This is a genomic window from Pediococcus inopinatus (assembly GCF_002982135.1).
In the GTDB taxonomy this organism is placed as follows: Bacteria; Bacillota; Bacilli; order Lactobacillales; family Lactobacillaceae; genus Pediococcus; species Pediococcus inopinatus.
Map to the genome: position 1 here is coordinate 1,958,817 of NZ_CP019981.1, position 57,671 is coordinate 2,016,487.

Annotated in this window: 53 protein-coding genes, 1 tRNA gene and 6 pseudogenes (2 of these 60 cut by a window edge); 44 read left to right on the forward strand and 16 right to left on the reverse strand. The window is 38.8% G+C overall.

Translation table 11 applies throughout. From position 1 onward, the window contains the following. Window positions 1-638 (forward strand): annotated as a pseudogene (locus PI20285_RS09715) (FAD-dependent oxidoreductase) (it extends 724 nt beyond the left edge of the window). Between the two features lie 52 nt (window positions 639-690). Here the strand turns inward: PI20285_RS09715 and PI20285_RS09720 are convergent. Next, window positions 691-1,869 (reverse strand): MFS transporter, encoded by a 1,179-nt coding sequence (locus PI20285_RS09720; protein ID WP_057775233.1) that lies wholly within the window; start codon window positions 1,867-1,869, stop codon window positions 691-693. 354 nt (window positions 1,870-2,223) lie between these two features. Here PI20285_RS09720 and PI20285_RS09725 point away from each other — a divergent pair, with 354 nt between their 5' ends. The 5 genes from PI20285_RS09725 to PI20285_RS09745 all read left to right on the forward strand — a co-directional run bounded on the left by PI20285_RS09725 (window position 2,224) and on the right by PI20285_RS09745 (window position 8,341). After that, window positions 2,224-4,248, forward strand: coding sequence for a DHH family phosphoesterase (locus PI20285_RS09725; protein WP_057775231.1), 2,025 nt, complete (start codon window positions 2,224-2,226; stop codon window positions 4,246-4,248). Between the two features lie 5 nt (window positions 4,249-4,253). Further along, window positions 4,254-4,706 carry a 50S ribosomal protein L9 gene (rplI, locus tag PI20285_RS09730; protein WP_057775228.1) on the forward strand — a complete coding sequence of 151 codons (453 nt, stop codon included), beginning with the start codon at window positions 4,254-4,256 and terminating at the stop codon, window positions 4,704-4,706. 106 nt (window positions 4,707-4,812) lie between these two features. After that, on the forward strand, window positions 4,813-6,204 hold the full coding sequence (gene dnaB / locus PI20285_RS09735; RefSeq protein WP_057775227.1) for a replicative DNA helicase: 1,392 nt from the start codon (window positions 4,813-4,815) through the stop codon (window positions 6,202-6,204). 114 nt (window positions 6,205-6,318) lie between these two features. Then, window positions 6,319-7,515, forward strand: coding sequence for an MDR family MFS transporter (locus PI20285_RS09740; protein ID WP_057775224.1), 1,197 nt, complete (start codon window positions 6,319-6,321; stop codon window positions 7,513-7,515). 280 nt (window positions 7,516-7,795) lie between these two features. Next, complete coding sequence (locus PI20285_RS09745) at window positions 7,796-8,341, forward strand: C40 family peptidase (RefSeq protein WP_105782235.1); 546 nt, start codon at window positions 7,796-7,798, stop codon at window positions 8,339-8,341. 68 nt (window positions 8,342-8,409) lie between these two features. On the opposite strand, the gene PI20285_RS09750 is transcribed toward PI20285_RS09745, so the two are convergent. Further along, window positions 8,410-8,778 (reverse strand): DUF1304 family protein, encoded by a 369-nt coding sequence (locus PI20285_RS09750; RefSeq protein WP_057775221.1) that lies wholly within the window; start codon window positions 8,776-8,778, stop codon window positions 8,410-8,412. 546 nt (window positions 8,779-9,324) lie between these two features. On the opposite strand from PI20285_RS09750, the gene PI20285_RS11865 reads away from it, so the two are divergent. Both PI20285_RS11865 and PI20285_RS11870 read left to right on the forward strand, forming a co-directional pair. Continuing rightward, window positions 9,325-9,678: a M23 family metallopeptidase gene (locus PI20285_RS11865; RefSeq protein WP_236698841.1), complete on the forward strand. Its 354-nt coding sequence runs from the start codon at window positions 9,325-9,327 to the stop codon at window positions 9,676-9,678. A gap of 3 nt (window positions 9,679-9,681) precedes the next feature. Continuing rightward, window positions 9,682-9,948 (forward strand): annotated as a pseudogene (locus tag PI20285_RS11870) (transglycosylase SLT domain-containing protein); the annotation flags it as partial. Window positions 9,949-10,217: 269 nt separating this feature from the next. On the opposite strand, the gene PI20285_RS09760 reads toward PI20285_RS11870, so the two are convergent. From PI20285_RS09760 to PI20285_RS09770, 3 genes and pseudogenes are all read right to left on the reverse strand, one after another. Next, window positions 10,218-11,507 (reverse strand): ISL3 family transposase, encoded by a 1,290-nt coding sequence (locus PI20285_RS09760; protein WP_245080531.1) that lies wholly within the window; start codon window positions 11,505-11,507, stop codon window positions 10,218-10,220. 160 nt (window positions 11,508-11,667) lie between these two features. Further along, window positions 11,668-12,629, reverse strand: a pseudogene (locus PI20285_RS09765) (Gfo/Idh/MocA family protein). 21 nt (window positions 12,630-12,650) lie between these two features. Beyond that, window positions 12,651-13,666, reverse strand: a pseudogene (locus PI20285_RS09770) (Gfo/Idh/MocA family oxidoreductase). A gap of 188 nt (window positions 13,667-13,854) precedes the next feature. On the opposite strand from PI20285_RS09770, the gene PI20285_RS09775 reads away from it, so the two are divergent. Beyond that, entirely contained in the window at window positions 13,855-14,523 is a 669-nt protein-coding gene (locus PI20285_RS09775; RefSeq protein ID WP_057773350.1) for a MurR/RpiR family transcriptional regulator, read from the forward strand. Window positions 14,524-14,893: 370 nt separating this feature from the next. Here the strand turns inward: PI20285_RS09775 and PI20285_RS09780 are convergent. Continuing rightward, window positions 14,894-14,966: transfer RNA gene (locus tag PI20285_RS09780), tRNA-Lys, on the reverse strand. 382 nt (window positions 14,967-15,348) lie between these two features. Between PI20285_RS09780 and yycF the strand changes: the two genes are divergently transcribed. From yycF to rlmH, 7 genes are all read left to right on the forward strand, one after another. After that, entirely contained in the window at window positions 15,349-16,050 is a 702-nt protein-coding gene (gene yycF / locus PI20285_RS09785; protein ID WP_057773349.1) for a response regulator YycF, read from the forward strand. 18 nt (window positions 16,051-16,068) lie between these two features. Then, a complete protein-coding gene (gene walK, locus PI20285_RS09790; RefSeq protein ID WP_057773347.1) occupies window positions 16,069-17,916 on the forward strand; it encodes a cell wall metabolism sensor histidine kinase WalK in 1,848 nt (615 codons plus the stop codon). Then, window positions 17,913-19,235: a YycH family regulatory protein gene (locus tag PI20285_RS09795; RefSeq protein WP_057773345.1), complete on the forward strand. Its 1,323-nt coding sequence runs from the start codon at window positions 17,913-17,915 to the stop codon at window positions 19,233-19,235. The genes walK and PI20285_RS09795 overlap by 4 nt, the downstream gene beginning before the upstream one ends. 14 nt (window positions 19,236-19,249) lie before the next feature. After that, window positions 19,250-20,332 (forward strand): two-component system regulatory protein YycI, encoded by a 1,083-nt coding sequence (locus tag PI20285_RS09800; protein WP_057773343.1) that lies wholly within the window; start codon window positions 19,250-19,252, stop codon window positions 20,330-20,332. Between the two features lie 51 nt (window positions 20,333-20,383). Continuing rightward, the gene (locus PI20285_RS09805; RefSeq protein WP_057773341.1) at window positions 20,384-21,187 is read left to right on the forward strand and encodes an MBL fold metallo-hydrolase; all 804 of its coding nucleotides are present in this window, start codon (window positions 20,384-20,386) and stop codon (window positions 21,185-21,187) included. 110 nt (window positions 21,188-21,297) lie between these two features. Beyond that, window positions 21,298-22,560, forward strand: a complete 1,263-nt coding sequence (locus PI20285_RS09810; protein WP_057773339.1) for a S1C family serine protease — start codon at window positions 21,298-21,300, stop codon at window positions 22,558-22,560. Between the two features lie 671 nt (window positions 22,561-23,231). Continuing rightward, window positions 23,232-23,711, forward strand: a complete 480-nt coding sequence (gene rlmH / locus PI20285_RS09815) for a 23S rRNA (pseudouridine(1915)-N(3))-methyltransferase RlmH (protein WP_057773337.1) — start codon at window positions 23,232-23,234, stop codon at window positions 23,709-23,711. Between the two features lie 40 nt (window positions 23,712-23,751). On the opposite strand, the gene msrA is transcribed toward rlmH, so the two are convergent. Continuing rightward, window positions 23,752-24,591: a peptide-methionine (S)-S-oxide reductase MsrA gene (gene msrA, locus PI20285_RS09820; protein ID WP_057773335.1), complete on the reverse strand. Its 840-nt coding sequence runs from the start codon at window positions 24,589-24,591 to the stop codon at window positions 23,752-23,754. A 173-nt stretch (window positions 24,592-24,764) separates the two neighbouring features. Between msrA and PI20285_RS09825 the strand changes: the two genes are divergently transcribed. Next, window positions 24,765-25,109: a hypothetical protein gene (locus tag PI20285_RS09825; protein WP_057773333.1), complete on the forward strand. Its 345-nt coding sequence runs from the start codon at window positions 24,765-24,767 to the stop codon at window positions 25,107-25,109. A gap of 139 nt (window positions 25,110-25,248) precedes the next feature. Here PI20285_RS09825 and PI20285_RS09830 read toward each other — a convergent pair whose 3' ends face one another. Both PI20285_RS09830 and PI20285_RS09835 read right to left on the reverse strand, forming a co-directional pair. After that, on the reverse strand, window positions 25,249-27,225 hold the full coding sequence (locus tag PI20285_RS09830) for a CDP-glycerol glycerophosphotransferase family protein (RefSeq protein ID WP_057773331.1): 1,977 nt from the start codon (window positions 27,223-27,225) through the stop codon (window positions 25,249-25,251). 282 nt (window positions 27,226-27,507) lie between these two features. After that, a complete protein-coding gene (locus tag PI20285_RS09835; RefSeq protein ID WP_057773329.1) occupies window positions 27,508-28,065 on the reverse strand; it encodes a hypothetical protein in 558 nt (185 codons plus the stop codon). 93 nt (window positions 28,066-28,158) lie between these two features. Between PI20285_RS09835 and PI20285_RS09840 the strand changes: the two genes are divergently transcribed. Then, window positions 28,159-28,806, forward strand: a complete 648-nt coding sequence (locus PI20285_RS09840) for a Crp/Fnr family transcriptional regulator (protein WP_057773326.1) — start codon at window positions 28,159-28,161, stop codon at window positions 28,804-28,806. Window positions 28,807-28,851: 45 nt separating this feature from the next. Here PI20285_RS09840 and PI20285_RS09845 read toward each other — a convergent pair whose 3' ends face one another. Then, on the reverse strand, window positions 28,852-30,492 hold the full coding sequence (locus tag PI20285_RS09845) for a peptide ABC transporter substrate-binding protein (protein ID WP_057773324.1): 1,641 nt from the start codon (window positions 30,490-30,492) through the stop codon (window positions 28,852-28,854). Between the two features lie 559 nt (window positions 30,493-31,051). Between PI20285_RS09845 and PI20285_RS09850 the strand changes: the two genes are divergently transcribed. After that, complete coding sequence (locus tag PI20285_RS09850; protein WP_057773323.1) at window positions 31,052-33,022, forward strand: elongation factor G; 1,971 nt, start codon at window positions 31,052-31,054, stop codon at window positions 33,020-33,022. 24 nt (window positions 33,023-33,046) lie between these two features. Further along, window positions 33,047-33,691 carry a DNA alkylation repair protein gene (locus PI20285_RS09855; RefSeq protein ID WP_057773322.1) on the forward strand — a complete coding sequence of 215 codons (645 nt, stop codon included), beginning with the start codon at window positions 33,047-33,049 and terminating at the stop codon, window positions 33,689-33,691. A gap of 54 nt (window positions 33,692-33,745) precedes the next feature. Here the strand turns inward: PI20285_RS09855 and PI20285_RS09860 are convergent, their stop codons facing one another. Continuing rightward, window positions 33,746-34,246, reverse strand: coding sequence for a DUF2798 domain-containing protein (locus PI20285_RS09860; protein ID WP_057773320.1), 501 nt, complete (start codon window positions 34,244-34,246; stop codon window positions 33,746-33,748). A gap of 228 nt (window positions 34,247-34,474) precedes the next feature. Between PI20285_RS09860 and PI20285_RS09865 the strand changes: the two genes are divergently transcribed. From PI20285_RS09865 to PI20285_RS09915, 10 genes and pseudogenes are all read left to right on the forward strand, one after another. Continuing rightward, a complete protein-coding gene (locus tag PI20285_RS09865) occupies window positions 34,475-34,930 on the forward strand; it encodes a P-loop NTPase family protein (RefSeq protein WP_057773318.1) in 456 nt (151 codons plus the stop codon). Between the two features lie 125 nt (window positions 34,931-35,055). Next, a complete protein-coding gene (gene pepI, locus PI20285_RS09870) occupies window positions 35,056-35,934 on the forward strand; it encodes a proline iminopeptidase (protein WP_057773316.1) in 879 nt (292 codons plus the stop codon). Between the two features lie 15 nt (window positions 35,935-35,949). Continuing rightward, a pseudogene (locus PI20285_RS09875) lies at window positions 35,950-36,681 on the forward strand (class I SAM-dependent methyltransferase). A 307-nt stretch (window positions 36,682-36,988) separates the two neighbouring features. Next, window positions 36,989-37,960 (forward strand): DUF5655 domain-containing protein, encoded by a 972-nt coding sequence (locus PI20285_RS09885; RefSeq protein WP_057773311.1) that lies wholly within the window; start codon window positions 36,989-36,991, stop codon window positions 37,958-37,960. Window positions 37,961-38,018: 58 nt separating this feature from the next. Next, window positions 38,019-38,738 (forward strand): alpha/beta hydrolase, encoded by a 720-nt coding sequence (locus PI20285_RS09890; protein ID WP_057773309.1) that lies wholly within the window; start codon window positions 38,019-38,021, stop codon window positions 38,736-38,738. Window positions 38,739-38,778: 40 nt separating this feature from the next. After that, window positions 38,779-39,831 carry a DUF6933 domain-containing protein gene (locus tag PI20285_RS09895; protein WP_057773307.1) on the forward strand — a complete coding sequence of 351 codons (1,053 nt, stop codon included), beginning with the start codon at window positions 38,779-38,781 and terminating at the stop codon, window positions 39,829-39,831. 202 nt (window positions 39,832-40,033) lie between these two features. Next, window positions 40,034-40,996: a 2-hydroxyacid dehydrogenase family protein gene (locus PI20285_RS09900; protein WP_057773306.1), complete on the forward strand. Its 963-nt coding sequence runs from the start codon at window positions 40,034-40,036 to the stop codon at window positions 40,994-40,996. Window positions 40,997-41,084: 88 nt separating this feature from the next. Continuing rightward, window positions 41,085-41,780, forward strand: coding sequence for a GTP pyrophosphokinase (locus PI20285_RS09905; protein WP_057773304.1), 696 nt, complete (start codon window positions 41,085-41,087; stop codon window positions 41,778-41,780). A gap of 96 nt (window positions 41,781-41,876) precedes the next feature. Further along, a complete protein-coding gene (locus PI20285_RS09910) occupies window positions 41,877-42,203 on the forward strand; it encodes a hypothetical protein (protein ID WP_057773302.1) in 327 nt (108 codons plus the stop codon). Window positions 42,204-42,254: 51 nt separating this feature from the next. Further along, window positions 42,255-42,689, forward strand: coding sequence for a GNAT family N-acetyltransferase (locus PI20285_RS09915; RefSeq protein WP_057773301.1), 435 nt, complete (start codon window positions 42,255-42,257; stop codon window positions 42,687-42,689). A 93-nt stretch (window positions 42,690-42,782) separates the two neighbouring features. On the opposite strand, the gene PI20285_RS09920 is transcribed toward PI20285_RS09915, so the two are convergent. The 3 genes from PI20285_RS09920 to PI20285_RS09930 form a co-directional block, all read right to left on the reverse strand. Continuing rightward, window positions 42,783-43,532, reverse strand: coding sequence for a sulfite exporter TauE/SafE family protein (locus tag PI20285_RS09920; protein WP_057773299.1), 750 nt, complete (start codon window positions 43,530-43,532; stop codon window positions 42,783-42,785). An 86-nt stretch (window positions 43,533-43,618) separates the two neighbouring features. After that, window positions 43,619-43,939: a DMT family transporter gene (locus PI20285_RS09925; protein WP_057773297.1), complete on the reverse strand. Its 321-nt coding sequence runs from the start codon at window positions 43,937-43,939 to the stop codon at window positions 43,619-43,621. A gap of 17 nt (window positions 43,940-43,956) precedes the next feature. Beyond that, window positions 43,957-44,388, reverse strand: a complete 432-nt coding sequence (locus PI20285_RS09930; protein ID WP_057773295.1) for a MarR family winged helix-turn-helix transcriptional regulator — start codon at window positions 44,386-44,388, stop codon at window positions 43,957-43,959. A gap of 202 nt (window positions 44,389-44,590) precedes the next feature. On the opposite strand from PI20285_RS09930, the gene PI20285_RS09935 reads away from it, so the two are divergent. The 13 genes from PI20285_RS09935 (at window position 44,591) to PI20285_RS09995 (ending at window position 56,181) form a co-directional block, all read left to right on the forward strand. Then, a complete protein-coding gene (locus PI20285_RS09935; RefSeq protein ID WP_057773293.1) occupies window positions 44,591-45,370 on the forward strand; it encodes a Cof-type HAD-IIB family hydrolase in 780 nt (259 codons plus the stop codon). A gap of 21 nt (window positions 45,371-45,391) precedes the next feature. Continuing rightward, on the forward strand, window positions 45,392-45,976 hold the full coding sequence (locus tag PI20285_RS09940) for a uracil-DNA glycosylase family protein (protein WP_057773291.1): 585 nt from the start codon (window positions 45,392-45,394) through the stop codon (window positions 45,974-45,976). Between the two features lie 226 nt (window positions 45,977-46,202). Next, window positions 46,203-48,017 (forward strand): diguanylate cyclase, encoded by a 1,815-nt coding sequence (locus tag PI20285_RS09945; protein ID WP_236698826.1) that lies wholly within the window; start codon window positions 46,203-46,205, stop codon window positions 48,015-48,017. Between the two features lie 117 nt (window positions 48,018-48,134). Continuing rightward, window positions 48,135-48,686, forward strand: coding sequence for a PadR family transcriptional regulator (locus PI20285_RS09950; RefSeq protein ID WP_179947330.1), 552 nt, complete (start codon window positions 48,135-48,137; stop codon window positions 48,684-48,686). A 5-nt stretch (window positions 48,687-48,691) separates the two neighbouring features. After that, window positions 48,692-50,272 (forward strand): MFS transporter, encoded by a 1,581-nt coding sequence (locus PI20285_RS09955; protein ID WP_057773284.1) that lies wholly within the window; start codon window positions 48,692-48,694, stop codon window positions 50,270-50,272. Window positions 50,273-50,402: 130 nt separating this feature from the next. Next, window positions 50,403-51,290 carry a LysR family transcriptional regulator gene (locus PI20285_RS09960; protein WP_057773281.1) on the forward strand — a complete coding sequence of 296 codons (888 nt, stop codon included), beginning with the start codon at window positions 50,403-50,405 and terminating at the stop codon, window positions 51,288-51,290. Next, on the forward strand, window positions 51,291-51,878 hold the full coding sequence (locus PI20285_RS09965) for a pentapeptide repeat-containing protein (protein ID WP_057773279.1): 588 nt from the start codon (window positions 51,291-51,293) through the stop codon (window positions 51,876-51,878). A 157-nt stretch (window positions 51,879-52,035) separates the two neighbouring features. Beyond that, window positions 52,036-52,545 (forward strand): flavodoxin, encoded by a 510-nt coding sequence (locus PI20285_RS09970; protein ID WP_057773277.1) that lies wholly within the window; start codon window positions 52,036-52,038, stop codon window positions 52,543-52,545. Between the two features lie 15 nt (window positions 52,546-52,560). Continuing rightward, window positions 52,561-53,304 carry an SDR family oxidoreductase gene (locus PI20285_RS09975; protein ID WP_057773275.1) on the forward strand — a complete coding sequence of 248 codons (744 nt, stop codon included), beginning with the start codon at window positions 52,561-52,563 and terminating at the stop codon, window positions 53,302-53,304. Between the two features lie 41 nt (window positions 53,305-53,345). Further along, the gene (locus PI20285_RS09980) at window positions 53,346-53,759 is read left to right on the forward strand and encodes a cupin domain-containing protein (RefSeq protein WP_057773273.1); all 414 of its coding nucleotides are present in this window, start codon (window positions 53,346-53,348) and stop codon (window positions 53,757-53,759) included. Window positions 53,760-53,762: 3 nt separating this feature from the next. After that, window positions 53,763-54,086 (forward strand): carboxymuconolactone decarboxylase family protein, encoded by a 324-nt coding sequence (locus tag PI20285_RS09985; protein WP_057773271.1) that lies wholly within the window; start codon window positions 53,763-53,765, stop codon window positions 54,084-54,086. Between the two features lie 62 nt (window positions 54,087-54,148). After that, window positions 54,149-55,015, forward strand: coding sequence for a DUF3737 family protein (locus PI20285_RS09990; protein WP_057773270.1), 867 nt, complete (start codon window positions 54,149-54,151; stop codon window positions 55,013-55,015). Then, a complete protein-coding gene (locus tag PI20285_RS09995) occupies window positions 55,015-56,181 on the forward strand; it encodes a MalY/PatB family protein (protein WP_057773268.1) in 1,167 nt (388 codons plus the stop codon). Before PI20285_RS09990 ends, PI20285_RS09995 begins: the two co-directional genes overlap by 1 nt. 65 nt (window positions 56,182-56,246) lie before the next feature. On the opposite strand, the gene PI20285_RS10000 is transcribed toward PI20285_RS09995, so the two are convergent. Next, complete coding sequence (locus PI20285_RS10000; RefSeq protein WP_057773266.1) at window positions 56,247-56,696, reverse strand: DUF2188 domain-containing protein; 450 nt, start codon at window positions 56,694-56,696, stop codon at window positions 56,247-56,249. Window positions 56,697-56,951: 255 nt separating this feature from the next. On the opposite strand from PI20285_RS10000, the pseudogene PI20285_RS10005 reads away from it, so the two are divergent. Next, window positions 56,952-57,610, forward strand: a pseudogene (locus tag PI20285_RS10005) (transposase). A gap of 22 nt (window positions 57,611-57,632) precedes the next feature. Here PI20285_RS10005 and PI20285_RS10010 read toward each other — a convergent pair. After that, a protein-coding gene (locus PI20285_RS10010) for a hypothetical protein (protein ID WP_057773259.1) crosses the window boundary here: on the reverse strand, window positions 57,633-57,671 show its 3' end. Its footprint extends 162 nt past the window's final position; 39 of the gene's 201 nt are visible here — the last part of the coding sequence; the start codon falls outside the window, past its right edge — the gene reads right to left on this strand; the stop codon is at window positions 57,633-57,635.

A 57,671-nucleotide genomic window follows, 5' to 3' on the forward strand; every position in this document is an offset into this window, starting at 1 on the left:
CTGGTTTTATGGCTAATACGGAGCTGTTACGCGGGCAGGTTGATATGGACCGCCACGGTGCGATTCTAGTTGATAGATACGAGCAGACTTCAAATCCTGATGTCTATGCAGCAGGAGATGCGTGTGTTTCGTATTTCAATCCAGCAGGCAATAATGCATACATTCCCCTAGCAACGAATGCTGTTCGTCAGGGGGCCTTAGCGGGGATAAATATTTTTGGTAAAATCCAAAAGAACATGGGAACGCAAGCAACTTCAGCTATGGAGTTGTTTGGGTAAACTTTAGCTAGCAGTGGGTTAACACTTAATTCTGCTAAAAGAGAAGGCTTAGATGCAGCCTCTGTGGTTTATGAGGGGAACTATCGACCAAGCTACATGCCAACCACGGATTTATTAACGATTGAACTTGTTTATGATCGAAAAAATCGGCAAATTTTAGGTGCGCAATTATTTAGTAAGCATGAGGTTGCGCAATCGGCGAATGCAATTTCGATTTGTATTCAAAATAAGAATACAATTGATGATCTAGCCTTTGTAGACATGCTTTTTCAACCTCATTATGATGAACCGTTTAATTACTTAAATTTGGTAGCCCAATTAGCAATTGAACAAGAACGACAAACAAAACAAGTTAATTAGAGTAAAAAACACCTATCAATCCACGATTACGCTGATTGATAGGTGTTTTAGTTTAACTTAATTTTTGCGGTTCTTTTAAAAATAAATGTCCAAGGAGAGCTAAAACTAAGAAAACGGCGGCGACAATACAAACACCAATCCAGCCATAGTTACTCCAGGCAAATGTCCCAAAGAAAGTTCCTAAGGAGCCACCTAAAAAGTAACTAAACATGAAAATGGAATTGTTACGGCTGCTCGCCTGTAAACTCAATGATTGAACAATGGCTTGGTTTGAAACCTGCCCAAATTGGGTTCCTAAGTCTAAGAGGATAATTCCCACGATTAAGCCGATAAAGAAATGCCCAAGGCCAGCAAAAATAATAAATGCCAAGGTTGAAAAAAGAATGCCAAGACCAATTGTGATTCTTGGTGAATAGGCATCAACCAAACGACCAATGATTGAGGCAAATAAAACGCCCGTAATTCCTAACAGGCCCAACAAGCCAGCAACGTCGCTACCATAATGATACTGATGAGCTAAATAAAATGCCAAAGTGGACCACAAAACGTTTGACACGCCAAACAAACAAAAGCCATTAATGGCAGATCCTTGTAAGTGTTTTTCTTTAGCTAATAGTTTCGGCAGAGATGCCAAAACTTTGCCGTAGTGCATAGTCTGATGTGAACGTGGATCTCTTGGTAAGAAGGCATGTAAGACACCTAATAAGATTGTGCAAATGATCGCGGCGATTAAATAGACATATTGCCAACTGAGAAAGCTTCCTAATAAACCGCTGACTGAGCGAGATAATAGGATCCCAGTTAATAATCCGCTGAGGACGTTTCCTAAAACTTTTCCCTGATGGAGACTAGGGGCTAAATAAGCCGCGTAGGGAATGATTATTTGGGGAGCCACGGAAGTAATTCCAACTAGTAAAGATGCTGTGCCAAATATGATAAGGGATGGTGCCCAGAAGGCCAGTAACAATGCTAAAATTGATAAACTTAACATGATTTGAATGAGATGATAACGATTGAAGATATCCCCTAATGGCACAATGAATAAAAGGCCAAACGCGTATCCCAATTGGGTGAGCATGGCGACAACACCGACAGCGGCTTTGGAAACTTGAAAGCTAGTTGCGATCAAGCCTTCAATCGGTTGGATATAATTTAAATTAGCTACAATAATTCCAGTAGCAATTGCCATGAGTAAAACAGTTTTTCCGGATAATTCCTTTTGTGATTCCAAATTTTTTCCTTCTTCTCTAAAAAATTAAGTAGCAGGCTCAGATTTTATTTAGCAGCGAAAAAGGATTTTCAATGCGCATAATTAGCCAGTGAAAAAAGCGATTATTTAACATAGCAATACCTCCATAACTAGCTTAGTTTAAACAAAAAAAGGAGTTTCGTAAAGGTCGGATAAGGTTGGTGAACTTCAATGGTAAAAACATTTTTTGTTATTTTGTGCATAAAATGTTTCACGTGGAACGTAACTCAAAAAATTAGTTTAGCTTATTTTGTTGTCCGTACATAAGTTACTCACGGTTCTTTGTCATGGGTCTTTGTGATAAAATGAAACTAGTCTACAATTCGAGGAGAAACTATGAAAAAATTACGTTTAGCAGAAAGGATTCCAGTATTTATGCGGAACCCTCGTTTACGGTTGTTAGCAATTTATATTATTTTGTTATCACTCGTTGGCGCAGGTGTTGCGTTTTATTACAACTGGATATTGGGAGTTGTCTTATTGATCCTTCTTATCTTGGGAAGTGTCTTTATTAACGACACACTTCACCGAGTTAATGAAGAAACAACAAAATACATTTCGGATCTTTCGTTTCGAATTAAACGTAGCGAACAGGATTCGCTTTTACGAATGCCACTTGGAATCTTGATTTATGGGGATGAAGATCAAATCCAGTGGATTAATCCTTATATGCAAGGCTACATGGGCGATAAAGATGTCTTAGGTAAAAAAATTGTCGATGTCGATAAAGATCTTGCAAAACTTTTGGAGGATCATCGTGAAGAAAAAGGAACAGTCACTGTTTCTTGGGGTGATCGGCAATTCACGTTATTAACTGAGCAGGACAGTCATGTTTTATACATGATGGATATCACCAAATATGCCAAAATTGAAGAAGCTTATGATGATTCACAAGTAGTAATTGGGCAGGTTTTCTTGGATAACTACGATGAGGTTACCCAGTCAATGGCGGATTCAGATGTCTCAAGTCTAAGCAGTTTTGTCACAAATCAGATTTCAAGTTGGGCACAGGAATTTGGGATGTATCTCAAACGTGTCGATGATGATCACTTTTTTGTGTTAATGTATGCTGAAGTTTTACAAAAAGTTGAAGCTGATAACTTTAAATTGTTGGATACCATTCGAGAAGCTACTTCCAAACAGAACTTTCCAATCACATTAAGTATTGGGATTGCCTATGGGGATCAAGACCTAAATAATTTGGCAGATTTATCGCAGAGTAATCTTGATTTGGCCTTGGGACGTGGTGGCGATCAGGTTGTTGTAAAAGCGCCAGATGATCAGGCCCGTTTTTATGGTGGTAAAACTAATCCGATGGAAAAACGGACGCGGGTAAGAGCTAGGATGATTAGTCAGGCCGTGACTGAATTGATGTCACAGGCCGATCAAATTTTTGTCATGGGTCATCAGCAATCCGATATGGATTCACTTGGTGCATGTTTAGGTATTCGGCGAATTGCACAAATGAATAACCGGCAGTGCTGGATTGTATTGGACGAAGAACATTTACATTCAGACGTTAAACGGTTGTTAACTTCATTAGAGGATTATCCTGCTATTAAAGAGTCAATTATCACGCCAGAAGCAGCTTTAGAGAATGCGAATAGTCAGAGCTTACTTGTTATGGTGGATCATTCGAAACCCTCTTTAACAACCGCACCTGAGCTGTATAAAAAGCTTGAAAATCGTGTTATGATTATTGATCATCACCGACGAGGCACAGAATTTCCTGAAAATCCGGTTTTGGTTTATATTGAACCTTATGCATCTTCAACTTGTGAATTAATTACTGAAATGTTTGAGTACCAATCTAAAGATAGTGAACCGATCAATGAAATTGAGGCAACCGGGATGCTGGCGGGGATTGAAATTGATACAAAATCCTTTACAACAAAAACGGGAACCCGAACTTTTGATGCCGCCAGCTATTTAAGGTCAGTTGGGGCAGATGAAGGATTAATTCGTCACTTTATGAAGGAAAATGTGGATAGTTACTTACAACGTAATCATCTCATTGAATCTGTGGCGTTTATAAATAAAAACTTAGCAGTTTGTGTGGGTGAAGAAGAGCGGACATACGATCCGGTTACGGCTGCCCAGGCGGCTGATTCCTTACTTTCAATTTCTGGAATTGAAGCATCATTTGTTATTACCCGGCGTTCTGAAAAAGTAGTCGGAATTTCCGCGCGAAGTGCTGGTGATGTTAATGTTCAGCTAATTATGGAACAAATGGGTGGTGGTGGTCATTTGGGTAGTGCCGCTACACAAATTGAAGATCAAACCGTTGCTGAAGTTAAAGCGCAGTTAACCATCATTTTAGAAAAAGAAAATGATAAAGAAAATAAAGACGACGAGGAGTGAACTTCATGAAAGTTATTTTTTTAGAAGATGTTAAAGGCAAAGGTAAACGTGGCGAGGTTAAGAATGTCCCAGATGGCTATGGACAAAATTTCTTGATTAAAAATGGTAAAGCCGAGCTAGCCACAAAGGGTGCCATGAGCAGTTTAAAAGGGCAACAACGTGCTGAAGAAAAACATGAAGAAGAAGTTTTGGAGACAGCTAAGCAGTTAAAAACTACTCTAGAAGCCGATAAGACAGTGGTTGAATTAACCGCTAAGGCTGGTACTGACGGCCGGTTGTTTGGATCGATTCCCAGTAAACAAATTGCGCAAGCACTTGAAAAGCAGTTTGGACTTAAATTAGACAAACGAAAGATCGAATTGACCGACCCAATTCGTGTGTTGGGCTATACAAATGTACCCGTTAAATTACACCCAGGGGTAACAGCTAAAATTCGCGTTCACGTTGCAGAAAAGTAACTAAATCCAGTTTATTTTGTGGTGAAATGGCTGTTTTAAGGTACCGATAAAGGGCAGTTATAAAAAAAATATTTTAGAAACTTTCCGAGTCATCAGAGGTAGAAACATGAATAATGATAGTTTAGAAAATCAAACACCGCCACAAAATAGTGAGGCGGAAAAAGCCGTTTTAGGAGCCATTTTCTTGGATTCCGAAGTTCTTGTGGAAGCCATGGAATATCTGACACCTGAAGATTTCTATCAACGAGCTCATCAAATTATTTTCCAAACCATGGTCACGTTAAATGATGAGGATGAAGCGATTGATGTTGTCACAATGAATAACCGTTTGACAGCGCAAAATCAGTTAGACAATGTAGGCGGTATCAGTTATATTGCCGAGTTGGCAGCTTCCGTTCCAACTGCGGCCAACGTTGTCTACTACGCAAAAATCGTTCAAGAAAAGGCTATTTTACGGCGTTTGATCAAAGCTGCCACTAAGATTGTTACCAAAAGCTATCAGCAAGATGAGAGCGTTGGGGATGTTTTAGATGAAGCGGAACGAGAAATCAGCGAAGTTTCAGAAGATCGTAATCAATCAGGATTCAAGAAGATTTCTGATGTATTGACCGATTCAATGACTGAAATTAATAAATTGTATCAAAACGGCGATGAAATTACCGGATTGTCTACTGGTTACAGTGAGTTAGACAAAATTACGGCAGGCCTTCATCCGGATGAGCTCTTCATTCTAGCTGCCCGACCAGCTGTTGGTAAAACTGCGTTTGCATTAAACATTGCGCAAAATGTGGGAACCAAAACGGATAAAACAGTGGCCATTTTTAGTTTGGAAATGGGTGCTGATCAACTAGTTAATCGGATGTTGTGTGCGGAAGGCAGTATTGATGCCAATCACTTACGAACGGGTCAATTAGATGAAGAAGAGTGGCAAAATTTAGTGATTGCCATGGGAAGTTTAGCAAAGGCTAATATTTATATCGATGATACGCCGGGAGTTAAGATGGCTGAAATTCGGGCCAAATGTCGCCGATTAGCTAAAGAACAAGGCAATTTGGGATTAGTTGTGGTGGATTATTTACAACTAATTGAAGGTTCTGGCCAAGAAAACCGACAACAAGAGGTTTCTGCAATTTCACGTCAGCTAAAGAAGCTAGCAAAAGAACTCAGAGTACCAGTTTTGGCACTTTCCCAGCTTTCTCGTGGGGTTGAGCAGCGTCAGGACAAACGACCAGTATTGTCAGATATTCGTGAATCTGGATCAATTGAACAAGATGCTGATATCGTAGCTTTCTTGTATCGTGAAGACTACTACGATCGAGAAGATGGCGAAGACGGGGATGGGAACGATTCAGATCCACGTCAGAGTGAAGATCCGGATGTAGGGCCGGTTGAAGTTATTATTGAGAAAAACCGAAGTGGTGCGCGGGGAACTGTGAAGCTGTTGTTTGTAAAGTCTTACAACAAATTTGCGCCCATTGCGTACGTACCTGATAACTAGCTCCAAAATTAGCAGTTTTGCATGAAGAAGTTGGCCGATTATTGGGTAAGCTTTAATGTGAAACTGTTATATTATGCAGTTTTTTAGTTAAATGAAGTTTAGATGGAGGGGACGATGAAAGAACTTAAATTACGTTATTTGTTGCTTGGTTCATGGATGGATAGCATTGGGATGAGCTTTGTGTGGCCATTAACAACCGTGTATATGCACAACATTCTTGGACACTCACTCACAGTTGTGGGAATTGTGTTAATGCTAAACTCAGTGGCTAGTATTGTGGGATCATTTGTTGCCGGCCGTTTGTTCGACAAACATGATGGCTATTATCTATTGCTTGGAGGAATTGCCTTTACGGCTTTAAGCATGTTAGTTTTGGTGTTTGTTAATGATTGGCCGATCTATCCGATTATGTTAGTTTGCATTGGATTGGGGACTGGTTGGATTCTAGCATTTGTTAATGCGTTAGGGACAACCGTGCATAGTAAGGATGGGCGTTTTGTATTCAATATGTTGTACTTTGTCCAAAATTTAGGTGTGATGATTGGAACGGCAGTTGTGGGTTTGATGTTTAAGGATGATGTAGCGCCCTTATTTGCGATTTCAACTGCTTTGTATGTTGTCTTCTTTGTAGTGGCAGCGATGAACTATCACGTCAAACGAGAGCGACCAGAGAGTTTACAGCAAATGGATCAAGATGCGCAACCCGCTTCAAAAACGCAAAGAATGCCACATGTGAATGTGGTTATTATGTATACGTTATTCATTAGTTTGTTTGTTATTTGGATTTTTTATCAGCAATGGAACAGTAATATTTCGGTCTATATGTTGAGTTTGCATATTCCACTTAAAGATTACAGCTTTTTATGGACGGTTAATGGTCTTTTTATCGTAATCGTTCAAGCTTTCTTAAGTTGGAAGGGTGGCAAGATGTTTAAAGATCCTTTCCATCAAGTTTATTTTGGAATGATTTTTATAATTGCTTCATTTGTAATTTTGGTGTTTGCAACCCAGTACATTGCCTTTGTCTTGGCAATGATCATCTTAACGATCGGGGAGGCAATCACATTTCCGCAGATTCCGGCAATCGCAAACCTTCTTTCTCCATATGGGATGAAGGGACGATATCAAGGATTGGCAAGCTCCTTTCCGTCAGCGGGGCGTGCAGTTGGTCCACTTGTTGGTAGTTTAATTATTGATACGTTCTCTTTCGTTTCCTTATTCGTTGTCGCTTCCGTTGCCATCGCATTAATTTTATTTGTAAACATTGTGCTGATTGAACGAGATAAGAACGAATTAACAGAATATAAATAGAGTCAGATAAAAACCAATCCTGAGAATTCAGAGTTGGTTATTTTTGTGCTTATGAATACAAATACTATTAGAAAGGTGTTTGTAGCTTAATATGAAGTTTAAAAGTTGCTCAATATGTAGTTAAGTGAAGGTGAACTTTTTGAATACTTGCTAGCTCTGTAATTTTTTGTCATATTTTGAGATGATTTCGTAAACGGATTTATATGCTAGCGTATTACGTGCATGTTAAGGTTATTCTTGTTAGAATGATAAGAAATAAGTTAATATGGAAGGAAGTCTTATGATAAAAATGAATTTCAAACAGGTGCTTGTTCTTACAGTTGGGGTAGTCGGGATTACTTTTGGTGCAACAAATGTTGCGAGCGCTGATGCAAGTGCTGGAGGAAATCAACAATATACGGCTGCACAAACAACAGCAAATAACGCGACAGCTCAAGCAATGACAACAAGCACCTCGACAAGTGATAGTTCAGTCGTTTCTGAGGCTTTAAGCTTAGCACAAATGAATATCCCTTACGTTTGGGCTGGTGAATCAATGAGTGGAATGGATTGCTCAGGTTTCACTGAATGGGTTTATGCACACACTACAGGCATCAGCTTGGGACATAATACAGTGGTCCAAGAAGGTCATGTGACTAAACATACTGTTGCAGAGGCCCAACCTGGCGATCTATTATTTTGGGGATCACAAGGAGCAAGTTACCATGTTGGAATATACATAGGTAGTGGAAAATACGTTGCAGCCCCTGCACCTGGTCAAAATGTATCCGTTCAAACAGTTAGCGGTGCGTTTATGCCAAGTTTATCAGGCCACGTAAATGGTTAAATTAAATTAAGCAAAAAACGGATGGCCAATTTGGTCACCCGTTTTTAAATTGTCTAAGATAGTGAAGTCTAAATTAGGATTGCTAAAATCATAGCCAGTAAACCCGGCAGTGCTTCTAATAAGAAGAATTTTCGTGAAAATACAAACCCTGCATAAATTCCATTAAGAAAGACAAACAAATTTAGAAAGATTAGGACGTATTTCATGGGGTCATTTGGGACAATCACGATGGTTAGAATAAGCACCAGTCCAACAAACCCACTGAACAACCCTAAATTTTGAATGAATTTTTGAACAATTGGATTTTCAATGATTTTTTCAGGCAAGCTGAAGAATGTGGCAACTTTTTCGTACGGCGCGAAAAGTTCGATATACAAGAAGTAAATATGCTCTAAAGCAATGAGCAGACTAATTAAGACAGTGATGGTCAATAACATAAAAGAAAAAGCCCCCTTTAATAAAAGTACAACATAAGTAGATTATAAATAAGTTAACAGGTCGTGTCATGAAAACTCTATAAGAAAATTAGGATATTATGGGTTAATTTGTAATTCTGTACTTAAATTGAATAACAAACATATCCTATAACAAGTCCAAAAGGGGAATGAACTTCAATAATACCTAACGAGAGCAAAGTCATTCATTTATAAAAAAATTTTACTGTCAATTTGATTTATTGGTTAAATTGGAAAAATTTCGAGTGATTTTTCCCAGAAGAATAGAGCTATACCAACGATCCTAACGAATTGCATCATGTCCCATCAATAAAGGGGTTAAGTGCGATTAACTTCAGTTAAATTAAGGGGAAAACGAAGCTTATATTACAGAATTGTGACATGAACGTAAGTGAAGGTCAATGAATATAAACCTCATTGAAACATAACTGCAATATTCAAAGTGTATTCTTCTAGGTAGCTTATAAAAACAAGGAGAGTATATATAATAGGACATTAAGAACAAACGTTACAAAATTTATGGTGGCTATGATGGCTGCATTATTTATGGGTCTCACATTATTGGTAACAGTTTCTCATGCTGATGAAATTTACACAGTCAAATCAGGCGATACACTTTCAGAAATTGCATATAACCTCAATAACGGGACCAGCTATCAAAAATTAGCAACAACGAACAAAATTAAAAATGTAAACTTGATCTATGTTGGTCAAAAGTTATTACTTAAGAGTGATGGCGAAGTTAAAGTTGCTACGAAGAGCGAAGTGAAATCAACACCAGCTGTTAAGAGTGTAACGCCAAAGACAAATACTAGCTCAACAAACAAACAAAGCTCAAATACTACATCTACAAATACGCAAAGTTCAAACACAACAAAATAAACAAGCACATCAACTTCAACGAGTTACACTGGTAGCAATTTGAAGAGTTATGTTTTAAGCCAAATGGAATCACGGACTGGTGTTTCTTCTGCTACTTGGAACATGATTATTACACGAGAATCAAACTGGGAGCCATCTGTTCGTAATAGTACTAGTGGTGCTTATGGTTTATTCCAAAATATGCACATTAGTGGTGGATCAGTTGAACAACAAGTCAACGCTGCTGTTAGTTTGTACAACGCGCAAGGCATGGCTGCTTGGGCACTTTAATTTAAAAGTTGTTAGGAATTATAGCGGTTGTTGATAGTTTCTAACAAAAAACGGTGTGCAACTCTGAATTGCAGAATTTCGCACTGTTTTTTTGCAAAGCAACTAGAAAAGTCAGATTAAGGATCAAAATATTTTATTAAAATAAACAGCTGGCACTAAAGCCAGCAAACTAAATAAGATTCATTGAAGCTGCCTTTTACGGGTCTCTGTCAAACTGTATTGGTAGAGATTTTTGAAGGCATGTTCACTTCGGTGAATGTGCTTTTTGTTTACTCATGAATTAAACTGATACGAATGAAGAAGTTATGAATATTTCGAAAACCAAAACAGCTACGCTTTAATACCTTGATTTTGCGATTAAGTCCTTCAATAGGACCGTTAGAATACGGATAACGACAACTGTTGAGCACTGCTGAGCCGTTCTTAACGAAGGTTGAAATGGTGACGTCCATTTGATTACCAGCTACTTGGTAGTTGGTAATCAAATTTTTAAATCCCGTGGCATTCTTTTGGTGGATAGCAGTTAGAATGCCTTGATAAGTTTGATACACAGTTTTGAATTCTGGAAATTCATCTAAGGCAAGGTCGATGGCGTTCTGTTGGGTCATATACTCGTTAATGCCTCGTAAATAGATAAGCTTAGTGTCATTGATTTTCTCTTCTGCCAAATGAAATAAACGCCATTGAGATTTAAGGATGCGGTAAATGCGTGAATGCTTATCTTGAAAAGTACGGATAATGCGTGTACGTACATTGTCTAGTGCACGACCAGCAAGCTGAATAATGTGGAAACGGTCAATAATCGTGACAGCGTTCGGGAATAAACGATGAATAAAGCTGGCATATTCGGCGTTCATATCAATAGTAATTGTTTGAACTTTCGCACGTTCTTGAACTGAATAACGAGCTTCAAAGTAATCAATGATATCCTTACTGAGACGATCTTCGAGGGTCACAATGCGGCGATGACTAACGGCATCGCAACAGTTAAAGGACATTAGATGATTACAGGAACGAAATTCATCGAAACAAAGATTTGGTGGAAGTTGCTTAACACGGTAAGCCAAGTGAATATTTGCATTTAAAATACGTTGCACACTACTTGGTGAAATGCCACAAATTTTAGCGATTTCTTTACTGGTCAGCATGTCACGAGCTAGCACAATGACCTGATGTTTAACATTGTGGGTAAAAGTTTCATTACGTCTAACGAGGTTAGTTTTAGCTCCACAGGTTTTTAAACAATGTTGGCATTGATATCTTTGTCTTCTTAGCTGCATTTCATAACGTCCGCCTGATAAGGTTCCCAACCTTAGATGACTAACGTGGGTACCGTTTTTAATTAGACTTTTATGGCCACAATGGGGACATTTCACAAGCTGATAAGAAAGGTTGGCGTGAACGACATGAATTCGTTGTCCATTCGGGCAACGTTTCTTGGTAACACCAGTTACGGTTATATTTGGGTCTGTCATTTCAAACAAGCTTAAGATAGAATTAGTTAGGGACATCTGTTTTTCCTCTTTTCGATTTTGTTTGGTGATTAAATCGTAGCACAAAGAGGACAGATGTCCTTTTAATTTTCAAAATAAAAACTGGTATCAGTTATTCACCAATACCAGAAAGTGTAGACCCCCTTTTACGGGCAGCTTTTTGTGTACAAAATGATTAAAAAAGCCTCTATCGTTTATATCAAGATAGAGGCTTGTCGTATTTAATTTAACCTAATTTAATTTGACTGTCAGCTAAAGCTTGATCAACCACATGCATTACAATTTCATCACGTTGGAGCTGTTTATTAGTAAATTCCAAGTCATGGCTGTCGATAACTTTCGTAAATTGTTGGAATTCTTGGAACATGCGGTGAGCATGGACTTTAACATCAATTGTTTGAGGCTGTTGTCCCCTTATACTAACTGCATAGTGATCTAAGACGTTTGTCGGACCACTTACAAAGTTCCTTCAATTGCTGTTGTTACGGGCGCATCAACATCCTTCGCACCAATGCTGACGATCTTTGTTTGCGGATAATTTAAAGTTAAAATTCCAGAAGTGTCAATATTATGAGACACATTTGCTAAGTAGTGGACATCGGTTGGGGCACCTAACAGACCAATCACAAAATAAATATTGTAGATATTCAGATCCATCAATGCGCCACCACCTAATTTAGGGTCGAATGCTGGTAAAATAGTGCCCTTCCGAAATGCATCGTATCTGGATGAGTATTGAGAGTAATTACATGTCACAACTTTGATATCTCCCAGTTTCTGCAGGTCATTTTTTAGCTGTTTGTAGTTGACTAAATATTGATTTGTGATGGCTTCTAACAAGATTAGCTGATTGGATTTAGCTAATCTTTCTAATTCTTTTAATTGCTCGGAGTTCAAAGTAAAAGGCTTTTCGCAAATAACGTTTTTACCGGCTTGCAACGCTGCTTTAGCAAATTGAAAGTGCAGAGAATTGGGTAATCCAATGTAGACAGTGCTGACATCGGATGCTAAACACTGGTCTAGATCTGTATAAATTGCATCAATATGAGCTGCTTGTTGTAAAGTCTTCATTACTGGGAGGTCCTGTTTCTGACCAAAAATTGCCTTGATATCAATCTCTGGTAAATCATTTACCATAGTAGCAAAGTCCTGGACAATTTTTCCTGCTCCTAAAACGGCTAGTTTCATTATATTAACTTCCTTTCAAAATTAATGACACGTTTGGATGCCTTGTTCCAACATTTTAATCTGTTGAATGGTTTCTTCATCTTTAATGAGTTTCTTTTTGCCTTCAACAATAGAGGCATAAATAGCGGAATAAACGCGACTGTAGTCCCCGTTAACTGAGGTAACTTTTTGTTCATGGTATTGATTATTATCATCATAGTAGGTTAAGGTCCCGTAGTCTGAAGGGTGATCAATCCCAAAGTCATCGTGATTAGGCATGTAAAATAACTTTAAATGTTCTTCCTGACGGTCCATATTTTCCTTAATAAACATGCCCTTTTTGCCGTAAACAACAAAACTTGGACGGGCTTGATGCGAAAATAGCTTGACGCAACGCTGACCTTCATTTGTCCGTAATACAAGTCAATATCGAAGTAATCATTCATATGGCCACTACCCAGCAACTGCCGCACATCATAGTGAACCTTATCTGGTTTACCAAAAAAGCTGATGGCCTGATCCAAGGTATGACAACCATGACCATAGAGAAAACTATTAATTTTACTAAAACCAGTAGTATTTTCTGGAACTTCTGGGCGGTAGTAATCGTAATTAGATTCTACTTCAAGTAAATCACCTAATAGGCCACTGTTAATGACCTTTTGAACCGTCAAAAAGTCGGAATCAAAAAGTCTATTTTGGTAACATTGAATAAAAAGATGTTTTTGTTTAGCTAAATCAAACAACTCGCGCGCTTCAGCTGCAGTTTCAGAAAAAGGTTTTTCAACTAAAACATTTTTCCCGTGATTTAAAGCGTCCTTAGCCGTTGAGTAATGGAACTTGCTGGGAGTTGTGACCACAACTAGCTGAATTTCAGAATCTTTATAGATATCGTCAAGGTTGGTCGTATAATGAACACCAGAGATAGGAGTCCATCTGATTTTTCCACTAGGGGAATAAATTGTTTTGACGTTAAATTGATCTTTTAGCTTTAACACAAATGGCAGATGATACCGATTGGCACTTTTTCCATTTCCAATAAATGCACCATTAATTATGAATATGACCTCCTTAAGATTATGAGCTTATTATGAAGTTCAATTCAGGAGTTGGGGTTAATTTTAAGGAAACAGGACCCAACTATCGAATATATGAGTTAAAAGGGCTAGTTAGTTAAACATTTTGACCCCATCTTGGTCAGAAAAAGCATGGTCTGTGCTAGTATCAATGGAGATGTGAAAAGTAAATGGCATTACTTGAGCAGTTTGAACAGCGTACCGATTTAACTGAGACAGAGCAGCGTATTGAAGACTATATTAAAGGACATCTAACCGATATTCCGGGGATGACAATTGAACAACTGGCAGCCTTTACCTATACGTCGCATTCAGCAATTGTGCGCTTGTCTAAAAAATTAGGATATAAAGGGTTTCGTGACTTGAAATTAGCAGCCAGCGATAGTTTAGCGCAACAACTCGTCTCTTTGGGAGCCGTCGATGCAAACTTTCCATTTAATCCAACGGAATCGGCTACCGTAATCACTAAAAACATGGCTGATTTGACGACCACGGCGATTAAACGAGCCCAAGCTCAAGTTGACCCACAGCAACTACAAACCGCAGCAGAAATGCTATTAACTGGTAAACGACTCTTCTTTTTTGGCCGCGGTGACTCGCAAATCCGGGCACGAAGTTTTCAAAATAAGCTCATAAAACTAGATATTTTCCCCGTCATTGCTGAAGAATATGTTGATGAAAAATGGGTGATTGCTAATGTGCACCCAACGGATTGTGCCTTGTTTATTTCTTATGGAGCCAACGTTCCGGAATATACACAAATGATGGCGTTGCTTGAGAACAAACGGATTTCCACTATCTTACTTACTGGTAAACTTCAGTCTAAAAAGACAGCGTAAACTAAATTAACCATTGTAGCCGCCCAAGATGAACATGAAGATGAAAGTAAAATTGGAACTTTTGCATCTCAGATCGCTTTTGAGTATATTTTGGATATTGTATTTTCTTTGATGTATAGTCACGCTTATACGCATAATTTATTAAATCAAAGGCAAACACAAACCTTACTAAATTCAGATGAGTTATTTGAAGACAATTAAAAAGACCACTATTCTTCGTCAAAGAATAGTGGTCTTTTTAGATCGGTGTGGGGATAAGATTAATTAGTTGCTTAATTTGTAATAACTCTGTATAACAGTAAGAACAATAAAAAAATCAGTAACCACGGTGTTTGTTAACACTGCATGATTACTGATTAATTGGTATTTATGGGTGGTCAGGGGATCGAACCCTGGACCCACGGATTAAGAGTCCGTTGCTCTGCCAGCTGAGCTAACCACCCATATCATTAACCGACTACAATATATTATCATATATTTTCAGTCGTGGCAACCGTTTCTTGAAAATTTCACCGCAGTTTCACTGTTAGGATTGCTAGTTTATCAGTTTTTTGAGTTGCCGATCAAACGGGATGGGACAACTGAATATTAACACAGTTACAATAAAGGGATTCATTTGTTTAAATGAAGTAAATTCACCTTAAATCTAAGCTAGATAAAGTAAAATTGGTTCTAAATACCTATAATGTTAGTCAATACAAAGCTGTCCGTGTAACCGTTAAAACACGTGTGGTATAATAAGAACGCAATGTTTTTAAGCTTTTTACCAAAAATAGAATATATAATTTAAAACAAGAATTACTCTGTAGGGAGGAACAAAGCTTTATGCAAAAAATTTTAGTTGTCGATGACGAAAAACCAATATCTGATATTGTAAAATTTAATTTAACTAAAGAGGGCTATGAAGTTATTACGGCCTATGATGGGGAAGAAGCTCTGGAAAAAGTCGAAGATGACAGTCCAGATCTTATTTTACTAGATCTTATGCTTCCCAAAATTGATGGATTAGAAGTTGCCCGACGAGTACGTGCCAAACACAGTATTCCAATTATCATGGTGACGGCTAAGGATTCTGAACTAGATAAGGTAGTTGGTTTGGAATTAGGTGCTGATGACTATGTGACCAAGCCATTTTCAAATCGTGAGTTAGTTGCGCGAGTTAAAGCTAATTTACGTCGCCAAGATCAATTGGTGAGTGCCGAACAAGAAAATAACGACATTAAAGTAGGCGACCTGGATATTAACCCAGATGCATACGCAGTGTCTCGACATGGGGATCAACTTGATTTAACCCATCGTGAATTCGAATTATTGTACTACTTAGCCCAACATATGGGGCAAGTAATGACCCGGGAACATTTACTTCAAACTGTTTGGGGATATGACTATTTTGGTGATGTCCGAACGGTTGATGTTACGGTCCGAAGATTACGAGAAAAGATTGAAGAAAGTCCAAGTAATCCAGTTTATCTTGTCACACGTCGTGGTGTAGGATATTACTTAAGAAATCCAGAAAATGAAAAATAATGGGAGTCATGTTTGCTTATGAACAAGAAAACCCGTTTTTACCAATCGATAAATTTTAAAATAGCCTTGGTATTCGCCTTGTTATTAATGATAACATTGGAAATCGTCGGGGTTATTTTTGTACGTCAATTGGAACAACGAAATTTGAGTCAATTTAAAACTCAGGTCCAGCTGGGAACGTACGTGGACAATACCATTTCAGACCAGCTGGTGAAAAGTAACACTAATTCGGCTAATAAACAGATTCAACAGATTGTATCGGATGTTAATAATACTAATATTACGGAAATTCGAGTTATTGATAACAAGGGAACTGTGCGAGCTTCAAGTGACTTAAACGAGCAATCATTGGTTGGTCAAAAAACGACCGACCGGGCCATTAAAAATGTTATTTATAATTCACGGTCGTATCAGCAAGTTAATTATGATCAAGGGAATCATAATCGATATTATATTTCGATTATTCCGTTAATCAATACGAGTGGCAACACAAATACCGTGGTTGGGGCTCTATATGTCCGTGCTAATCTAGAGAGTGTCTATAAAAATGTCAACAACATCATGTTGATCTTCTTTGTGGCGGCCTCCTTTGCGATTGTCGTGGGATTGCTGCTAGCGATCATTATCTCGCGAGCCATCACGCGACCAATTGACGAAATGAAAAAACAAACGATGCGAATTGCCCGCGGAGACTATTCCGGCCATGTTCATGTTTACGGAAAAGATGAATTAGGTCAATTAGCTTCAGCAGTTAATAACTTGTCTGTGCGGATTGAAGAGGCACAAGAATCAACTGAATCTGAACAACGCCGTTTGGACAGTGTGTTAGCGCATATGACCGATGGGGTGATTGCGACTGATCGTCGGGGGCGCATCACCATTGTGAATGATATGGCGCTTGATTTTTTGAGTTCTGATGGCGAGCATACGGCCGGAAGATCCATTTTAGATGTCTTGGATATTCGGACGACTTATACATTACGAGAACTCTTAGAAAATCAAGATGACATTGTGCTTGATTTTTCAACCAAAACTCAAGATCTAATTTTACATGCCTCTTTTGCCTTAATTCAGCGTGAATCAGGGTTCATTAGTGGGCTTGTTTGTGTACTTCATGATGTGACCGAACAACAAAAAATTGATCAAGACCGAAAACAATTCGTTTCAAATGTCTCCCATGAACTTCGAACACCTTTAACGAGTTTAAAGAGCTATATTGAGGCGTTGACAGACGGTGCATGGAAGGATCCGAAGGTGGCTCCTCAATTTCTGAAGGTCACCCAAGATGAAACAGATCGGATGATTCGCATGATTAACGACTTGCTTAGTTTGTCACGCATGGATTCTGGGACGGCTAAATTAGATCTAGAGTTAATTAACTTAAATGAACTATTCAATCACGTTTTAGATCGTTTTGATATGATTTTAAAAACAGATGATAATCCAGATAAGAGTTATACGATTAAACGTGAATTCACCCGCCGTGACTTGTGGGTAGAAGTTGATACTGATAAATTCCAGCAGGTGTTGGATAATCTTATGAATAATGCCATCAAGTATTCTCCAGATGGTGGGAAAATTACCTGTCGCTTGCTTGAAACGCATAATCATGTCATTTTGAGCGTTTCTGATGAGGGACTAGGAATTCCAAAGAAAGACTTAACCCATGTTTTCGATCGTTTCTATCGAGTGGATAAAGCTCGTTCTCGTGCTCAAGGAGGAACTGGTTTAGGATTGGCAATTTCTAAGGAAATCATTTCTATGCATGGTGGTCGAATCTGGGTTGATAGTAAGGAAGGCAAAGGGTCGATATTCTACATTTCACTTCCTTATGAGCCGTTAGATGAGGAGGATCAGTGGGAATGAGAGGAATGCGTACAAGTCGTCTACTAATTCATATTGGGCTTATTTTGGCGATCCTTTTGAGCATTGGCTTGTCTTGGGTTATTTGGACCAGTCCGGCACGGTATGAAAAAACGAAACAACAATCGGGTACAAATACAAGTGTGATTCAAAGTGAACAAGCGAATAAGTCACTTGGGGACGTTTTTTTGCCAACACAAGTGATTTACACTCAAGCGGATTCAACTTCGCATTTAATCAATAATACGAAAGTTAATCTGACTGATTCAATGAGAAGTGCCATTGAAGATTGGCGTTTAACAAGGGTCACTAAAGAATCTACCAATAATCGGAAAAAATACGAAGAATTAATGGGTCGAGAAAATACGGTGATGTTAAAATATCCGGACAGTGTGACTGGCGGGATTTTGAATAATGCCTTTAAACAAAATATTAAATTTAGTGGGAAAATCTCACGAATTGTTTTTTCGACTGAGAAGTGTAATCAAGTGTATTTACTAAATGACACGAACTATGCAATTTATAAGGTCCAGACTAGGAAACAAAACCTGGCCCTCATTAAAGAAATTATCAGTGGTAATGTTCAGAAATTCACTGTTAAGCAAACATTGGTTAATCACCATATGATGACTGAGTATGAAGATTCAGTGAAGGTACCAGAATATAGTTATCTTGTTAATAAGCAAACAGCGGCCTATTTTGTTTCAACCTTAATTAATAGTGATAATGCCTCATCGGTTACAACAAAAGAGCAGTCTGGTAAGACAATTTACAATGATAATAATTCAAAAAGAATGACGGTTAACAATAAAAAAGGAACCGTAGCTTATGAAGATTTAGCGAGTCACAAGGCGTATCACGAGAATATGAGTAAAGCTATGTCACAAAGTTTTACGTTATTGAAGAAAATGGAAGTTCCGTTAGATAACATGCGTTATTACAAGTACGATGAAAAAAATAATGCGATTGTTTATCGAAGTTACGTAGAAGGCTTTCCAATTTTTAACCAAACCGATTATGGGGCAGTCGAAGTTCAGATTACCGGTCCACGGACTAAAAAAATTAACTTTTCATTATATAGTTTACAAATTCCAGTTCCGACTGGAAAAGAACGCACGACGCTTCCTTCAACGCAGGTAGTTTTGGATCGGTTGAAAGCCAGTGGATATCGTACAGCTGATATTAACAACATTGAAATTGGTTATCAATGGACAGCTAACCCGGCTAGTGATCTAGTGGTCAATTTGACACCAACTTGGTATGTAAACTATAAAAATCAGTGGGTATCGTATCAACAATTACTTTCAGATCAACAACAGTAAGGGGATGAAAACGCATGGATTTCAAAAGAATTGAATTGATTTTTTTAGCAGCGTTTGCGGCATTAGATATCTTTTTGGTTGTCTCCTTTCTCCAGAATAATTCAGATGTTCATTCAACAGCAACAGGCACGAGTCATAATGCAACAATTTTGAAAGAAATGCGCGATGATTCGATTACCTTTAAGAAACCATCTAATAAAAAGGGTCAGGGGTATTACATTTCAACCCAAACGTCTGGTACCAAAAAAGTTAAAACCAAGATGAACAAACTGGCTGGTCAATCTGCAAAAATGGTAAGCGGAGAAATTATTAGTACATTTAATACGCCCATTAGCCTAAATACGAAACACCCAGATAAAACTTTGGATAAGGTTGTGAAAGATAGTGTCCAGATTGTAAATGGCAAACATTATCAATACGATGCGGCTACTTCATCAGATACTCAGATTATCTATACGCAAGAAGTATCTGGTCAACGCATTTTTTCCAAGTCGGGGCAAATTCGATTTAAAGTTAATGATGCTCATCAAGTTGTTGGGTATACACAAGGCTATTTAACAAATGCGCAACCACTTCGAGAAAAGCAGGATACGATAAGTCAGGAACGTGCAATTATTTGGCTTTACCAGTATAATGAGATGCCGAACGATACGGTCATCAAATGGGCCCGTTTAGGATATACGAGACTGTTAAGTATTGAAAAGGGATCGGTTTATGTGCCAACTTGGTATATTGCAATTCATGGTAAAGGTAGCTCAGCACTTCAGTTTTACCGTATTAATGCCTTCACAGGTGTCATTATGAAGTACAATACGCAGGTATCCTCGTCGAGTAGTAGTTCGGCCTCTTCAGCGTCTAGTTCAGAAGATGATAGCAGTTTGTTAAGTCAAGCTGTTTCAAGCTCAAAACAAGCGGTTGAATCTAGTATGGAGACCAGTGTCAAAACGACGACGAACAGGAATAGCTATAGTAGCACCTATAGCAATAGCAGCAGTGTGGGAACAGCAAGCTCAAGCACTGGCGCGACAGCGACTAGTTCCAGTTCAGCAAAGGCTGCTAAATCGGTAAGTAGTTCAACTTCATCTGAAGTTCAGTAGATACTTAATTTAAGTTCAATCTAGTTTTTTATAAGAGGAGTAAAGTAATTCATGAGTGAAGATGACATGAAGATTAGTATTTTGGCAAGCGGTAGTACAGGTAATGTGACTTATATTGAAACCCCACAGCATAAGATGCTGGTAGATGCGGGCTTAAGTGGTAAGAAAATTGAAGGTCTTATGAACAGCATTGGACGAGATCTTTCTGATGTTGATGCCTTATTTCTAACTCATGAGCATACTGATCATATTAAGGGCGCCGGGGTCTTGGCACGACGGTATAACCTTGATATTTACGCAAACCAAGGAACTTGGAATGCAATTACGCCCAAGATTGGTCCGATTCCAGAAGCGCAAAAAAATGTTTTTGAGGTTGGCAAAACGAAATCGTTTGGCGATCTCGATGTAGAGAGTTTTGCAGTTTCACACGATGCTGCTGAACCTCAGTTTTATGAATTCCATCATAATGGTAAAACATTTGTGATTTTAACGGATACCGGTTATGTTTCGGAGCGGGTTGAAGGACAGATTGAAAATGCAGATGCTTACTTATTTGAAGTGAATCATGATGTTGAAATGTTACGAATGGGTGGATATCCTTGGCCTTTAAAACAGCGAATTCTCAGTGATCATGGGCATTTATCTAACGAAGATGGCGCCAATGCTTTAATGGATGTAATGGGATATAATACTAAGAAGATCTTTCTTGGACATCTCAGTTTACATAATAATATGAAGGAGTTAGCTCACTTAACGGTGGCTTCCATGATGAAAAACAAAGACCTAGCAGTGGGGCATGACTTTCAGTTATTAGACACAGACCATACAAGTGCGTCTAAATTGACCGTAATTTAATAAAAAATATTAAAATCGTTCATATTTTCATCACAATTTATTGATACTATGAAAACAGTTACAATAATTAAACAAAGGGGGATGGCGCGATCATTTGATCGCATATAACTATGTTTAAAAATAAAAATTTATGGACAGTTATCATTACAGCATTAGTTGCTGGTTTAATTGGTGGAGGAATTGCATTTGGGGCGGCTAATTACATGAGTAATCGGCAGGCCGAATCGGAAACGGCGGTTCCAAGTGGTTCCAACAGCACCGGTTCGACAAAAACCAGTAATGTGAAGGTCAATGTTAGTAGCCAATCCGAAAAAGCTTACAGCAGCATTAAAAACGCCGTTGTGACGGTCATTAATTTAAAGAAGGAAAGTTCTACTTCAAGTAATAGTCTTTACGGATCTATCTTTGGAGACTCATCTTCAAGTTCTAATTCCAGTAGTTCAGATTCCAGCAAGTTAGAAACCTACGCTGAAGGTTCTGGTGTCATTTACAAGAAGAGTGGCAATGCGGCCTATGTTGTAACGAATAACCATGTTATTTCAGGTTCTAACGCAGTAGAAATCATCATGAGTAATGGTAAGAAGCTATCTGCGAAAGTGGTTGGAAAAGATACTGTAACTGATTTGGCTGTTTTGAAGATTAATTCTTCATCGGTTTCAACAGTTGCGAGTTTCGGAGATTCAAACAGTATTAAAGTTGGTGAAACAGCCTTAGCAATTGGTTCTCCTCTAGGTTCTGATTATGCAACTTCGTTAACGCAAGGAATTGTTTCTGCTAAGAAGCGAACAGTTGCCACAATGAATGAAGCCGGTCAAGAAACGGGCGAAGCAACTGTTATTCAAACGGATGCAGCCATTAACTCAGGTAATTCAGGTGGTCCGTTGATCAATTTAGCTGGTCAAGTTATCGGAATTAATTCGATGAAACTTTCTAGCAGTAGTTCTTCTGGTACGAGCGTTGAAGGGATGGGATTTGCGATTCCTTCCAATGAAGTTGTGACGATTATTAATCAATTAATTTCTAAAGGTAAAATTGTTAGGCCAGCGATTGGAGCATCCTTGTTGGATTTGACAGATATTACTGCTAGTCAGCAAAAGTCAGTTTTGAAGCTCTCTTCAAAGGTAAACGAAGGGGCTGTAATCTATAAGACATACGCCGGTTCACCAGCACGTAATGCCGGTTTGAAGAAGTACGATGTTATTACTAAGTTGGATGGCACTAAGATTACCAGTGTGGCAACGCTGCGAGATAAGTTATATAAACTCAAAGTCGGCGATTCAGTTAAAATCACATGGTACCGAGGTAACACTCAGAAAACAGGAACAATCAAGCTAACAGAAACAACCAGTGAGTTGAGTTCCGAAGCTAAATAATTTAAATGAGTTAGAAAGGCGTCAAGTTAAGGCTTGGCGTCTTTTTGTGTCTTTACGTTGTTTTTTATTAAATGAAGATAGTGTAGAATTATACACAGGAAATGTATAAGGATTTCTAAAGACTATTAGTTGCCATAAATTTTTGTCAGTTTGCGGAATCACCTTTATTTTTAGGACGAAATGTGATTCCGAATGATTTTAAATATTCTAAAGATTTTATTAAGGTAAAACGGGGATTTATGGAAATAATAACGAACATTACCCCCAAAAAGAATTATGGATCGTTCACCTCAAAAAAAGCTGTGAAAAACATTTGTGGATAATTGTGGATAACTTTGTGCACAACTCAAATGACAATTTTTGATGAAGTCCAAAAACAAGGTGGATTAGGTTGCAAATCGGTTATGAAAGTTATCCACGGGCATGGGCGTAATCTGTGGATTAAATTTGTTTCACAAAAAACAGAACACTATAATCATTGACATGATAGTGTTTCTAGCCTGTGGATACGAACGTGTGTTAGTGTTGGGAACGGTGGATAACTAAATTTTATGTTGACAAGTTGTGTATAGCCTATGTTGTGGTGATCTTAAAATTACCCCTATATATAGGAATCTTATCCACCAGCCTGTGGATAACTTTGTGAATAACTTGTGTAAAGGAGGGTTTTTATGAACATCAAGTTTATTGTGGTTGGAAAACTCAAGGAGAAGTATTTTAAGCAGGGAATCGCGGAATATGCAAAAAGACTGAGCAAATTTTGCAAGTTCAGCATTGTTGAAGTTCCCGATGAGAAGGCTCCGGAATCTCTAAGTGACGCAGAGATGAGTGATGTGAAAGAAAAAGAAGGGGAACGAATCTTAAATAAGATCAAAGAACGTGAGTATGTGTACACTTTGGAGATCTTGGGGAAGGAACGTTCGTCAGAGGAGTTTGCTAAAGAGATCGATAGTTTGGCAACGTACGGTCACTCTGATCTCACATTTGTGATTGGCGGCTCGCTTGGATTGAGTCCTGCCGTCATTAAGCGGGCGAATGCACATATCTCGTTTGGGCGGTTTACGTTACCTCATCAGCTAATGCGGTTGGTGTTGGTTGAGCAGGTTTACCGAGCATTTATGATTAATGCTGGGAGTCCATATCATAAGTGATAAAAGAATCCAAAGGATTAAAAGCATGTGGGTGAATAAATCACTTTTTCTTCCTAGCCTTACTTAGATACATCCGCAGGGTTCCTCGGAATTGTTGCATGGCTAAATACTGTTGACGGGCATGTTCCATTCTTTTGTATCTAACTGGGTTCTTTTTATAAAACTCTTGATGGAAGTTTTCCGCAGGCCAGAATTTAGTTGCAGGCAAAATCTCAGTTACAATCGGTTTTTTATACTTTCCCGATGCACTCAATGCTTGTTTGGAGGCTTCCGCAATTTTTTGTTGTTGGGTGTTTTGCACAAAGATAATTGGCCGATATTCATCACCACGGTCGTTAATTTGACCCATGTTATCAGTAGGGTCAGTAATTTGCCAATAAAGCTCTACTAAATCTGCATACTTAACAATTTGGTTATTAAAAACAATTTCAACGGCCTCCACGTGACCAGTTTGTTGACTGGTTACTTGATCATAAGTCGGTTTGTCCACGTGGCCACCGATATAGCCAGATAATACAGAAATGATTCCTGGTCGCGTTTCAAAGGGTTCGACCATACACCAAAAACAACCGCCAGCAAATACTGCGCGTTCGTAGTGGGGATCGTCTAAATTTTGGTGCTTTATCACGTTAAAGTGAGTAGCTTTTTCTGGTGAATCCGTAATTCTTGAATAAAAATCTGCTACATCGGGCGTCAAATTATCACGCCAAGCCAAAGGACGCAAGGCGACTTCAAGGTGCTCAAGTTCTGGGGTAAACGGCGCGCCAGTTTCGACGGCGTTTTTCATTGCGAGTAATTGGGTCCGTTCCCAGTCTCTGGTTGCTGGATTTAAAATTAAGTTATAAATATCGCTCAGAGTCGTCTGTTCATCGAGTTTCACTTTGTCTCCCCCCCTTTCGACTTTTCAAGAGCATTATGCAGGAAACGGACAAGAATTGCACCTGTTATGAACTACGATATCCTCAAGGAGGCTGAGTGAGGCTTATTTAAGAGCTTTAACTCATCTTGCGATATAATGTACAACAAAGACATTTTTGAAAGTAAGGAGAATATATGATATCTATTACGATTATGCTGATCATTTTTATCGCTTTGGCGGTAGTTTGGTATGTCATTCAGAAGCGCACTAATGTAATTAAGAAGCAGTTTACGCTTGAACAGATCAGCGATGTGATGGCTAAAGATGAAAGTATCGTCAAAACAATTAAACAGGCTCGCGTTTTTCAAGGAATTTCATTTCTTGCAGTTTTACTTATTCTCTGGACGATATTTGAAAATTACCCAACGCGATACTATTTAGTTTTGTTGGTTGTATTGCAATTGATGACTACTGCCCGCCAGTATTTCTTGTATCTGGCTTGGCAACGGTGTGCGTTTTTGATTAACAAAAACACATAAAATGGAATAAGATGGTTCAAAACAAGCGCAATTAACTAAATTTCAAGGGATGCATCTTGAAATTGTTAATTACGCTTGTTTGTTCTGTAGATATTTTCTCTTATTTAGATACTTGTTGAATTAATTATGAAGTAAATCATCAAAGTTTACGGAGTAGCTCGAAAATACGGTCACGAGCATGACGGTCCTGAAACTTATAAAGGTTTTGTGAAACGTTTTTAGCATATTTATCGTCTAATCGATTATTTTTTACTTTCACTTGAAGTTCAGAAATGAGCTCCTCTTCAGTTGTGATGATTGGTCCAGGAAGGATTTTCTCAGATTGATCGCTAAGTGCCCCATTTGCTGGCAGACCGTCAAACTGGTAGTACAAAACTGCACGGTTTAGGAGTGCAAAATCCAGGCCAACACTTGAGAAATCCGTAATTAGGATGCCATGAGATTTCAAAATGTTTTGAACGGTTTGTTGACCTTCATGCAAGATATTAACTTCATTAGAGTGGAACAGATGAGCAAATTTTTGGAAGTTTGTGTGCAAATAGAAATCAATGGTAAGATGTTGGGATTGTTTAATGGTTAATAATCGTTTGGAGGTTATTAAACTATTGAGTTCTTTGAAATAGTCCGTCTTTACAAACTCATCATCTGAAAGGTTGACTAACTCTTCTCGCCACGTTGGCATCAAAAGTACCCGTTTACGTTTTAAAAAGGAAGTTAGCCGATTGTTATGCTTCAACAATAGGTCAAAGCGGGCAAATCCGGTAATGGCAACATCTTTAGCATCATAGCCTAATTTATCAATGACTAATTGCTTTTCGCGTTCTGAGCTCACAATGAATTTATTGGTAAAATCAGGCTGAGCATCTTTTCCATACAGATGATCAATGTTACGGACTGCAGTTATGCCGTGTTGTAAAAACACCTTATGAATAGTCTTCTTCTTTTCGATAAAATAATTATTTCGAAAGGGCATGGCGTAGTCTGAAGAATGGGTATGACACAGGATATCCGTTTGCATAAAGATTTTTACGTGTTCGGGCGTGTTATAAAAAACGACGTGATCCATATATTTTTTTAAATTGGCAAGATCTGGTGAGTCTTTGGTAACGACGAAATATGGATCAAATTCAGATGATTTTTTGTGCATCAAATAGCTGAAAAGAACGAAGCCGTTGTCTTGAGCTTTTTGTGGATATTCGCTGATTAACACAGTTCTTGAATGGAAGACTGGTTTTTCTTTATGATCATTTTTCTTGAATTCTAGATAAGTTTGGTAGGTATCCTTAGGAACAAACGCAATTCGGTGGGAAAGCTTATTATATTTTTGGGTACCATACCAATCCAAATAAAGTAAAAGATTGTTTGTGTAAGGGACCACACAATCCTTGGCACAATTCGCATTATAGTCAACGCGAAATGAACGTGGACGAACTTCCATTGTGGCAAAATGAAGTTGAAAACGAAGATCAAAGAATTGCCAATTATAGCCATTTAAATTGATATTTGGCGCAATTTTTTGTAATTGCTTGGCTGGTTGATAACTAATTTGAATGTGATTAATGAACGTATTGTTGTCAACTTGGTCACTTGAACTGGGAATAAAATCAGTCAGTGTGAACGATTTTTCCAGCTGGCGGTGCGTGACCTTGAAGTCGAGGGCCTTTAATGGGAAAAATCGAGTGTAAATATCCAAATTTAAGGATACTGTATCATTATTAACATTGATAGTATGTACGTTATTTTTTAGGTAGTACGCCCGAGCACTCGGTAGAAGATTACACATAAAACGGAGAGTATCATCTAAAGATACATATAAAGATAGAGGAATACCACCGATTGTTGTTTGAGTGACTTGATCATTTCTAAGTTGTTTTAATTGGCTATGTGCTAAATTAACCTCTTGGTGGTCGCCAAAAATGATGTAGGCACGATCATTTTTAGTCGTATCAAGTAAGGCAATAACTTTTTCAGCAGATATTTGATAGTGCCCTTCGCTGACCAGTGTGAAATAAGTTTCTTCGTGCGTTTTTTTATTCCAAATACGTAGATTTTGAAGATCTTTTTGAGAAATAATGTGAAAAATGTTCTTTTCTAAGTAAATTTCGATTTGATCCATAAAAGCCTCACTCTGTTTTAGACTGATAATTTAATCTGTTTTGGTACGCAATACGCGCACTGATTATTATGAGTATTCCTAAGTAATTATACACTATGCCATATTATGGACGGTGTAAAAATGGAGAAAGTTGATCACTTGAGTTTATTACTTCCGCATAAATAATGACATATTAAAAAATAAGCCTGTAATATGGCCTTTGAGGCAAATATCACAGGTTTATTTTTTTGAAGAGTTATTGTTCGTCTTAGTTTTTAGCCCGTGAATTTTATGAACGGGTGGCTAGTCAATGCGTTCAATTTTACCAACCGCAATTGGTAACGTCACATGCGCGTTAAAATCACCAACCATGCCGGCAACAGTGTCGGGCAGATCGAGGTTTTCGGGTACACCATGAATATAGATGACACGTTTATCTAATTGGAGTTCTTTACTACCAAACGCTTTTTCAAAATTGGCTTGTAGTTTAGACAATGGGACAACCTTAGTATAGGCAAAGTGGCCCTCAGCATTCGCCACTGGATAGCGATCGTGGGGGATATCCATGTTCTCAGGAGCATCGTCAAACGGGACCATTGTTGTTCCAGATACTGATTCAGTTTCCATTAAATCGACAAACCCATCGTGGTTAGCATCTTGGGCAATCGTTGCGATTTCAGCAGATTTACCATTCGGAAAGCCATGAAAATGTTCCCAATGTTCTGTATTTGCGGGGGTATCAAACATTTCAATAGTAATGGTTAGTTTATCGTTATCTTCAACAAAAGTGGCAGTACCATGAGCGCTAGTACCGATTTTGCTGTCATTCAGTGGGACAATATTTGCTTTGTATTTAGTCATGATTAAAATTCCTCCTCTGTTTTTATAAACTTAGTATATAATCAGAGTTAAGATAATAAATTGATATATGTCAATTTTAGGAGGAACAAACTTATGGCTGATCATTCTGCGTTTGAATGTGTTCAATCGGCACCAATTTTTGTTGGGCTGGATGATGATACAATCAAAAAATTAACAACGATTTCAACGCATCAAGAGCGATTTGCTGCCGGAACGACACTTTATTCGGCCGGGTCGGATGTGGATCGGTTGCTGGTCGTTGATCGCGGGCGCATCAAGATTTATCGATTGGATGAAGACGGCCAAGAACAAATTCTATATTTCTTGGATGAACATGCGGTTGATAGTGAAGCTGCCTTATTCACGAATGCAACTCACCAAAACTTTGCTGAAACGGTGGAAGATTCGCTGGTTTGTTCAATTCGTAAGTCGGACTTTCAGAATTTATTAGAGAAAACACCGACGTTGGCAGTTAGTATCATTAATGCGTTTGGGAATCGTTTAACGGATTTAGAAAATCGCAGTGCACGATACGGAACGCTCACTGCCCATGATCGTTTGGCAAAATATCTGGAAGATACCGCCGGTCGAATTGGTAGTCGTTATTTTAAACTTCCATTGAGTAAACGAGATCTGGCGAATTGGTTAAGTATTACTCCGGAAACCTTGAGTCGCCAATTTTCTAAACTTAATCAAGAGGGTAAGATTGTGATGGCTGGAAGAATGATTAAGTTAATTTAAACAAAAAATCGGATCTATCAATTATTGATAGGCCCAATTTGATGATTATTTTACAAAGGCAGTGCGAAAATCCAGGGCACCACTAAACTTGTTGTAAACAACCCCATGCAAATCTGAATTGACTAACATACGGGAACGACTCTCATATAAAGGTGTGACAGCCTGGTCATTTGTGGCCGTTTTAGCAGCTTTAACAAGATCTTGGTAGCGAGCGGAGTCATTCATGGCATCCTTGCCATCTGCGGCATTCATGGCCGCATCATAGGTGCCACTTTGATAATGGCCCATATTAGAATTGCTGTCTGAAGTTAAAATGGTAAGTGCTTGGGTAGGATCCGCAAAATCCATGCCCCAGCTAGTTAAATTAAGTTGAAAATCTCCTTGAGAAACTTTAGTTAACATTGAAGGAAATGGCATTGTACGAATATTTACCTTCAATCCCTTAAATTGATTCATCAATTGCCCCTGGATGAAGTCAGCCGTATGTTGACTTGTATCATCATTTGCACAAGTAATGGTTAAGGTTAATTGTTTTTTGCCCAGCTGCTTTTGTGCGGTTTGGTAGAGCGTTTTAGCTTTAGCGATATTGTAATCCATCGTCTTGGGCGTATGCGCATCATCGACAAAATCTTTGCCGGTTTGGGGATTTTTCAACATATTACGAACCCCAAACGTTTTAACGGCTGTAGAACCATTTTCAAGGATCTTAGTTGCTAATTGCTGACGATTAATTGCCAAAGAAATAGCAGTTCGTAAATCTTTATTTGAGGCTGTTTTATCTTTTTCGTTGTATTGAATAAAACCAACGCGGCCTGATGACAATGTTTTTAGCTCAGGATTGTTTTTATTTTGCGTATTTTGTTCACCAGCCAAAGTGACCATATCAAGTTTATGAGACTGATACAAATTGTAAGCAGTCGATGATTCTTTGATAACTTGATAATTGATTTCTTTGAGATTTACAATTTTGTGATCGCGATAAGTGGGGTTCTTAGTTAGTTTCCAATTATCGTTGGTTCCGTTCCAACCTTTTAAAACAAATGGTCCATTGTAAACTGTTTTTTTAGCAGATGTTCCGTACTTGTTTCCGTATTTTTCGACGGCTTTTTGACTGATCGGATAAAAGGTTGTTCCGGCTAATAGCTTTTTGAAATAGGGAACAGGTTTGCTGAGGGTGATTTTTAACTGATACTTGTTAGTCGCCTTAACCCCTAAAGTACTGGGGGCTTTTTTGCCGATCATGATCGCATTGGCATTCTTGATGCTGGCAAACAGGTAGGTAAATTCAGACTTGGTTTTGGGGTTTAACGTGCGCTCCCATGAATAAACAAAATCGTGCGCAGTGACTTTTTGGCCATCGCCCCAGCGACCGTTATGGCGTAAGTTAATTGTATAAATTTTGCCGTTTTTAGAAATAGTTGTTTTAGTAGCTAATGCATTAACCGGCTTGCTGTCCTTGTTTAGGCGATACAGCCCTTCATCAACTTGGCCTAACTGAGAACTGGAAACAGCATCGGTTATTTTCGATGCATCGAGACTGGTTAAATTAGTTGCTTCGTATAAATTGATTTTTTGTGCTGGTGCTGCATCGGCTTGTTTTGAATTAGCGTGAATTCCGAAACTAACACCGCCGATAAGAATGATACCGGCAATTAATAAAGCCTTTTTTTTTGTAAAGATTCTCATGATTTATTTCCTCCAAATAAGTTGCATAATTTGTCTTGAAATTGATCAATGAGCCTTGCCATCGTTGTCCTACCATGTGTTTCACCCCGTTTATAGAAATCAAAAAACCGTCCTTAACAACTAATGTGTTAAGGACGGTTTCCCGCGGTGCCACCTCAATTGGGTCCATTTTAGGTTCGCGAAAAACCTAAATATGCACCCCTACTTTATAGAGAACTAACATTCTCCTGACAACTTACGTATGTCGCACGTCTTTCCGTACTCTCGAAATTTCGGAAAAGCCCTCGGTGGTCCATTTAATTACTTGCGTTCGGCCATATTCTCAGCAACGATGGCTCTCTTTGCGTGCACAGTAATCTTGATCTCCACCTCATCGGTTTTTAAGGACGATTTATGTTGCCACAAGCATACAACTGGTCAACAAGAATTGTCAACCAAGAATTTTAAAAATTATTTTTGAAAAAATTCAAGATATGCGTAACGCAGGTAAATTATCTAAGCAAATGCGGTAAAAATGTTTATAATTTAAATTAAGAATAGATTTAACAGGAGGGAAAATATGAAGCACATCGTTGCAGGTATCATCGCCCATGTCGATGCCGGTAAAACTACGTTATCAGAGTCATTGCTATACCGGGCTGGTGAGTTGCGAAAGCTTGGTCGCGTTGATAATGGGGATGCCTTTCTTGATTCAGATGATCTCGAAAAAAAGCATGGTATCACCATTTTTTCGCATCAAGCAAATCTTCACTATCATAACCTTGATCTCACATTGCTAGATACACCCGGGCATGTGGATTTCGCCTCACAAACGGAAGCAGTTTTAAGTGTGTTGGATTATGCCATTCTAGTAATTTCTGCAACTGACGGGATTCAAGGCCATACGCGCACACTTTGGCGATTATTGGAACGCTATCACGTACCGACTTTTGTTTTTGTGAATAAAATGGATATGGACAGGGCGGATAAGCAACAAGTCCTGGATCAATTACAAACAGTTTTTTCTCAGGGATGTATTGATTTTAGTACAGGCAAGACTGAGCTTTCAGATGACGCCAATGAAGAGATTGCCATGCGTAATGACACAGTCCTTGAAAGCTTTTTAGATATCGGAAATCTCGATGAAGATACAGTGCAGCAAATGATCAAACGCCGTGAAGTTTTTCCTTGTTATTTTGGGGCAGCACTTAAAGTTGCCGGCATTGATCCTTTTCTTGATGGGATTGAACGATGGACCAGTGAAACTGAAGTTAAACCGGATTTTGCGGCTCGAGTCTTTAAAATTTCTCATGATGAAAAGGGCGAACGACTTACTTGGGTTCGTGTAACCGGTGGTACGTTGGCTACAAAGGCGATTTTATTAGAAGATCAAAAAGCAAATCAATTACGAGTCTATGATGGCGCTAAATTTACGGTGCAGCAGAACATTACAGACGGCGGTGTGTGTGCCATCACCGGGTTAACGGGAACCTATCCTGGACAAGGACTTGGCGATGAGGCAGATGGCGCGACCCCATCGATTCAGCCGGTTTTAAATTATGCGCTCGATCCAAAAGGTCAAGATATTCATGTGTGTTTAACGGCCCTTCGGCAACTGGAAGATGAGGATCCACAATTGCACGTTTCGTGGTCAAGCCACCTTCAAGAAATTCGCGTTCAAATCATGGGTGAAATCCAGTTGGAGATTTTGCAGCAGATTCTCCTGGAACAATTTAACTTAGACGTCGGTTTTGGTGAAGGCAGTATTTTGTACAAGGAAACAATCACACAGCCTGTCGAGGGTGTGGGCCATTTTGAACCTCTGCGCCATTATTCAGAAGTCCATCTGTTACTTCAACCAGCACCAAAGGGAAGTAGCCTAACTTTTGACACGCAATGTGCCCTCGATGTACTCGGAAAAAACTGGCAACATCAAGTGTTAACTAATCTACGTTCAAAAGAACATCTTGGGGTCCTAGTTGGGGCACCAATTACAGATATGCAGATTACCCTCGTCGGTGGCAAAGCTAGTAATGTCCATTCAGTCGGCGGTGACTTTCGAGAAGCAACTTGGCGAGCAGTGAGACAAGGATTGATGATGTTAAAGGAACGTGGTGGCTGTCAATTATTGGAGCCGTGGTACCAGTTTCGATTAGAGGTTGGCCAAGATCAAGTTGGTCGGGCCATGAACGATATTCAAAAGATGAGTGGCAGTTTTGATACACCAGAAATGACTTCTAATGACGATGGGGCGCTAACAACGCTGACGGGAGTTGCTCCCGTTTCAGAGATGCAAGATTATGCGCAAGAAGTGCGTGCTTATACGCATGGTAAAGGACAGCTGGAATGTGTGATTTGTGGGTATCAGGCCTGTCATAATGCCGATGAGGTTATTGAAAAACTGAAGTACAATCCAACTTCAGATCTAGAAAATACGCCGGATTCTGTTTTCTGTGCACATGGGGCGGGCTATCCAGTTTCTTGGGATGAGGTGCCTCGCATGGCCCATGTTGAATATACGTATTCGTTAGATACTTTAAAAAATAAATGATTAATACAAAACATTGAGGTTAGTATGGAAAAATTAGACTTCGAATTTAAAGCCAACCCTAAAAATGCTGTTGCAATGGCAAAGTATATGAAAAATCGTTTTTCTTTCTTAGGATTGAAGACGCCTGAACGAAAAGAACAGAGCCAACCCCTTTTTGAGGCAAGCAAAGTACTTGATATGATGACGCTCCGCCAGTGGATTAGTAACCTTTATGCGAGAGAGTATCGCGAGTATCAGTATGTTGCCATTGATTTGGCAGATAAGAACCTTAAAAAATTTAAGTTTGAAGATATGGTTTTCCTCAGTCAATTTGTCGCACAGAAAAGTTGGTGGGATAGTGTAGATTCTCTACGAGCAGTTTTCGGCAGATACATTAAACGTCACCCGGACGAAAAAACGGCAGTTTTTGAGTTGTTCTACCAAAGTTCTAACATGTGGGAGCGACGTGTTTCCTTGAACCTTCAATTGATGGAGAAGCAATATACGGATCAAAAAATGTTAACTGATGCGATTTTATTTGATCGAGCAACTGATGAATTTTTCATTCAAAAGGCAATTGGATGGGCGCTTCGCCAGTATAGTAAAACAGATCCAGCGTGGGTAATTGAGTTTTTGAATAGCTATCAATTGAGCAACCTAGCTATCAGAGAAGCATCAAAGTACATTTAGATAAATTGATTCAAAAATAGGCATCCCCAATTAAGGGGATGCCTATTAAAAATGTTATTCAATTTCTTCGCTAGTTGTTTCTTGTGCTGCTTTAGCTTTATCAGTTGCTGATTGCATCTTACCTAACACAGCGCGAGCGATTGGGCCTACGATGAGTAATTGGAGTGGTAAAGCAACGATGAAGTTAAAACCCCAAGCGTGAATATAACTTGCTAAACTTACGTTGTGGGACATGATGATTCCAAAAAGTGACATGCAAGTTACCATACCGAGAACCATCATTACTGAAATGGTAATTCCGATAAGGACAACATTTTTCTTCATATAGTCGTTGATAATGTATTTAAATGCAAGCTTCTTAGCAATTGGTCCAACGAGTAACAAGTCCAAAATAATGGCAACGAGCAACCCACCGGGATAATCTGAAAGAGAATTCATCATGAATCCCTTAGTAAATCCTTGAACTAACATCACGTTATAGCAAACCATCACAAAGACCATTAAACCGGCCATGATAGCAGTGAAAACAACTTCTTCTTTTAAATTTCTTGGCATTAATTTTCTCCTTTATTTTTGAGCAACATTAGTTAGTATACCGGGAATGGCAAGGTGTTCGTAAGTTACGTTTGTGTGACAATTTTGTAAGGGCTTGAGAAATTGACGTGATTAAAATAAGTTTACATAGAAACTATGGTAACTAATTATATGGAAGGATTTTTAAAAACGAGCACCAAGTTTATGTGATAAGCTTTTGAATAGTTAGCAATAAGGCGGGGGGTCATCATGAAAATTAGAATAATTGGTCCAGTTGGCAGTGGGAAAACCCAACTTGCCAAAAAATTAGGTTTAAAATATGGGATTTCTGTCACGTCCTTAGATGATCTCAATTGGCGACGAAAACCAACAGGAGATATTCATCGAACACCGGAAGAGCGGGAAATATTAATAAATAAGATTCTGAAACAAACTGATTGGATCGTTGAGGGTGTTCAGTATCGTTATGGACAAGAAACATTCACAGATGCGGATATTATCTATTTTAAAGATATTTCTCATTTGCGGAACTTGTATTATTTGACAAAACGCTATTTGAAAAATCATCTCGCCAAGAATACCAATCAATATAGCCGTTTGAGCCCCTATTTAAAGTGGGAACGTAGCTTTCGAAACAACGAACGAGCCGAAATTTGGGCGTTATTACGTCGTTATGCAAATAAGGTGGTTATTTTAAAAAAATAGAACTATTTTTTCATAATTAAGTTAGTTATAGTGTGATTTTTTGCCCAAATTTTTAAAGCGGCCAACACATTCAGGAGTACAATAAATCTAACGCAACTATCTTACATAAAAGGGAGAATAATTTTATGAAAATTAAAGAAGGCTACATGCCATTTCACGGCTATAAAACTTATTACAGAATCGTTGGTGAACCAAGTAAGGACAAGGCCCCATTGCTATTAATTCATGGTGGTCCTGGTTCTTCGCATAATTACTTTGAATTATTGGATGACTACGCCAAAACTGGTCGTCAGTTAATTATGTATGACCAAGTTGGTTGTGGAAAATCCTCTCTTCCAGAAGATGAAGGGGTCTATGTTAAAGAGACCTGGGCCGAAGAACTTGTTGCTTTACGTAAGTACTTGCATTTGGATGAAATCCACATGCTTGGCCAATCGTGGGGCGGAATGCTCGAAATGTTTTATTTAACGCAATACGATCAAAAAGGAATTAAGAGTGTCATGATTGATGGCTCACCAGCCTCGATCAAACTATGGACTAAAGAACAACACCGTTTGATTTCATATTTAAGTTATGAAGATCGCGCGGCCATTGCAGAAGCAGAACGGACAGGCAACTTTACGGGCCCTAAATATTTAGCAGCTAATGATCGTTATATGGAACGGTATTGTTGGGATGATCCTGATGAAAATTCGCCAGAACCTTTACGTCGTGAAACTAACGGGAAACGCGCTAGTTTGATTGCGGAAGGACCTAATGAATTCACTGAAAATGGGACTATAAGTGATTTTGAAGTAACTGATGACCTTAAAAAGATTCACGTACCAGTTTTAGTTACCAACGGGACGGATGATTTATGTACCCCATTAATTGCTAAATCCGTTTATGATCACATTCCTGGCGCAAAGTGGCATTTATTTGCCAACAGCCATCATTTGGCACTTTTGGATCAACATGATGAGTTTATTGATGTCCTTGATCATTGGCTGGCAGAAAACGACTAAGCTAACTGGAGGTTTATGATGGCCGATATTTATGATGATGCAGTTTTTTTCGAAAAATACAGTGAGATGAATCGGAGTAAAAATGGTTTAGCAGGTGCCGGTGAGTAGCCCACATTAAAAAAGCTATTGCCGGATTTTCAAGACAAAACGGTTTTAGACTTAGGCTGCGGTTACGGTTGGCATTGTATTTATGCGGCTGAACACGGGGCTAAGGCTGTGACTGGGGTTGATTTATCTGAAAAAATGTTAGAAGTGGCACGGCAGAAGACCACTGCTTCGAATGTGACCTATCAACTGGCTGATATTTCTAAGGTTGAATTTCCTGAAAATACTTTTGATGTTGTGATGAGTTCACTGGCATTTCACTATTTGGAATCATTTACGGATATCGTGCAGGCAGTCCAGAAGTATCTCAAACCAAAGGGTAGATTCGTTTTTTCTGTTGAACATCCGATCTTTACAGCTGAGGGTAATCAAGATTGGATTTATGATGAAAATGGAAAAATTAAATATTTTCCCGTTGATCATTATTTTGAAGAAGGCAAGCGGACTGCTAGCTTTTTAGGAACGCCCGTAACGAAATATCATCATACATTGACGACTTATATTGAAGGTTTAGTAAATAATGGGTTTACGATTGATCATGTCCAAGAACCGATGCCTCCGAAAAATATGATGGATCTACCAGGAATGAAAGACGAAATGCGGCGCCCAATGATGCTGATTATTGCGGCAACTAAAAAATAAAATTTAAAACATAAAAAATCCGTTTAAGCAACGTATCAAAATCAACTTTGTCCTGGCAAAGTTTTACCATTGCCATCTTGATTTTTTGTTTGGTTCGTAAAGTTCGTTCATCTGTTTTTTCATATTGGCCACCTATGTTATTTTCTATTTTAAATGCATGTTTTTTTACTCGCAAGATATTGGTCTTAACCCTATGGTATAGTTATTCATGGACGAAATAATAAACTTTATATATTTGTTAAAACTCCATCAATTTTAGATAGTTTAGCTTGTGTTTTAAATTGTATTTTAGAGAGGATATTTATTAATGGAACTTTATAGAACAAATAAGCAAGAGATGGAAAAGATCGAGGGAAGTAATTTCGAATTAGAGCGTGGTTTACAAGATTTAGTTGAGAATAATCTCAAGCTAACCTTAGGAATTGATTTTGTCGCCAGCGAGTTTGCTGTTGGAAAGTATCGTTTGGACACAATTGCTTATGATCAGGATACAAATGCTTTTGTTATTATTGAATATAAGAAATCTTCAAAATATAGTGTGATTGATCAAGGGTTCGCCTACCTGAATACTTTGTTAAATCATAAAGCTGATTTTGCATTAGGTTACAATGAGCACTTTCAAGCGCAAAGAAAAGTCGAATATTTTGATTGGACACAGGTGAAGGTTATTTTCATTGCCGGTAGTTTTACCTCATATCAGTTAGATGCTATTAATAATCCAGACTTACCGATTGAATTGTTTGAAGCACAAAAGTATAAGAACAATTATGTGACTTTAAATCAGATCGCAAAACCTAGTAATTTTGCACGTTTTTCACACAGTACAGAAAAAAAGAATACGGGCAAGAATATTTCTGATAAAGGTGTAAACATCGATAGTGCGTCTGAATTAGTAGCGCCAACCGAAGAGAATTTATTGTTAGCAAGTTCTGAAACAATTCAAGATCTCTATCAAAAAATGAAGGATACTTTGTTAGAGTGGGATCCGTCTTTTGAAATTAAACCAACAAAGGTATATATCGGTTTCCGATTGCATCATCATAATGTTATTGATTTTCTTCCCCAACAACGGGCAATGAAGATATGGATTAATTTGTCAAAGGGAGAATTGAATGATTCCAAGGGTTTGTTTAGAGATGTCAGTCAAACTGGTCATTGGGGCAATGGAGACTATGAGATTAAGTTAAAAAATGATGATCAATTAGAATATGTTCTAAGTTTAATGAAACAAGGGTGGCAGATTAGTAAAGCATCTTTAACAAAATCAAATAATATTTAAAAGCATTAAAATAATCAGAAAGTAAGGATATGTTGAAACTCTTAGTGAGGGACAATGCATGAAAAAAAGAACAAAAATTTTATTTACCGCGATAATTGCCGTAATAGTTTTATTAGCTGGTAGCTGGCTATACTTACGCGCGCAAATATACCAACCAAGTAAACCAGCAGATAAAATTGCTCAACAAGCAACGACCACCAAGCCAGAACTATATTTTAAAAGTGGACTCACAACAAATCCGCTGGTGATTTTTTATCCGGGGGCTTTGGTCGAACCGGCTAGCTATAGTATTTGGGCCAAGCAAGTAGCCGACGCTGGGTATCCAGTTTATATTGTGCGGTTTCCAATGGACTTAGCTGTGCTAGCGCCAAATAAAGCAAATCATGTTCTGGAAAATTCAAAGCGGAACTATGTAATTGGTGGCCATTCACTGGGTGGTGTAATGGCTAGTCGTTATGCCAAAACGCATCAGCAACGGTTGAAGGGTGTTTTATTTTTGGCAAGTTATCCAGACAAGAAAGGTAGTTTGAAATCAACAAAGCTACCAGTTTTATCAATTACAGCTAGTCGCGATGGTGTTTTGAATCACTCCGCATATAAAAAAGCTAAGCGTTTATTACCCAAAGAGACAGACTATAAGCAAATTAAGGGTGGTAATCACGCTGGTTTTGGAAGTTACGGTGCTCAAAAAGGCGATAATCCGGCGACCATTAGTAATCAATCGCAACAACGCCAAATAGCTCAGCAGTTAATTCAGTGGCTGCAAGGATTGGACTAGGTTAAAATAGAAAATAAAAGTTTATCCAGGAGAATACAAAATGATTATTAATCCGACAAAAAAAGCATTACCAATTTTCAATAAACTGGTTAGAGTAGCGGATAAAGACCAAGCAAAACGTTTTGCGACGGCAAATCCATTCTTTTCTTGGCATGCAAATTATTATTCGGTGAATCGAAAAAAGATTGTAATTTTGGTTAATGATTTAACATATGCAACGGTGGTTCTCTATAATATAAATGCGAAAAATAAAACTAATTTGGCTCGATTTATTACGGATGGGATTCGCGCAGCGTTTAAGATTGCCGGTATTTCTGATAAAGATATCGATGCGTATTTTGCGATGGCTGGAAAAATTGAGCTTAATGTTGGATTCAACCGCCAAGTAACTGGGGTGATTGTCGATATGATTAAAATGGCAGATGCTGGTCGATTTATTGATTATCGAGAGTTGATTCAGGTAGACTTGATGAATTTGTTAATGCAGACGCCGTATAAACAAAAAGATTATATTGTTGCGAAAGAAGCCGTGAAACGGGCATTTGATAAGGGGCTGTCAATCGCTGAAAATGCGACTGAATTACCGGAAACTACCTATCAAGTAAACAAAACTTGGGCCGATTATCATCAGTGGGATAAGTATGAGGAAAATCCAGCGCTACTTGAAGGCGATGCCGCGGGATATGATCGGGTAGTAGCTGAGGTTCAGGCTAACAACAAGTTATTGCTTGAAGAATTCAAAAACTATTTAACTAACGCACAAGGATTAAGTAAAAAGGTTGTCACGAAGCATGTGAACAACGCGAAATTTTTCGTCAATGAATTTATGGCTTTTTACACGATTAAAACGCCTTTAAAGTCTGCTGATGATGTACTGGAATATTTTTCAGATTGGTTTCCTCGAAAAGCAGCATATTCTGCTGCGGAAATTAAAACTAATGCCGGTTCTATCAAGAAGTTTTTGACGTTTATGGAAGTAACCGGAGAAATTAGCGCAGAGAATGTTAAAAATGCTAAAGAAGATATTAAAGACGGTGTAGAAATGGGAATTGAATACTTGCAGACGATTAACGACATGTCAGCAGGTTGGTAAATCAAACGACAGATCGAAACGGTATGGGCTTATGGCGATCGTTTTGAGTGTTTCACTTTTGAAATTATTCATATAAAACCGACATTGTTTTAACAAATGTTGGTTTTTATTTTTTTACGATTGGTTAGTAGTTATTGTAGTTCATCGTTATTTGGACAATAATGCAGTTGTATAAATAAACAAATTCTGGAGGAATGTAAAAATGAGTCAGGTCTATTTAGCAGCGCAATTGCCAACAAAGACAACCGCCATTTTAAAAGAACATCAATTGAATTACAGTGTTTATGGTGGTGACGGGCTAATTTCACAACAAGAGTTAATGGAAAATGTGGCCGATGCACAATATTTGATCACCGCACTGTCAACCAAAGTAGATAAGGAAATTATTGACCATGCCCCCAAGTTGAAGTTAATTGCTAATTTTGGGGCGGGGTTCAATAATATTGATACTGACTATGCCAAAGAAAAAGGGATTGTGGTGACCAATACACCACTGGTTTCGACAAATTCGGTTGCAGAAGTTACGGTTGGGTTAATGTTAGCTTTGAGTCATCGCGTGGTGGAAGGTGACGCGCAGATGCGCAAAGAAGGCTTTCCAGGATGGGCGCCGCTTTATTTCTTAGGACATGAAATTGCCGGGAAAACTCTGGGAGTTGTTGGCCTAGGAAACATTGGGCAAGAAGTTGCGCGCAAAGCATCCGCCTTGTCGATGAATGTGCAATATTGGCAACCGCATCAAAAATCCGATCCTGAAGAACGCAGTCTGGGCGTAAAATATGTATCATTTGATCAATTAGTGGCAACAAGCGATTTCATCAGCATTAATGCACCACAAACTTCCGCAAATTATCATCAGTTTAACCAAGATGTCTTTCACCAAATGAAAACGGATGCCGCCATTATTAACGTTGGACGGGGACCAATTATTGATGAAGTATCGTTAAGGGATGCCTTGAAGAATAAAGAAATCGGTGGCGCGGCCTTGGATGTTTATGAACATGAACCAAAAGTTACACCAGGTTTCCAAACTATGAAAAATGTGATCTTAACGCCCCACATCGGTAATGCCACAGTTGAAGCTCGGGATGCTATGGGTAAAATTGTGGCCGACAACATTGTTTTAGTGAATGAAGGTCAAAAAGCTAAATACGTTGTTAACCCATAGAGGTAACTGTGTTTTAAACTTAAACTATTTTTAAATGGGACCAGCGATTATTTAGTGCTAAAATAGGTCGTAATTAGGAGTGATTTTTGTGATACTTGAGCGAAGAAATTTTATGAACTTTAATAAATTGGGGACAAACATTAAGCAGCCCAAAGATATGCCGGATATTAAGAACTTGCAGAAACTGGGCAAACTTTATCAATTAGGCGAAGCTGGCGCAAATGAGATTGGGACTAAGCTGGAAAACCTCGATGCTGAATTTCAGGTGAACTACGATCATAACCCAATTCATCATATGGAAGAACGGATGAAAGATGTACAAAGCCTTGCGGAAAAGATGCGGCGTAAGGGTTATGAAATGACGATTGATAATATTGAAATGCATATTTTTGATATTGCGGGAATTCGGGTGATCACGAACTATATTGATGATGTCTATCTAATTGAAAAGCTGCTGGTGAATCAATCGGATGTGACCCTGATTAAGCGTAAAGATTATATCAAGAATCCAAAGGCAAGTGGCTACCGGAGCCTACATCTGGTGGTTTCTGTCCCTGTTTTCCAATCTAAAGGCAGTCGTGATGTGAATGTTGAAATTCAGATTCGGACGGTCGGGATGGATATGTGGGCCAGTTTGGAACACAAATTACGATATAAAAATGATATTGACGATAAACTAGTTTCCCAATATAGCAATGATTTACATGGATATGCCGAGGAACTGTCTGGTATTGAAACTAAAATGCAGGGAATCTACAAAAAATTGAATAATTACGAGGTTTAAATTTCTAAATTTTAGCACGTTGATGTTTCCTATCAACTGTGCTATTTTTATGGTATGATAAGCAAAAGGTTTATCCAAACGGGGGAGTGTCACAACATGGAAAATGAATCTGGAAAGTTATTTAGTTTGATCGATGCGGCTTATGGGGAAGATCTTAGTAATCAACCTGCAGAGTATAAACAGTGCTTGTTAAAACGCGCGAAAGAATTAGCTGCAGGAGCTGATGAATTCAAGGTGTGTCGAGAAATATGGGAAGACTATCGGGTGAATTACATGGTACCAATGAGTTTCCCAGCAAACAGTCGACTTTTGTATACCTATGTAAAAGATAAGTTGGGAAATCTTAGTGAAAAAGAGTTGCGGGATGCTAATTTAGGATATGGACTTATCGCCACCCACATTACGTTTGGGCCGTTCAACTAAAGCTCGGAGAAGACAGGCTACCACATTCAAGAATTTGAGGTATAGGTAACGATGGAAATTCAGGTTGTAAATAAGTTAAATGAAGTTCAATTGAAACAAGTTATGCAGATTTGGTTGGCAGGAAATACTCAGGCGCATGACTTTGTTGATCCTGAGTACTGGCGAAAAAATTATGATGAAGTAGCCAAACAGATTCAAAACACGACGCTGGTTCTTGCCGTTGAGAATAGGGCTATTCGGGGCTTTTTGGGTCTGGCAGATGGTTATATTGCTGGGTTGTTTGTTCAAAAGAATATGCAAGGCAAAGGATTGGGCACAAAATTAGTTACGCGGGCCAAACAAATAAAGTTACCCTTAACCTTAAGTGTTTATCAGAAGAACGAGCGTGCAGTGAATTTTTATAAAATGCAGGGATTTTTAATTGTGAAACAAGGTATTGATACAGACACAAATGAAGTTGAATTTACGATGCAGGCTGATAAGTAACGAACAGTACGCTACGAGGTCAATTGAGACCCTGAAATTCAAAATTAAGAAAATAGGTTTACTTTAGGCTGAGAAGATTCGTTTCTCGGCTTTTTAATTTAAAAAGGTTTTGAGTCCCATAAATATTAGGAGGACTCCCATTATAATTTTTAAGATGACCGCCCCACGACCTACGGCAACTTTTTTCATGAGTTTTGGAGCGATTGCGGCCCCAATGATTGCACCACACATCAAACTAATCCCAACTGACCAATCTATTTGGCCACCGGAAAGATGTGTAATTGCCCCAATGACGGACATGCAAATTAGTACATAAGAGGAAGTCGCGGACGCCTGAATCATGGAAGCACCCATTACGAGTAAGCCGGCCATAATTGGCCCGCCACCGCTTAACCCGGCCACACCAACCATTAAGCCACTAATTGCTCCAAAAATTAGTGGTAATAGTTTGGAAGAATGAGCTTCTTGTGGTTGCGAACTGGTACGTAGTTTATATAAAACTTGAACACCCAAGATGAACAGAATTAAGCCAATAATCAAGTTGTAAAGTTTAGTGGGGATAAAAGGAGCGATAAGAGCCCCAATGATCACGGATGGAATGGCAGAAATTAGCATCGTGTTCCCCAGATGAAAATTAATTTGACCCTGGCGATAATATAGCCAACACCCGATCGCTAGTGAGGGTAAAGCAGTGATAATGGATGTCGCCGCCGCAGATGCAGGTGCCAAGTTGAAAACGGCTGTTAAAACGCCTAAATATATCGCTCCGCCACCACCGCCCATCGAAATAACAAATAGGCCAACAAACAAACCAATGACGATTAATAATGCAAACTGAAGCATGACTAGCCTTCCTTTGATCAAAATGTAATTAAATAACTATCTTTATCATAGTCCTTTTTAGTTTTCTTGAATGTTGTGAGCTGAATTTAATGCCCGGTAGTCAATTTGATACCCACAATCCCGATCAATAAAAATCCCACGAATACCCAGGTTAAAGGGGATAAACTGTCCTTAAATAAAATAACGCCAATTAAAATACTCCCAACCGCTCCGATTCCGGTCCAGATGGGGTAGGCGATACTTAGTGGTAAGGTTTTTGTGGCACGTGCTAAAAGTAAAAAACTGGCAGTCATAGCTACAAGGGTGGCAATTGAGAAACCTAATTTTGTGAATCCTTCACTATATTTCATAGTAGTTGCCCAAACAGTTTCAAAAATTCCGGCAACAATTAATTCTAACCAAATCATTTTAGTAGTCTCCTATTTTATAAGTGGGCATCAAATGCCTGATTGAGTTTATGCATGTTTTCAATTAAAAGCTTCAATGTGCTGTGGTTGAGCTGCTTGGTCACATCAGCTTCTAATTTTAATAATTTTTCTACAATGGGTTTGGCAAGCTGGTTGCCTTTTTTGGTTAACTTCAATAAACGTTGGCGGCCGTCTTCATTGGCTTGTTCACTTGTTTGGACGATGCCATCGGTGATAAAAGCATTACAGATGGTGTTAATTGTTTGTTTTGAAACAATCCAAATTTCACAAATATCTTTTTGCGTACACTGTTCCTGCGTATACAGTTCATATAAAGTGATTAATTGGTTATAGTTGATCCCCTGTTGTTTGGCCCATTGACGATAAAATTGTTCGGATTTGTTTAGTTCTTTACTTAATTGAGTGAGTTGTTGCTGAAATTTTGGCATAGATCCTCCTAGAATAGTCCTGATATTTACTAATTCAGTATAGTAAATATTAGGACTATTTGCAACTGCTTATTGAAAATAACCTAGCCACAAGTGGTATCGTCTATTGAATAAAGCAGGTGAAGCGCGTATATTTTAAGTACGTTTAGTTACGCTTACAAAATGTATGAATTGATCTGTAAATAATAAGAGGAAAATAAATATGCAAAACTACCAAGGAATTGTTTTTTTCGATTTAGACAATACCCTTTTAAACGAACAACATGGGGTAGACGATGAAGTATTGTCTGCCATTGATACGTTAAAACGAAACCCGATTTTGCCTGTCATTGCTACGGGACGGTCAGCAGGAATTGTATCTGACGTGCTTCAAATTATCCACATTAATTCGATCGTGGCATTGAATGGCCAATATGTAGCTCTAAACGGGCAACAAGTCTACTCTAAAAGTGTGCCGATGCCATTACTGAAGCGGTTTATTACGTATTCAGATGAACATGATATTGCCCTTTCACTTTATGATGCTTATGACGAGTGGGCGACCGGAGTTAATCCAGCGATGGAAAAGGGATACTCCTTTCTTAATATGCCGTTGCCAACAATTGATAGAAATCGTTACGAAACTGATCCGGTTTATATGATGCTCGCCTTAACTCAAAACAAAGCCGACGATACGATATTAAAAACTAAATTTCCTGAGTTTGATTTTTACCGAAATATTGAATTTGCGCTTGATGTGGTTTTAAAAGGCGTTAGTAAACAGACGGGAATTATCCAAGCTTTAAAGGCCATCGGGCAAACCAATGTCCCGACGTTTGGTTTTGGTGATGGACCAAATGATGTTTCTTTAATGAAGGCCGTCGATCACGGAGTTGCAATGGGCAATGGGATTCCTGAAACAAAAGCAGCGGCCGAATTTGTTTCATCTGATTTTCGGGAGCACGGCGTTGTTAACGGATTGAAACATTTTGGCTTAATTTAATTACCAATAATGGAGAAAAACATGCAATCTGCAGCAGAAATATTTAAAGCAATTCAGGATGATCCGCAAAATAAAATATATACAAATCAAGGCATTCAGCCTCTCTATCATGTAGAACCCGAAGCTGAAATTATGATTATCAGTCAAGCACCCAGCCGAAAGGCACAACAATCGATGGTGTTTTGGAATGATCCGAGCGGTGATCGTTTGCGAGCGTGGATGAAATTGAGCAAAGAAGAGTTCTATCATTCAGGAAAAATTGCGGTTATGCCACTGGATTTTTATTATCCAGGCAAAGGGGCGCACGGAGATTTGCCACCACGTAAAGGATTTGCCGAAAAGTGGCATGAGCCGGTACTGGCGCTGATGCCAAATATAAAGTTAACCCTTCTAATTGGACAATATGCACAAAAGTATTATCTTCAAAAGAATAGGCAAAAAACGCTGACGGAAACGGTTCGCCACTATGCAGACTATCAACCTAAATATTTTCCGTTAGTTCACCCGTCACCATTGAATTATGGTTGGATGCACAAGAATGCCTGGTTTGAAACGGATGTTGTACCGGCTTTGCAGAATAAAGTACGAATGATCATGGATAATTAAGTGCTAGCAATTTAGTGTTTCCAATTGCACTCATTAAAAAATTTATTAATAGTTAAGTTTGGACGGTATTTGATTGCTGTTTGGCAGGTCTGTTAAAATGATGCAAGACACTCTTGATTTAGTTTGCAGGGATGAATCTTGTAATTTTCCAGGTTAATTTTATAATAAGTGTAATAGGGTTAATCAATACGTGTACGTTGGATTGGAGGGAAAATAATTGGCAAATATGGGATTGGTGGCAATAGGTCCGTGGATCGCACAATTACTTGTGGCGATATTTTTTATTGTCGGATTTATTGATATTTATATGTCCATATGGCACACCGCATTTAGAACGCCATCTGCCAGTCATTCCAAACGTATATTGTATCGCGTAATATTGATTCTACTAAGTGTTGGCGTAAGTTCGGTCCTTCATTTTGCTGGCTATGAAAGTGGCAATAATGCCATGATGTATCATAATATTGGCTTATTTATCCTGTCATTTTCCCTCCTTGATGAAGATATTAATACTGGTGAATATTCCCTCCGGTGTGTGGCTCTGATTATTGTATGGGGCATGCACCACATGGGTGATTTTACTAGTCAACGTTTTTTCATATCAATTGCGATATTATTAGTAATGCTGGTTATTCTTCGAGACAAAAGAAAATATTTTAGTCTGAAATTTGTCCCCAATATTGTCGCATCTGCAATTATTTCCTTTGATTTTTGGCTAACGTTGCCAACCAAGTCTGCGGGAATTCAGATGGATAATGCGGTTGCTTGGGAAGCCATTCTAATGTTTATGTTAATGACAATCTTTACATGGCGTCAGTACCACGTTGCGGTGCGTAATAATCATACGGCGCATGTTGCTAATTACGATACGATGACCGATGTTAAAAATTATGCAGCTTATCAGCAAGATATTTTTACCGACATGGGGACTGCACGGACAAATCGGCAGCCACTAACACTCGCAGTTTTTGATATTGACCGTTTCAAACAAATTAATGATCAATATGGCCATTTGGGTGGAAATACAGTCCTGACAGGAATTTCCACTCTTATAAAAAGTACACTGCAAAAATATAGTGAGGATTACCAACTGTATCGAACTGGTGGAGAAGAGTTCGTCATTGTCTTTCCTAACAGTACTTCTAATGAGGTACTCCCAGTTTTGACTCATTGCTGGCGTGAAGTTCGCAACCAGCAATTTGAATACAATAATAAGGAAATAAAAGTAACCACCTCCATGGGAATGTCGAGTTTGAGAGCGGAAGATGAGTCAGCTGATGTGTTGTACAAACGAGCTGATGATTCTTTATATGATAGTAAACGCCGCGGGCGAGATACGATTACGGTCGATGGTGAAGAACAAGAGTTGTTGGGCGACGGCAGTGTGACCTATGCTTATTTTGTTCAGAATATTTATGAGGTTCAATCAGGGATCAAACATATTGCCAATGAAATGAGATTACGTTGTTATGATCATGAAAAAGAAACTTGGCGAGTGCCTGATCAGGTTAATTTAACAGTTGATAAACGATTAGTACTGATGGCGGACGCCTTGATTAATAGTGAGTGTAAGCGAATTGTCATTACCCTATCAACAGCGGAATTTCTGAACCCAGAAGTAGCTAAGAAGATTATTAATTTTCGAAAGAGTGTGGATGGACCTGAGGAGTTGGTCATTGAACTAGACCGAATGCCAGTGATTGATTTACTGAGACGTGCAAGTGAACTCTATCACCAAAATGATATTACGATAGTTCTCAGCCAAATTGGCAATAACCGACATTTTGAGCGGGTTAATGCGGGGATCCAATATATTGATGGCATTAAATTACCACTCCAATCTTTATGCGTCGATCATCATTTTGAACAGATAAAGGATAATATTCAGTTCTGGGGTAAAATTGCAGCTAAACGGCAAATTCGATTTATTGTGGATGGTATTTTGGATGAAAAGGAAGCTAATTGGGTTCTTGCCCAGGATTATGTCAGTTACGTTGAGGGTGATTACTTTAGCCGTTCGCAGTTACCAATCAGCGCTTAAAATAGAGTGATTTATAAAACATGTCGATTGACATGTTTTTTTATTTTGTAAAAAAGCTTGCATAATATGTCGGAAAGACTTATATTAGATAAGTCGTTTAGACATATGGAGGCAAACATGTATGAATTATTAATTTTAGGAATCTTGAGAACACGTGATATGTCAGCCTATAAACTAGGCCGGGTCCTTGGAGGTAATTTAGTGCCCCGTCGGGAAATTTCTAACGGTGTATTCTATCCGCTGCTTAATCGGTTAGCTGATCAGGGCTATATCGAAATTAATGAAGCGCAAGCTGATCCCCGTAAGAAAAAGATGACACGCATTACGCAAAAAGGGATGACCCGTTTTCAAGAATTAATGGCAGTACCAGTTTCGATGGATGCTAAACGTGAATCAATGTATCGTTTCAAATTTCGTGGAATGGATGGCGTTGACGAAGCTGAACAGTACAAAATTCTCGAGGATTATGAGAACGCGAATCAAACCGATTTAAATATTTACCAAAGTGTCCAAGACCATTTGAAACAAAAATTGCAGGCACCAGATGATGATCGTGTTGAGGCCCTTCAGTGGGGTGTGCGCGCACTGGGGCTCAGTATTGCAATTTGTGAAACGAAACAAAAATGGATTGAAGAATGTCGTACACAAATTGGACAAGAGAAGGAATAGAGAAAATGAAGCAAAAAACGAGTGTTAAACAATGGATCGCCTTGGGAGCAATGAGCATGGGCGTGTTTATGGGATTATTGGATGTGACGGTGGTTAACGTTGCGCTGCCAACGATGGTCACTGATTTCCACACCAATTTCACAAATTTACAGTGGGTATTAAATGCCTATACGTTAGTTTATGCGGTTAGTTTGTTAATCATGTCTAAATTAGGCGATATGTATGGACGAAAGAAAATTTTCTTAGGATCGTTGATTCTGTTTGTCATTGCATCCGCAATCAATGGAATGGCAACTAATTTATTAGTGTTGGACGTTGGTCGAGGAGTGCAAGCCATTGGTGGTGCCGGGATGATGTCATTATCGATGGCACTCGTCACGTCAAACTTTGATGGCAAAGACAGAGGTTTGGCGCTGGGAATTTTAGGGTCCGTAATAGGAGTTTCAACAGCATCCGGACCATTAATTGGTGGTTATTTAATTGAGCACTTTGGCTGGCCAGCAATTTTTTATGTCAATGTCCCAGTTGGTTTAATTGCGGTTGTGTTGACAGTCATTTACGTAAATGAAACCCCAAGTTATGGAAAAGGGCAAAAAATCGATTTAATGGGGATGCTTTTTTCGGCGTTAGGGCTGTTTGCCGTTATTTATGGATTGATCGTCAAGGAAAGCAATCCGCATCTTTCATGGTTAAATTTACAAGTTAGTGGTTATCTGGTTGGTGGTTTGCTTCTGTTAATTATTTTTGTGATTATTGAGTTGCATGTGACGTCGCCAATGGTTGATATGAAGATGTTTAAACGTACGCATTTTGTTGGAATTGTGATTGTGGCTTTTGCCTTGGGAGCTGGTATTTATTCGTTTAATACCTTTTTAACCGCTCTAATGCAAAACTACATTGGTTACTCGGCACTTCAAACCGGGATTCGGCAATTAACGATCAGTATGTGGTCATTAATTTTAGGCCCGGTTGTGGGGATCTTAAGTTCACGTTATTCTAAAAAATGGATGATTAGTATCAGTTTGTTTGTAGGTGGCGTAGGCTTCCTACTGGTTGCCCGTGCGGTTGGTCCCAAAGTTAGCTTTGAAACGTTGTGGCCCGGGATGGTTTTAATGGGAATTACCAATGGGATGGTTAATCCACTGTTAAATACAACCGGTATGGAAGGGGTCAAACCCAGTGAAATGGGGATGGTGTCGGGGTTACTAAACGTGTTCCGCCAACTAGGAATTACTGTTGGCGTTGTCGGACTCGGCTTGGTACAAGATACGAAATATGAGAATTATTTGAACGTTCATTTGGGCTCCGTTAATATGCCAGCCGCAGCCCTGTCAGGCATAAAGAAAGCTTTGGTCGAAGCAGGGCCATTTTCAGGCCATGGCATTGCCTTTTCAACTCGGATCAGTCAATCACCATTTGGACATGGACTTCAACAAGTTGTGATTAAGGCTTATGATAGTGGTATGACGGCCGTTGCAGTTGGCGCAGCTCTGATTGTGATTATTGGTGGTTTGGCTGCGGTATTTTTACTTAAAAATCATGTGGATTCAGTTGAGATTTCAGATAACTCTAAAAATAGAGACTAAGATTAATAAGGATAAACGAGGTGACAACTTTGTTTATCCTTATTTTTTTATTCGTCAAAAGCATGAGCAGCCAGATAGCATGCCACTGATGTATAATTAAACTAATAAAAACCAGAGAAGAGGCAGCCGAATGGAACTACGTTTATTGCGTTATTTTTGGACTGTGGCAGATATTGGCAACATCTCGAAAGCTGCAGAACAGTTACATATAACTCAACCCACACTTAGTCGCCAGATTAAGGAATTAGAAGAAGAGTTGGGTTCGCCGCTGTTTACACGTGAAAAAAATCATTTGGAATTGACCGAAGCTGGTTTGTTTTTGAAGAGCCGTGCAGAGGAGATCATGGATCTTACGCAGGCTACTCAGCAGGCCTTTGTAGATCGGCGGCAACAGTTATTCAGCGGTCATATTCGGATTGGCTGTGTGGAAGCTGATAACTCTGATACGATGGCGATGATGTTAGAAGAATTTATTCGTGACTATCCGGAAGTCAAATTTACCGTTTTGACGGGAACCAGTGATTACATTACGGATCGATTAGATAAAGGGTTAGTGGATCTGGCCATTTTGCTGGAGCCGATTAATACGGATAAGTATCATACTTTGACATTACCCCGAACCGAAAAATGGGGTCTTCTGGTCTCGCAAGATTCATTTCTGGCAAGTAAAGAAGCTATTACGGCTGACGAGTTGAGCGGCGTTCCACTGATGATGGGGGCTCGATCCGAAATCAGGACGCTTTTATCGAGTTGGACGGGCAGTTCCGTTGATAACTTAAATGTCATCGGCTATTTCAATCTACATTATAATATTCTTCCTCTGGTGGAACGGCAGATTGCCGCTGCACTGGTGATTGAAGGTGCCACGATTGATAGTAATGTGCGCAAATTAAAATTTCTTCCATTAGATCCGGAAGTAAAAACAAATTGTGTGTTGGCTTGGCGAAAAAATCGTGTTTTATCACCAGTTGTTTCTGAATTGATGAAACGATTCAAGCAAGCATTTGAGGAGAAATAGATGATAAAAGATAAGCAACTTGAAGTGGCCGAGATTGTTTCCGGTGAAAGCTATGAAAATTGTACGTTCTTGCAGACACCTGAAAAAGTTAAGGTCTCAGAGGTCAACTTTGTTGGATGTACGTTTGAACAAACGGATCTTAGTGAGGGTGAGTGGTTAGATTGTACATTTGAACGGATGAATTTTGCTAACTATCATTTTGAAAAGAGTATTTTTTATCGAGATCACTTTAATACTTGTAACTTATTAGGAACTGATTTTTCTAATAACGGCTGGAAGGATAGTAGCTTTACTGACTGTCGGGTAGATTATGCAAATTTCAGTGAATCTAAACTTACGAAGTGTGCAGCTAAAAATTCTAGTTTTAAGGAAACCTATTTTCGATATGTTGAATTCAAATCTGGTTTTATAACTAAGGGCTGTGACTTTGATTCTACTAGCTTTATTGGTTCTAAGTTAAAAAAAGTAGATCTTTCCAAAAGTGAGTTTGAGGTTTTAGAAGTTGTTCCGGAGGATTTAGAAGGATTGATTATAAATCAATTTCAGGCCAGTGCGTTAATCGGTGTGCTTGGTGTGGTTGTAAAATAAGTAATATGAGTGGTTGGCCTAAATTGGCTGACCACTTTTTTGTTATGCCTCTTAGGCATGGGACATGTTTTTTTAAGCATTAGACGAGGTCTAAAAAGCGCTGTAGGATAACAAGTGTAGTCAAGAAGGATTACTTAATGAATGGAGATGTTTAACCATGTCAGTCGTTGTTTATTTTTCACATGATGGAGAAACGTTGCTGGATGGTAAGCATCAACAAGTTTCGTTTGGTAATACCGAGGTTGTTGCAAAAACGATTGCCCGTTTGGTAGATGGTGAACTTGTGAAGTTAATGCCAAAACCAGTGTATCCGGTCGACTATCAGGCAACGTTAGCACGTGCCAAACAAGAAATGAAAGCTAGTCAATTCCCTGAAATAATGCCAGTAACGCATGATCTCAAAGCGGATGAAGTGATTTATTTAGGCTATCCTATTTGGTGGGGAACCCTGCCAGCAGTAATTAAGACGTTTATCCGGCAAACGGATTTGAAGGGCAAAACAGTTTATCCGTTTTGTACCCATGAAGGAAGTGGCTTTGGACGTAGTATTCAAGAGTTGCAACAATTGCTACCAGATTCCGATATTCAAAAAGGATTGGCTGTTCGCGGTTCGCGAGTTACGTGTGCGCAGTGTGCCGTTAATAATTGGTTAGGTCAAAAGGTTTAAAAAAAGGAGATTAATATGTCAGTCAAAGATAAAGTTATTGTAATTACAGGTGCTTCAAGTGGGATTGGTGAAGCAACCGCCAAGTTAGTTGCTAAAAATGGTGCCAAAGTTGTATTGGGTGCCCGCCGAGAAGCTCGTTTACAAGCAATTGTAAAAGATATTGAAGCCGATGGTGGTCAAGCAGCTTATAGTGTCACAGATGTCCGTAATCCAGATGAAGTTCAGGCTTTAGTAGACTTAGCTAAATCGAAGTTTGATGGATTGGATGTAATCTTTAATAACGCCGGTATTATGCCTAACTCACCAATTAGTGAATTACGAACTAAAGATTGGAATGACATGGTTGATATCAATTTAAAGGGTGTATTAAATGGGATTGCAGCTGTGATGCCAACTTTCACGAGTCAAAAGAGTGGTCAAATTATTACAACCTCTTCAGTAGCTGGGATCAAGAGCTTCGCCGGATCAGGTGTTTACGGGGCAACAAAGTTTGCCGTTCGTAATTTGATGGAAGTTCTGCGAATGGAAAGTGCTCAGGAAGGCACCAACATTCGAACAGTTTCGCTCTATCCAGCCGCGATTAATACAGAATTATTGGGTTCTATTACTGATAAAAAGGTCGCTGATAATATGGGTGAATTTTACAAACAAGTTGGCATCACACCTGATGCAGTGGCGCGGGTTGTGAACTTTGCGATTGATCAACCAGAATCAGTGAACGTCAATGAGTTTACCATTTATCCAACCAAACAAGCTTAGTTTCAATTAACTTAATTTAAACAAAACAGAGGAATTTTATTATGGCAAAGAATGAAGAAACAGTAAAAAATGGACTTTTTGAAGTTGGCGATAAGAACGTTGCCTATCAACAATTTTTCCAAGGCCAAAGTTATTTAAACACTTTGGTTGGCGAAAAAGATATCAATGTTGGCGTGGGGAATGTCACCTTTGAACCTGGATGCCGAAACAACTGGCACATTCACCATGATGGCTACCAAATTTTATTGGTAACTGGTGGTGAAGGCTGGTATCAAGAAGAAGGCAAAGCCGCTCGTAAATTGCATCCTGGTGATGTTGTCGTTACTCATGATGGGGTTAAACATTGGCATGGTGCCACTAAAGACAGTTGGTTCTCACACGTGGCAATTACTGCGGGAACTCCAGAATGGTTAGAACCCGTTTCAGACGAACAATATAACGCATTGGAGGACTAAAAAATGGCTGAAAAACAAACTGCAAGACGTGATAACTTGGGCGATTTTGCTCCCAAGTTTGCGGAATTAAATGATGATGTTTTATTCGGAGAAGTTTGGTCTCGCGAAGATAAATTATCTGCTCGTGACCGGAGTATGATCACCTGCTCAGCTTTGATGAGTCAGGGCTTATTCCCACAATTGGAATCACATATGAAGATTGCAAAGAAAAATGGCGTAACTAAAGATGAAATGGTTGAGTTGATCACCCATCTCGCATTTTATGCCGGTTGGCCAAAGGCTTGGTCTGCATTTGGTCTTGCAAAAAAGATCTATGCAGATGACTAAATAATTAAGGTTTAGGAGAGTGATTTTTCTAAACCTTTTTTGTATTTAAAAGGAGAGAAAGTATGACAGATTATAATGAACAGTATTTTGAAGGAGAACGGTCGTTATTTGCCGAAAAAGATGCAGTGATTACTCGAACGACTTTTGGTGAAGGAGAGTCACCATTAAAAGAAAGTCACAATATCGAAGTGAAAGATTCAATTTTTAAATGGAAATATCCCTTGTGGTATAGCAAACACGTGAAAGTTGACCACACAATTTTTGAAACAATGTCGCGATCAGGAATCTGGTATACAGATGATATTTCAGTGACCAACAGTACGCTGCAGGCTCCCAAACTATTCCGGCGCGGACACCACATTTCATTAAAAAATGATCACTTTTCGGATGCTGATGAAACACTCTGGAATTGTTCAGATATTCGCATCGAAAATGTTCAAGCACGTGGTAATTATTTCGCGATGAATAGCAATAATATTTATATTGATCATTTAGATTTAATGGGTAACTATGCGTTTGATGGTGCCAAAAATGTTGAAGTTCATAACTCTACATTAGTTAGCAAGGACGCTTTTTGGAACTGTGAGAATGTCACGGTTTACGATTCGGTCATTAATGGTGAGTATTTAGCATGGAACACCAAAAATTTGACGTTGATTAATTGTACGATCGAAAGTGACCAGGGGCTTTGTTATATTGATCATCTTGTGATGAAGAATTGCCGTCTCTTAGAAACTGACTTAGCATTTGAATACTGTCGTGATATAGATGCTGATATTCAATCTAACATTACCAGTGTGAAAAATCCGATCAGTGGTACGATTCGAGCAGAGTCAATTGATGAAGTGATTTTGGATTCTACGAAGGTTGACCCTGAACAAACTACGATTGTGAAAACTAAGGGAATTTCAAAAAAGAGGTCAGCATAATGGGTGAATTCGATCAGTTAATTCCGCGGCGAGGAACGGATTCTATTAAATGGCATGTTAAAAGTAATGAATTGCCAATGTGGATTGCGGATATGGACTTTAAAGCGGCGCCCGCAATTCTGAAGGCCATGCGCGAAAAGGTTGATTTTGGAGTGTTCGGGTACGAAGAGCCACAGGCCGACTATTATAAAGCCGTTGCTCATTGGTACGAAACAGAGCACCATGCGCGTCCCGAAACGAATTGGATGTTATATTGCACGGGCGTTGTACCCGCAATTTCGGCGGTTGTACAAAGGATTAGCAATGTTGGCGATAACGTGGTTGTTCAAGCGCCAGTTTACGATATTTTTTATCACTCGATTGAAAATAATGGCCGTCACGTTCTGTCCAGTGACTTAGTTTATGATCAACAGGCGCATACTTATGCGATCGATTTTAAAGATCTGGAAACTAAACTGGCAGATCCAGTGAGCACCCTAATGATTTTATGTAACCCGCATAATCCGATTGGAAAAGTGTGGTCACGAGATGAGCTAATTCAGATCAGTTCCTTGTGTCAAAAACATCATGTTATTTTATTGAGTGATGAAATTCATGGGGACTTGGTGTTTGGTGAACCAGCCTATACGCCGCTATTTTCATTGCCAGATGCGTTAATTCAGCACACAATTACGACTGTTTCACCAAGTAAAAGTTTTAACGTAGCTGCGTTGCATGCCGCTACAGTGATTGTGCCAAACGAAAATTTACGGGAATCGGTCAGTCGCGGGATCAATAACGATGAATTGGGTGAACCTAATTTGCTGGCAATTCCGGCGACAATTGCGGCATATACGCAAAGTTCTGATTGGTTGCAGGCCTTGAAAGCTAAGCTGGTGGAGAATCGTCAATTTGTCGCGCAGTTTATTGAGACTAGGATACCTGAAGTTCAGCTTGTTTCAGAAAACGCGACTTATCTTTTGTGGTTTGATGTTAGTCAAGTAACCGATGACGCAGAAAAATTAACGGTTTTTATCCGTGAACAGACCGGTTTGTTTTTATCAGCGGGAACTGTCTACCGTGGCAACGGATGTTATTTCTTGCGGATGAACATTGCTTGTCCGACAAATATGGTCGAAGATGGATTGAATCGCCTCAAGCAAGGCATTGAAGCATTTAAAAAATGAACTAAAAAAGAAACTACTCATAAAGTTGAAATTCATCAACAAAGTGAGTAGTTCCTTTTTTTAGTTCAGCGGGGCCGAATTTCATTTTGTAAGTTACCGTCTTTTTTATAAATTTTAACGGCTGATTCCTTATTTTTCACAATTTCACGCGCTCGTTTGATGGCAGCGTCTTTGTTATCAAAACTTTCGCTGGCTTGCTTGCCACTTTCAGCTTTTACTTGCCATTCACCATCCTCGAAAAAGACCGCTTCATTGGCATCTAATAAACGTGACTTACTTTTGTCTCCATCATGTTTATCATGTTTGCTGGGATCAGGAGCTTTTCGAAAGGTTGCACGTTCTACGCAGTCACTATCTGCATACCATTTTTCAGCTTGTTTCATCGCAATCGGAATTGCGCGGTCATCAGGATAGCCATCAGCCAGTAAGGCATTGACGATATCGATGGCTTTTTTGCGTACTAATTCTTTCATGTTCTTCATTGAAGCTGGATAATCTTCCATATTCCAGGGCATTGAGGAACCTCCTTACATTACGTGTATAAGATATTCTATATGATTACTATTATATACGAATATAAAATGGTGAGGAAAATATTTGCTTAAAAAATTAAGAATTGAATTTTCTGATACTGAAGTTGTTGCAACTTAAATTTAAGTATTAGTAACAACGCATTATTTAGAGTCGCCGCTTGTAAAATTAAGTTAGAAAGAAACCATTTGTAGTAAGCTTTCATTCTACGCTAATAAAATAGAAAGTGATGACCACAAATAGCCTACAGACATCTAAGCACAACTGAACTCACAACTATATATGCATTCTGGAAAAATGGTAAAAAAGCTTATAAAGTATCTCAGTACTTGGGCGTGCAAAACAAACAATTTATCATGTTTATAGCGCTTTAGAAGATGGTTTAAGCGTTGTTGATTATCTGGAATGCTACATAAAAAACAAGGCCAAATGTGGGTGCAAGTGTATTACTTTGTCCGTTGACGAGACCGACTACATTAACGAATGCATAAAAGATGGTTGGACGCCTGACACGATCATCGGTCGTTCGGGACACCAGATTAGCTGTAATACTAGAACACTTTACAGAATGTCCAAATGTGGTTATTTTGATGTACGTCAGTTGCCAATGAAAGATACAGAATTTGCTGGTTGGCAAAGAATTTTCAACAAACACGATATTAGTACGTACTTTGTTCAAGTGAGTGTACCTAATCAGCGAGGACTTAACGAAAATAATAATGGTCTTCTTCGAAAAGATGGCCTTGAAAAGTTGTTGGATTTTTGTGATTTATTTGACGAATTTGTTCAACAAATTAGTACAAGAAGAAATCGCATCTCACGTAAGTCTTTAGGCTATAAAACGCCGATTAGAATTTTTATAAAATATGTCACAAATGAGGTATTAACTCTTTTCTAACTTAATTTGACAATTTAGGTATTTAAAATTGCTTTAGCATCAACATAAAACCAATAAAGAC

Coding starts and splice junctions, on each gene's coding strand:
- PI20285_RS09835 (WP_057773329.1), bottom strand. CDS start 28,065: ATGACTAAATACAAAGCAAATATTGTCCCACTGAATGACAGCAAAATC.
- PI20285_RS09865 (WP_057773318.1), top strand. CDS start 34,475: ATGAAAATTAGAATAATTGGTCCAGTTGGCAGTGGGAAAACCCAACTT.
- PI20285_RS09740 (WP_057775224.1), top strand. CDS start 6,319: ATGAAAGAACTTAAATTACGTTATTTGTTGCTTGGTTCATGGATGGAT.
- PI20285_RS09935 (WP_057773293.1), top strand. CDS start 44,591: ATGCAAAACTACCAAGGAATTGTTTTTTTCGATTTAGACAATACCCTT.
- PI20285_RS09900 (WP_057773306.1), top strand. CDS start 40,034: ATGAGTCAGGTCTATTTAGCAGCGCAATTGCCAACAAAGACAACCGCC.
- PI20285_RS09960 (WP_057773281.1), top strand. CDS start 50,403: ATGGAACTACGTTTATTGCGTTATTTTTGGACTGTGGCAGATATTGGC.
- PI20285_RS09955 (WP_057773284.1), top strand. CDS start 48,692: ATGAAGCAAAAAACGAGTGTTAAACAATGGATCGCCTTGGGAGCAATG.
- PI20285_RS09930 (WP_057773295.1), bottom strand. CDS start 44,388: ATGCCAAAATTTCAGCAACAACTCACTCAATTAAGTAAAGAACTAAAC.
- PI20285_RS09800 (WP_057773343.1), top strand. CDS start 19,250: ATGGATTTCAAAAGAATTGAATTGATTTTTTTAGCAGCGTTTGCGGCA.
- PI20285_RS09795 (WP_057773345.1), top strand. CDS start 17,913: ATGAGAGGAATGCGTACAAGTCGTCTACTAATTCATATTGGGCTTATT.
- PI20285_RS09855 (WP_057773322.1), top strand. CDS start 33,047: ATGGAAAAATTAGACTTCGAATTTAAAGCCAACCCTAAAAATGCTGTT.
- PI20285_RS09950 (WP_179947330.1), top strand. CDS start 48,135: ATGTATGAATTATTAATTTTAGGAATCTTGAGAACACGTGATATGTCA.
- PI20285_RS09940 (WP_057773291.1), top strand. CDS start 45,392: ATGCAATCTGCAGCAGAAATATTTAAAGCAATTCAGGATGATCCGCAA.
- PI20285_RS09845 (WP_057773324.1), bottom strand. CDS start 30,492: ATGAGAATCTTTACAAAAAAAAAGGCTTTATTAATTGCCGGTATCATT.
- PI20285_RS09890 (WP_057773309.1), top strand. CDS start 38,019: ATGAAAAAAAGAACAAAAATTTTATTTACCGCGATAATTGCCGTAATA.
- pepI (WP_057773316.1), top strand. CDS start 35,056: ATGAAAATTAAAGAAGGCTACATGCCATTTCACGGCTATAAAACTTAT.
- PI20285_RS10000 (WP_057773266.1), bottom strand. CDS start 56,696: ATGCCCTGGAATATGGAAGATTATCCAGCTTCAATGAAGAACATGAAA.
- PI20285_RS09895 (WP_057773307.1), top strand. CDS start 38,779: ATGATTATTAATCCGACAAAAAAAGCATTACCAATTTTCAATAAACTG.
- yycF (WP_057773349.1), top strand. CDS start 15,349: ATGCAAAAAATTTTAGTTGTCGATGACGAAAAACCAATATCTGATATT.
- PI20285_RS09850 (WP_057773323.1), top strand. CDS start 31,052: ATGAAGCACATCGTTGCAGGTATCATCGCCCATGTCGATGCCGGTAAA.
- PI20285_RS09825 (WP_057773333.1), top strand. CDS start 24,765: ATGATATCTATTACGATTATGCTGATCATTTTTATCGCTTTGGCGGTA.
- PI20285_RS09915 (WP_057773301.1), top strand. CDS start 42,255: ATGGAAATTCAGGTTGTAAATAAGTTAAATGAAGTTCAATTGAAACAA.
- PI20285_RS09965 (WP_057773279.1), top strand. CDS start 51,291: ATGATAAAAGATAAGCAACTTGAAGTGGCCGAGATTGTTTCCGGTGAA.
- PI20285_RS09775 (WP_057773350.1), top strand. CDS start 13,855: ATGGCATTACTTGAGCAGTTTGAACAGCGTACCGATTTAACTGAGACA.
- PI20285_RS09990 (WP_057773270.1), top strand. CDS start 54,149: ATGACAGATTATAATGAACAGTATTTTGAAGGAGAACGGTCGTTATTT.
- PI20285_RS09975 (WP_057773275.1), top strand. CDS start 52,561: ATGTCAGTCAAAGATAAAGTTATTGTAATTACAGGTGCTTCAAGTGGG.
- walK (WP_057773347.1), top strand. CDS start 16,069: ATGAACAAGAAAACCCGTTTTTACCAATCGATAAATTTTAAAATAGCC.
- PI20285_RS09925 (WP_057773297.1), bottom strand. CDS start 43,939: ATGATTTGGTTAGAATTAATTGTTGCCGGAATTTTTGAAACTGTTTGG.
- PI20285_RS11865 (WP_236698841.1), top strand. CDS start 9,325: ATGATGGCTGCATTATTTATGGGTCTCACATTATTGGTAACAGTTTCT.
- PI20285_RS09830 (WP_057773331.1), bottom strand. CDS start 27,225: ATGGATCAAATCGAAATTTACTTAGAAAAGAACATTTTTCACATTATT.
- rlmH (WP_057773337.1), top strand. CDS start 23,232: ATGAACATCAAGTTTATTGTGGTTGGAAAACTCAAGGAGAAGTATTTT.
- PI20285_RS09805 (WP_057773341.1), top strand. CDS start 20,384: ATGAGTGAAGATGACATGAAGATTAGTATTTTGGCAAGCGGTAGTACA.
- PI20285_RS09985 (WP_057773271.1), top strand. CDS start 53,763: ATGGCTGAAAAACAAACTGCAAGACGTGATAACTTGGGCGATTTTGCT.
- PI20285_RS09860 (WP_057773320.1), bottom strand. CDS start 34,246: ATGCCAAGAAATTTAAAAGAAGAAGTTGTTTTCACTGCTATCATGGCC.
- PI20285_RS09995 (WP_057773268.1), top strand. CDS start 55,015: ATGGGTGAATTCGATCAGTTAATTCCGCGGCGAGGAACGGATTCTATT.
- PI20285_RS09885 (WP_057773311.1), top strand. CDS start 36,989: ATGGAACTTTATAGAACAAATAAGCAAGAGATGGAAAAGATCGAGGGA.
- PI20285_RS09910 (WP_057773302.1), top strand. CDS start 41,877: ATGGAAAATGAATCTGGAAAGTTATTTAGTTTGATCGATGCGGCTTAT.
- PI20285_RS09945 (WP_236698826.1), top strand. CDS start 46,203: ATGGGATTGGTGGCAATAGGTCCGTGGATCGCACAATTACTTGTGGCG.
- PI20285_RS09840 (WP_057773326.1), top strand. CDS start 28,159: ATGGCTGATCATTCTGCGTTTGAATGTGTTCAATCGGCACCAATTTTT.
- PI20285_RS09750 (WP_057775221.1), bottom strand. CDS start 8,778: ATGTTATTGACCATCACTGTCTTAATTAGTCTGCTCATTGCTTTAGAG.
- PI20285_RS09970 (WP_057773277.1), top strand. CDS start 52,036: ATGTCAGTCGTTGTTTATTTTTCACATGATGGAGAAACGTTGCTGGAT.
- PI20285_RS09745 (WP_105782235.1), top strand. CDS start 7,796: ATGATAAAAATGAATTTCAAACAGGTGCTTGTTCTTACAGTTGGGGTA.
- PI20285_RS09920 (WP_057773299.1), bottom strand. CDS start 43,532: ATGCTTCAGTTTGCATTATTAATCGTCATTGGTTTGTTTGTTGGCCTA.
- dnaB (WP_057775227.1), top strand. CDS start 4,813: ATGAATAATGATAGTTTAGAAAATCAAACACCGCCACAAAATAGTGAG.
- PI20285_RS09725 (WP_057775231.1), top strand. CDS start 2,224: ATGAAAAAATTACGTTTAGCAGAAAGGATTCCAGTATTTATGCGGAAC.
- PI20285_RS09810 (WP_057773339.1), top strand. CDS start 21,298: ATGTTTAAAAATAAAAATTTATGGACAGTTATCATTACAGCATTAGTT.
- rplI (WP_057775228.1), top strand. CDS start 4,254: ATGAAAGTTATTTTTTTAGAAGATGTTAAAGGCAAAGGTAAACGTGGC.
- PI20285_RS09980 (WP_057773273.1), top strand. CDS start 53,346: ATGGCAAAGAATGAAGAAACAGTAAAAAATGGACTTTTTGAAGTTGGC.